The 57,671-nt window shown below is 41.6% G+C and carries 52 protein-coding genes; 19 read left to right on the forward strand and 33 right to left on the reverse strand.

Annotation, left to right across the window (positions count from 1 at the left end; translation table 11 throughout):
- From V7K50_RS30105 to scyA, 11 genes are all read right to left on the reverse strand, one after another.
- Positions 1–300, reverse strand: a 300-nt coding sequence (locus V7K50_RS30105) for a hypothetical protein (protein WP_442944684.1), incomplete at its 3' end; no start/stop codon positions are given.
- A gap of 166 nt (positions 301–466) precedes the next feature.
- Positions 467–1,315 (reverse strand): indole-3-glycerol phosphate synthase TrpC, encoded by an 849-nt coding sequence (gene trpC, locus V7K50_RS30110; protein ID WP_334966619.1) that lies wholly within the window; start codon positions 1,313–1,315, stop codon positions 467–469.
- Between the two features lie 132 nt (positions 1,316–1,447).
- Positions 1,448–3,658 carry an anthranilate synthase gene (locus V7K50_RS30115; RefSeq protein ID WP_334966621.1) on the reverse strand — a complete coding sequence of 737 codons (2,211 nt, stop codon included), beginning with the start codon at positions 3,656–3,658 and terminating at the stop codon, positions 1,448–1,450.
- Positions 3,659–3,984: 326 nt separating this feature from the next.
- The gene (locus V7K50_RS30120; RefSeq protein ID WP_334966623.1) at positions 3,985–5,181 is read right to left on the reverse strand and encodes a 3-dehydroquinate synthase; all 1,197 of its coding nucleotides are present in this window, start codon (positions 5,179–5,181) and stop codon (positions 3,985–3,987) included.
- Positions 5,182–5,247: 66 nt separating this feature from the next.
- Positions 5,248–6,537, reverse strand: coding sequence for a glycosyltransferase family 4 protein (locus tag V7K50_RS30125; protein WP_334966625.1), 1,290 nt, complete (start codon positions 6,535–6,537; stop codon positions 5,248–5,250).
- A gap of 275 nt (positions 6,538–6,812) precedes the next feature.
- A complete protein-coding gene (gene scyF / locus V7K50_RS30130) occupies positions 6,813–7,982 on the reverse strand; it encodes a scytonemin biosynthesis PEP-CTERM protein ScyF (RefSeq protein WP_334966627.1) in 1,170 nt (389 codons plus the stop codon).
- Positions 7,983–8,263: 281 nt separating this feature from the next.
- Positions 8,264–9,613 (reverse strand): ScyD/ScyE family protein, encoded by a 1,350-nt coding sequence (locus tag V7K50_RS30135; protein WP_334966629.1) that lies wholly within the window; start codon positions 9,611–9,613, stop codon positions 8,264–8,266.
- Positions 9,610–10,920: a ScyD/ScyE family protein gene (locus V7K50_RS30140; RefSeq protein ID WP_334966631.1), complete on the reverse strand. Its 1,311-nt coding sequence runs from the start codon at positions 10,918–10,920 to the stop codon at positions 9,610–9,612. The genes V7K50_RS30135 and V7K50_RS30140 overlap by 4 nt, the downstream gene beginning before the upstream one ends.
- A 202-nt stretch (positions 10,921–11,122) precedes the next feature.
- The gene (gene scyC, locus V7K50_RS30145; protein WP_334966633.1) at positions 11,123–12,091 is read right to left on the reverse strand and encodes a scytonemin biosynthesis cyclase/decarboxylase ScyC; all 969 of its coding nucleotides are present in this window, start codon (positions 12,089–12,091) and stop codon (positions 11,123–11,125) included.
- 25 nt (positions 12,092–12,116) lie between these two features.
- On the reverse strand, positions 12,117–13,178 hold the full coding sequence (scyB, locus tag V7K50_RS30150; RefSeq protein ID WP_334966635.1) for a tryptophan dehydrogenase ScyB: 1,062 nt from the start codon (positions 13,176–13,178) through the stop codon (positions 12,117–12,119).
- Positions 13,179–13,484: 306 nt separating this feature from the next.
- Positions 13,485–15,368 carry a scytonemin biosynthesis protein ScyA gene (gene scyA, locus V7K50_RS30155; protein WP_334966637.1) on the reverse strand — a complete coding sequence of 628 codons (1,884 nt, stop codon included), beginning with the start codon at positions 15,366–15,368 and terminating at the stop codon, positions 13,485–13,487.
- A 1,784-nt stretch (positions 15,369–17,152) separates the two neighbouring features.
- Here scyA and V7K50_RS30160 point away from each other — a divergent pair.
- Together V7K50_RS30160 and V7K50_RS30165 are read left to right on the forward strand one after the other, a co-directional pair.
- Entirely contained in the window at positions 17,153–19,132 is a 1,980-nt protein-coding gene (locus V7K50_RS30160) for a scytonemin biosynthesis sensor histidine kinase (RefSeq protein WP_334966639.1), read from the forward strand.
- A 154-nt stretch (positions 19,133–19,286) separates the two neighbouring features.
- Positions 19,287–20,129, forward strand: a complete 843-nt coding sequence (locus V7K50_RS30165) for a response regulator transcription factor (RefSeq protein ID WP_334966641.1) — start codon at positions 19,287–19,289, stop codon at positions 20,127–20,129.
- 78 nt (positions 20,130–20,207) lie between these two features.
- Here the strand turns inward: V7K50_RS30165 and V7K50_RS30170 are convergent, their stop codons facing one another.
- Positions 20,208–21,410 (reverse strand): AAA family ATPase, encoded by a 1,203-nt coding sequence (locus V7K50_RS30170; protein ID WP_334966643.1) that lies wholly within the window; start codon positions 21,408–21,410, stop codon positions 20,208–20,210.
- A gap of 520 nt (positions 21,411–21,930) precedes the next feature.
- Positions 21,931–23,094, reverse strand: coding sequence for a bifunctional glutamate N-acetyltransferase/amino-acid acetyltransferase ArgJ (argJ, locus tag V7K50_RS30175; protein ID WP_334966645.1), 1,164 nt, complete (start codon positions 23,092–23,094; stop codon positions 21,931–21,933).
- A 560-nt stretch (positions 23,095–23,654) separates the two neighbouring features.
- On the opposite strand from argJ, the gene V7K50_RS30180 reads away from it, so the two are divergent.
- The 4 genes from V7K50_RS30180 to V7K50_RS30195 all read left to right on the forward strand — a co-directional run bounded on the left by V7K50_RS30180 (position 23,655) and on the right by V7K50_RS30195 (position 26,544).
- On the forward strand, positions 23,655–24,548 hold the full coding sequence (locus V7K50_RS30180; protein ID WP_334966647.1) for an alpha/beta fold hydrolase: 894 nt from the start codon (positions 23,655–23,657) through the stop codon (positions 24,546–24,548).
- A gap of 148 nt (positions 24,549–24,696) precedes the next feature.
- Positions 24,697–25,758 carry a serine/threonine protein kinase gene (locus V7K50_RS30185; protein WP_334966735.1) on the forward strand — a complete coding sequence of 354 codons (1,062 nt, stop codon included), beginning with the start codon at positions 24,697–24,699 and terminating at the stop codon, positions 25,756–25,758.
- Positions 25,759–25,806: 48 nt separating this feature from the next.
- Entirely contained in the window at positions 25,807–26,160 is a 354-nt protein-coding gene (locus tag V7K50_RS30190; protein WP_334966649.1) for a papain fold toxin domain-containing protein, read from the forward strand.
- 27 nt (positions 26,161–26,187) lie between these two features.
- Positions 26,188–26,544: a hypothetical protein gene (locus V7K50_RS30195; RefSeq protein ID WP_334966651.1), complete on the forward strand. Its 357-nt coding sequence runs from the start codon at positions 26,188–26,190 to the stop codon at positions 26,542–26,544.
- Between the two features lie 128 nt (positions 26,545–26,672).
- On the opposite strand, the gene V7K50_RS30200 is transcribed toward V7K50_RS30195, so the two are convergent.
- Together V7K50_RS30200 and V7K50_RS30205 are read right to left on the reverse strand one after the other, a co-directional pair.
- Positions 26,673–27,443: a Uma2 family endonuclease gene (locus V7K50_RS30200; protein ID WP_334966653.1), complete on the reverse strand. Its 771-nt coding sequence runs from the start codon at positions 27,441–27,443 to the stop codon at positions 26,673–26,675.
- A 63-nt stretch (positions 27,444–27,506) separates the two neighbouring features.
- A complete protein-coding gene (locus tag V7K50_RS30205) occupies positions 27,507–28,274 on the reverse strand; it encodes a Uma2 family endonuclease (RefSeq protein ID WP_334966655.1) in 768 nt (255 codons plus the stop codon).
- A gap of 182 nt (positions 28,275–28,456) precedes the next feature.
- Between V7K50_RS30205 and uvrA the strand changes: the two genes are divergently transcribed.
- Positions 28,457–31,345, forward strand: coding sequence for an excinuclease ABC subunit UvrA (gene uvrA / locus V7K50_RS30210; RefSeq protein ID WP_334966657.1), 2,889 nt, complete (start codon positions 28,457–28,459; stop codon positions 31,343–31,345).
- A gap of 246 nt (positions 31,346–31,591) precedes the next feature.
- Positions 31,592–31,759 (forward strand): DUF4926 domain-containing protein, encoded by a 168-nt coding sequence (locus tag V7K50_RS30215; protein ID WP_334966659.1) that lies wholly within the window; start codon positions 31,592–31,594, stop codon positions 31,757–31,759.
- 73 nt (positions 31,760–31,832) lie between these two features.
- Here the strand turns inward: V7K50_RS30215 and V7K50_RS30220 are convergent, their stop codons facing one another.
- The 3 genes from V7K50_RS30220 to V7K50_RS30230 form a co-directional block, all read right to left on the reverse strand.
- A complete protein-coding gene (locus V7K50_RS30220) occupies positions 31,833–32,234 on the reverse strand; it encodes a helix-turn-helix domain-containing protein (protein ID WP_334966661.1) in 402 nt (133 codons plus the stop codon).
- Positions 32,218–32,517, reverse strand: coding sequence for a type II toxin-antitoxin system HigB family toxin (locus V7K50_RS30225; RefSeq protein WP_334801881.1), 300 nt, complete (start codon positions 32,515–32,517; stop codon positions 32,218–32,220). Before V7K50_RS30225 ends, V7K50_RS30220 begins: the two co-directional genes overlap by 17 nt.
- Before the next feature lie 61 nt (positions 32,518–32,578).
- On the reverse strand, positions 32,579–33,010 hold the full coding sequence (locus tag V7K50_RS30230) for a DUF2358 domain-containing protein (protein ID WP_334966663.1): 432 nt from the start codon (positions 33,008–33,010) through the stop codon (positions 32,579–32,581).
- 261 nt (positions 33,011–33,271) lie between these two features.
- Between V7K50_RS30230 and V7K50_RS30235 the strand changes: the two genes are divergently transcribed.
- Positions 33,272–34,162 carry an alpha/beta fold hydrolase gene (locus V7K50_RS30235; RefSeq protein WP_334966665.1) on the forward strand — a complete coding sequence of 297 codons (891 nt, stop codon included), beginning with the start codon at positions 33,272–33,274 and terminating at the stop codon, positions 34,160–34,162.
- 258 nt (positions 34,163–34,420) lie between these two features.
- The gene (locus V7K50_RS30240; protein WP_334966667.1) at positions 34,421–34,876 is read left to right on the forward strand and encodes a pentapeptide repeat-containing protein; all 456 of its coding nucleotides are present in this window, start codon (positions 34,421–34,423) and stop codon (positions 34,874–34,876) included.
- A 207-nt stretch (positions 34,877–35,083) separates the two neighbouring features.
- On the opposite strand, the gene mnmA is transcribed toward V7K50_RS30240, so the two are convergent.
- Positions 35,084–36,139, reverse strand: a complete 1,056-nt coding sequence (gene mnmA / locus V7K50_RS30245) for a tRNA 2-thiouridine(34) synthase MnmA (RefSeq protein ID WP_334966736.1) — start codon at positions 36,137–36,139, stop codon at positions 35,084–35,086.
- Between the two features lie 289 nt (positions 36,140–36,428).
- On the opposite strand from mnmA, the gene V7K50_RS30250 reads away from it, so the two are divergent.
- Both V7K50_RS30250 and V7K50_RS30255 read left to right on the forward strand, forming a co-directional pair.
- Positions 36,429–37,379, forward strand: coding sequence for a hypothetical protein (locus tag V7K50_RS30250; RefSeq protein ID WP_334966669.1), 951 nt, complete (start codon positions 36,429–36,431; stop codon positions 37,377–37,379).
- A 112-nt stretch (positions 37,380–37,491) separates the two neighbouring features.
- The gene (locus tag V7K50_RS30255) at positions 37,492–39,078 is read left to right on the forward strand and encodes an NAD(P)H-hydrate dehydratase (protein ID WP_334966671.1); all 1,587 of its coding nucleotides are present in this window, start codon (positions 37,492–37,494) and stop codon (positions 39,076–39,078) included.
- A 224-nt stretch (positions 39,079–39,302) separates the two neighbouring features.
- Here the strand turns inward: V7K50_RS30255 and V7K50_RS30260 are convergent, their stop codons facing one another.
- From V7K50_RS30260 to larC, 3 genes are all read right to left on the reverse strand, one after another.
- On the reverse strand, positions 39,303–39,665 hold the full coding sequence (locus V7K50_RS30260) for a hypothetical protein (RefSeq protein WP_334966673.1): 363 nt from the start codon (positions 39,663–39,665) through the stop codon (positions 39,303–39,305).
- On the reverse strand, positions 39,640–39,990 hold the full coding sequence (locus V7K50_RS30265; RefSeq protein WP_292749852.1) for a DUF5674 family protein: 351 nt from the start codon (positions 39,988–39,990) through the stop codon (positions 39,640–39,642). The genes V7K50_RS30260 and V7K50_RS30265 overlap by 26 nt, the downstream gene beginning before the upstream one ends.
- A gap of 98 nt (positions 39,991–40,088) precedes the next feature.
- Positions 40,089–41,369 (reverse strand): nickel pincer cofactor biosynthesis protein LarC, encoded by a 1,281-nt coding sequence (gene larC, locus V7K50_RS30270; RefSeq protein ID WP_334966676.1) that lies wholly within the window; start codon positions 41,367–41,369, stop codon positions 40,089–40,091.
- A 94-nt stretch (positions 41,370–41,463) separates the two neighbouring features.
- On the opposite strand from larC, the gene V7K50_RS30275 reads away from it, so the two are divergent.
- The 3 genes from V7K50_RS30275 to V7K50_RS30285 all read left to right on the forward strand — a co-directional run bounded on the left by V7K50_RS30275 (position 41,464) and on the right by V7K50_RS30285 (position 44,540).
- Positions 41,464–42,123: an L-threonylcarbamoyladenylate synthase gene (locus V7K50_RS30275; protein WP_334966678.1), complete on the forward strand. Its 660-nt coding sequence runs from the start codon at positions 41,464–41,466 to the stop codon at positions 42,121–42,123.
- Positions 42,124–42,528: 405 nt separating this feature from the next.
- On the forward strand, positions 42,529–43,749 hold the full coding sequence (locus tag V7K50_RS30280) for a HetZ-related protein (protein WP_334966680.1): 1,221 nt from the start codon (positions 42,529–42,531) through the stop codon (positions 43,747–43,749).
- Between the two features lie 314 nt (positions 43,750–44,063).
- On the forward strand, positions 44,064–44,540 hold the full coding sequence (locus tag V7K50_RS30285; protein ID WP_334966682.1) for a PD-(D/E)XK nuclease superfamily protein: 477 nt from the start codon (positions 44,064–44,066) through the stop codon (positions 44,538–44,540).
- On the opposite strand, the gene V7K50_RS30290 is transcribed toward V7K50_RS30285, so the two are convergent.
- Positions 44,512–45,369: a DNA adenine methylase gene (locus tag V7K50_RS30290; protein ID WP_334966684.1), complete on the reverse strand. Its 858-nt coding sequence runs from the start codon at positions 45,367–45,369 to the stop codon at positions 44,512–44,514. The genes V7K50_RS30285 and V7K50_RS30290 overlap by 29 nt on opposite strands.
- Before the next feature lie 165 nt (positions 45,370–45,534).
- On the opposite strand from V7K50_RS30290, the gene V7K50_RS30295 reads away from it, so the two are divergent.
- The 3 genes from V7K50_RS30295 to V7K50_RS30305 all read left to right on the forward strand — a co-directional run bounded on the left by V7K50_RS30295 (position 45,535) and on the right by V7K50_RS30305 (position 47,379).
- On the forward strand, positions 45,535–45,741 hold the full coding sequence (locus tag V7K50_RS30295; RefSeq protein ID WP_229550407.1) for a DUF751 family protein: 207 nt from the start codon (positions 45,535–45,537) through the stop codon (positions 45,739–45,741).
- A gap of 124 nt (positions 45,742–45,865) precedes the next feature.
- Positions 45,866–46,285, forward strand: coding sequence for a 30S ribosome-binding factor RbfA (rbfA, locus tag V7K50_RS30300; protein WP_334966686.1), 420 nt, complete (start codon positions 45,866–45,868; stop codon positions 46,283–46,285).
- Positions 46,286–47,142: 857 nt separating this feature from the next.
- Positions 47,143–47,379: a DUF4327 family protein gene (locus tag V7K50_RS30305; protein WP_094347157.1), complete on the forward strand. Its 237-nt coding sequence runs from the start codon at positions 47,143–47,145 to the stop codon at positions 47,377–47,379.
- A 465-nt stretch (positions 47,380–47,844) separates the two neighbouring features.
- Here the strand turns inward: V7K50_RS30305 and V7K50_RS30310 are convergent, their stop codons facing one another.
- Entirely contained in the window at positions 47,845–48,198 is a 354-nt protein-coding gene (locus tag V7K50_RS30310; RefSeq protein WP_334966687.1) for a hypothetical protein, read from the reverse strand.
- 922 nt (positions 48,199–49,120) lie between these two features.
- Here V7K50_RS30310 and V7K50_RS30315 point away from each other — a divergent pair.
- The gene (locus V7K50_RS30315; protein WP_334966689.1) at positions 49,121–50,026 is read left to right on the forward strand and encodes a cation diffusion facilitator family transporter; all 906 of its coding nucleotides are present in this window, start codon (positions 49,121–49,123) and stop codon (positions 50,024–50,026) included.
- Positions 50,027–50,283: 257 nt separating this feature from the next.
- On the opposite strand, the gene V7K50_RS30320 is transcribed toward V7K50_RS30315, so the two are convergent.
- The 9 genes from V7K50_RS30320 to V7K50_RS30360 form a co-directional block, all read right to left on the reverse strand.
- Positions 50,284–51,114, reverse strand: a complete 831-nt coding sequence (locus tag V7K50_RS30320) for a class I SAM-dependent methyltransferase (protein ID WP_334966691.1) — start codon at positions 51,112–51,114, stop codon at positions 50,284–50,286.
- 330 nt (positions 51,115–51,444) lie between these two features.
- Positions 51,445–51,849 carry a response regulator gene (locus V7K50_RS30325; RefSeq protein WP_334966693.1) on the reverse strand — a complete coding sequence of 135 codons (405 nt, stop codon included), beginning with the start codon at positions 51,847–51,849 and terminating at the stop codon, positions 51,445–51,447.
- Between the two features lie 552 nt (positions 51,850–52,401).
- On the reverse strand, positions 52,402–54,024 hold the full coding sequence (gene guaA / locus V7K50_RS30330; RefSeq protein WP_334966695.1) for a glutamine-hydrolyzing GMP synthase: 1,623 nt from the start codon (positions 54,022–54,024) through the stop codon (positions 52,402–52,404).
- Positions 54,025–54,252: 228 nt separating this feature from the next.
- On the reverse strand, positions 54,253–55,365 hold the full coding sequence (gene cbiD, locus V7K50_RS30335; RefSeq protein ID WP_334966697.1) for a cobalt-precorrin-5B (C(1))-methyltransferase CbiD: 1,113 nt from the start codon (positions 55,363–55,365) through the stop codon (positions 54,253–54,255).
- A gap of 27 nt (positions 55,366–55,392) precedes the next feature.
- Positions 55,393–55,635 carry a hypothetical protein gene (locus V7K50_RS30340; protein WP_334966699.1) on the reverse strand — a complete coding sequence of 81 codons (243 nt, stop codon included), beginning with the start codon at positions 55,633–55,635 and terminating at the stop codon, positions 55,393–55,395.
- A 134-nt stretch (positions 55,636–55,769) separates the two neighbouring features.
- The gene (locus V7K50_RS30345; RefSeq protein ID WP_334966701.1) at positions 55,770–55,994 is read right to left on the reverse strand and encodes a BrnT family toxin; all 225 of its coding nucleotides are present in this window, start codon (positions 55,992–55,994) and stop codon (positions 55,770–55,772) included.
- Positions 55,995–56,187: 193 nt separating this feature from the next.
- Entirely contained in the window at positions 56,188–56,610 is a 423-nt protein-coding gene (locus tag V7K50_RS30350; RefSeq protein WP_334966703.1) for a hypothetical protein, read from the reverse strand.
- Positions 56,611–56,704: 94 nt separating this feature from the next.
- A complete protein-coding gene (locus V7K50_RS30355; RefSeq protein ID WP_334966705.1) occupies positions 56,705–57,001 on the reverse strand; it encodes a DUF7734 family protein in 297 nt (98 codons plus the stop codon).
- Positions 57,002–57,017: 16 nt separating this feature from the next.
- Positions 57,018–57,614 carry a DUF3177 family protein gene (locus V7K50_RS30360; RefSeq protein WP_334966707.1) on the reverse strand — a complete coding sequence of 199 codons (597 nt, stop codon included), beginning with the start codon at positions 57,612–57,614 and terminating at the stop codon, positions 57,018–57,020.
- Between the last annotated feature and the right edge of the window lie 57 nt (positions 57,615–57,671).

The raw sequence follows: 57,671 nt of genomic DNA on the forward strand, positions 1-57,671 counted from the left end.
ATCTCCATTAATGAGGCTTTTATCTCCATTAATGAGGCTTTTATCTCCATTAATGAGGCTTTTATCTCCATTAATGAGGCTTTTATCTCCATTAATGAGGCTTTTATCTCCATTAACGAGTCTTTTATCTCCATTAATGAGTCTTTTATCTCCATTAATGAGGCTTTTATCTCCATTAATGAGGCTTTTATCTCCATTAATGAGGCTTTTATCTCCGTTAATGAGGCTTTTATCTCCGTTAATGAGTCTTTTATCTCCGTTAACGAGTCTTTTAGCTCCGTTAAGGGCTTTCCAACAAATAAATTATCCAATCTTGTGGGGTGGGCATCTTGCCCGCCTTGGACTAAGGGCGCGCGAGACGCCCACCCCACAAGAAATAGTTCAGTATTTTTTTATTTGGAAGTCCCTAACGAGTATCAGAGCTTCATTTTTTGAGATTGCAGATTTTAGTAATTAGGTAATAGGTTTAAGAAAGACTCAAAAGATTACGCACAGCTTGTTCTACATTGCTTTGTTTAACTAAAGACTCTCCAATCAAAACTGCACGGGCACCAGCTTCAGCGACAAGAGATAAATCAGCAGGTGTATAAAGTCCAGACTCGCTGACGACGGTGATATCCAAACTTTGTAATTGTTGTTGCCGCTCTGCTAAAAGTTGCTGGGTTGTTCCTAAATCAAGGGTAAAATCTTCTAAATTGCGATTGTTGATTCCTACTAAACTTAGGTTATCAAGTTTTAAAACTCGATCCAGTTCAGCTAAGGTATGAACTTCCACGAGTGCAGTCATGCCCAAATCGTGAATCACTTGCGAAAAGTCTTGGAGTTCTCGATCTGATAAAATAGCGGCAATTAACAATACAGCATCTGCCCCTGCTGTCCGTGCTAAATAAATTTGATAGGGGTTAATGATGAACTCCTTACATAGTAAGGGTAATGCAACTTGCGATGCCTCCGGCGAGCTTTGCTTACGCACCTTTCGCAAATTATCAAAACCACCCTGAAAGAACTTTTCGTCAGTTAAGACTGATAAACAAGCTGCACCACCTCGTTCATAAGCTTGAGCGATTTCTACTGCGTCAAAATCTGCGCGAATAACTCCACGGCTAGGTGATGCTTTTTTTACCTCTGCAATTAAACTCGGTTGGTTGGGATTTTCTTGTAAAGCAGTCAAGAAATTTCGCACAGTCGGGGCTGTATTTAACTGTTTTCGCAAGGAGGCTAAAGGTAGTTCTTGCTGCATTTGTGCAACTTCTTGCCTTTTATGCAACACAATGTCTTCGAGAATATGGCGGGAAGTGGTAACTTGGTTAGTCATAAACTGCTAGGAGAGTGGGGAGACAAGGAGAATAACTCAAAGCATAATACCCGGACTGGAACCCCACCCCCCCAAAGCTGGGCTTTAACTCCCCTCCCCGCAGGCGGGGAGGGGTTGGGGGTGGGGTTCTTATCATGCCCTATGCCCAATAACCAATGATTCTACAGTTTGCGTATATGCACGCACCACATTTTTAATGATTTCCAGACCGACTTCTCCCGCTAAAGTCATAATTGATTCTGGGTGAAATTGAACTCCGGCGATGGGAAGTGTCTGATGTTCAATGGCCATAATTACGTCGTCATCAGAAATGGCTGTTACTTTCAGTTCTTTTGGCAAACGTTGGGGTAAGGCAAACAATGAGTGATATCTACCCACTGCAAATGATTCGGGTAAGTTTTTGAAGGTGACAGAATTGGAATCGGTGACAAAAACCCGTGAGGATTTACCATGTTGGGGATAGTTGAGAACTCCCAACTCGCCATCAAAAGCTTCAACAATGCCTTGCAGTCCTAGACAAACTCCGAAAATAGGAATTTGGCGATGCAGAAGGGCACCGATAGTCTGTGAAACCCCAAAATCACTTGGTCTACCAGGGCCAGGAGATAATACAACTAAGTCAGGGCGTTCTGTATCGAATAGCGATTCCGAGAAACCATGACGGAGTGTGGTGACGCTTGCACCAGTTTGGCGAATGTAATTGGCTAATGTATGAACGAATGAGTCTTCGTAGTCTATTAGTAAGATGCGTTTGCCAACTTCCGCACTTGGGAGGAGTTTCGTTAATTTTAGAGAACTGGACTCATCAACTTTCTGACTTGTTTGCTTCACACGCCGAATTGTCTCAAATAAAGCGGCTGCTTTGGTAATTGTTTCTTGTTCTTCGGCTTCTGGTATGGAGTCGTAAAGAACAGTAGCACCAACTCGGACTTCGGCGATGCAGTCTTTTAATCGGATTGTCCGCAGAATTAAGCCCGTATTTAAATTACCGTTGAAATTTAAATAGCCGACGGCTCCACCGTACCAACGGCGGGCGCTCTTTTCGTGCTGTTCAAGAAAATCGATTGCTGCTCTTTTGGGTGCGCCGGTGACTGTAACTGCCCATGTATGCGAAAGAAAGGCATCTAAAGCATCAAATTGCGATCGCAGTGTCCCCTCAACATGATCCACAGTGTGTATCAGGTGGCTGTATAATTCAATTTGGCGACGGCCAATCACTTGTACTGAACCAGGTTCACAGATTCGGGATTTGTCATTGCGATCGACATCAGTACACATAGTCAACTCAGCTTCATCTTTGTGAGAGTTGAGTAACTGACGAATTTGCACCGCATCGTCAAGAGCATCTTGTCCTCGGCTAATAGTCCCACTAATTGGACAAGTTTCTACCCGCCTACCTTCAACCCGCACAAACATTTCTGGAGATGCACCAATCAGATATTCTCCACCTAAATTAAAAATAAATCCATAAGGACTAGGATTTATTTCCTTTAAGGTGTTAAATAGTTTGCTGGGTTCGTCTTCATAGCCCTCAAAAAAGTTTTGACTAGGAACAACTTCAAATAAATCGCCTCTGCGGAAATAATCGAGTGCAACCTCAACTTTTTTCGCGTATTCGCCTACTTTATGGTCAGCAGTTTGATTCGGGAGAAGATGTTTGCCACGATAATCTACAGACTCACCTGTTCTCGGCAGATTTTTCGTATTAACGTGGGCTGTTTCAAAATCATATTGTAGACAAAATGCACGTTGTTGATAGTAGTCAACAACAATCAATTCATCTGGCAGATAAAGCACCAAATCACGCTGGTCTGTAGAACGTTCTAAGCGTTGGGTAATTGGTTCAAACTGAAAAACCAAGTCATAACCAAACGCACCATACAAGCCTAAATGCTCATCTTCCTGACTAGAAAAAGTCTGGAGAATTTCGCGGATAACTGTAAATGATGAAGGTTGTTTACTGCGTTCTTCTTCAGTGAATAGTTGTTTTTTAGCTTTAACAAAGCCTATAATACTGTTATTATCTTGGGCGACTTTCTCAAGTTGTCCTGACTGGGATAGGCGCTCTAATAAGAATGGCAAAAGTACTTGACCACGTTCATTCCACGCTATCAAAGTGAAAGCATTTTCCTGGGTAGTCAATTCTAACGGTGGATTGACAAATCCGATCGCCCATCTCTTATATCTGCCTGGATATTCGTAGCTACTCCTTAGCAAACCTCCACGCTGAGAATTTAAATGAAACAGAACATCTTCTAGGGCAGTGTCCATCTTAACTTCGGTGATGGAGCGAGAAACATCTACACCGCCAAGGGTTTTATAGGAACGAGAATCAACAATCATGGGTAATTTCCCGAGAATAATTCTTAGTCAATCATTAGTAGTTATTCTTTGACCAATAACAAACTTAGATAATTTACTGCCAATCTAAGTCAACCGACCTTAACGCGCGTATTATTTTTAAAAGATGTAATTAAAACCTTTTTGTTTCTTACTTAAGAATACTAGATATCAAGCAGATAATATATTGAATAATTTTTCGATCGGGTGTCAATTTATTCGCTTTTTATACTGCTTTTCTAATACATTTCCAATCAACCCTATTTAAAAACCTCCGCCTCCTCCGAAAGTAATAGATAATCTCATCAAACCTCAGCGTTTCTCTGCGTTTAAAATTCCACCCTAAATTCCCGCAAGAAGTCTATTGCTTCCCTATACAAAAACAAATCCACCTCATGAACCTCAATTCTTTTTCCAATCCCTTGTAACAACGTCAAAGTCAACTCTCCCCCCAAGTGTTCGCGGAACTCAGTCAAACCCCGAAACAAACAATCAAAATGCTCCAATTGTGATAAGTTCTGTGCGAGTTCTGGCACATACAAAGTGAAACCCAACGCCGACAAAGTATTTAATATCCGTTGCCACTCGGAAAAATCCAGCAATCCGACTAAATAAGAATAAGTGCTATCCAAAGCAATACCGATGGCAACGGCTTCGCCATGACGTAAGCGATAATTTGTTAAATGCTCCAGTTTATGAGCCGCCCAATGTCCAAAATCTAGGGGACGAGACGAACCCATTTCAAAAGGATCGCCGCCATTGGCAATATGTTCTAAATGCAACTGAGCGCAACGATAGATAACCTGTTGCATAGTATCCATATCTCGCCGCCCCAGGGCTGCGGTGTGAGAGTGGATAAAATCAAAAAAGCTAGCATCCTTAATCAGCGCCACTTTGATTGCTTCTGCGATTCCAGAACGCCAATCGCGATCGTCTAGGGTTGTCAAAAAGGCAGAATCATTTACAACTGCATAAGGTGGCGCAAATGTGCCGAGAAAGTTCTTTTTACCAAAGGCATTGATGCCATTTTTCACTCCAACCCCAGAATCATTTTGTCCTAGCACCGTCGTCGGCACCCGAATTAGGCGAATTCCTCGGTGAGCGGTTGCGGCTGCATATCCTACCAAATCCAACACCGCCCCACCTCCGATCGCTAAGATGTAAGAGTGGCGACATAATCCGGCGGCTTCAATGAATTGGTGGATTTGCTCTAATAAAGTGCGATCGTTTTTGGCGGCTTCTCCTCCCGAAATTATCATGGGTTGAGCTGCGATCGCTAGTACCTCTGCATAAAACTTGGTATACGCGACTAATTGCTTCACCAATTCCGGTTGATGTTTTAATATTCCTGCGTCTACCACTGCAACTATTTTCTTCGGCTTTGCCTCCTCATCCGCAGCAATCACTTGGGCTAAGGTGGGATTTTTCAACTCAAATAAATTTTGGGTGAAGTAAACCTCGTAGTGGAAAGTAACCGAAACACGTTGATGAATTAATCTAGTTTTTTGCTTGATGTCAACTACCATATTTTTGCAGGTATATCTAAAAGTGCAGTTGTATTTAAAGGCTGGAGAAAAGTATTAATTTTCTCTTCAAATATCAATAAATGATTCCTTAGAACTCATTTCTGGCAAGATATCTAAAGTTGTTGATCCTTTAGCAATCACATCACAAAATAACTCTTCATACCGATTTAAAGCTTGCTCAAGTGAATAGTTTTCTACCGCAAAATTTCTGCCTTTACGACCTAATTGTGCTGCTAGTTCCGGCTGATTATATAAATCTAATACCGCAGTAGCTAAAGCATCTGCTGATTCTGGCTCAACGATAATACCGCCACCACTTTCTCGGATAGCTTTGGCAGCAGTACCAGTAGCGGGAACTGAACCGACAATTGGGCGACCACTAGCTAACAATAGTGGTATTTTAGAAGGCATATTGAAAGAAATCACATTGCGCTTTTGCACAATCAACCCAATATCGGCGGCTGCCAACATTTGCGGGAGTTTTTCTCGCGGTTGCAATGGTAAAAGCAAAACATTATCTGCACCACAAGCAAGACAATGTTTTTGCAATCTTTTGAGAGCTTGGGATTCTCCAGCTACGACAAAGATAATTTCTTTTAAATGACACAAACGAGCGGCTGCTTCTATTACTGTCTCCAAACCTTGGGTGAGAGCAATATTACCTGAATAAAGTACTACAAATTTACCATTGAGTTGATGTGTAGCTCTCCAAGAGTTATTCTCTCGTGGTAAAGGGTGGATAAAATTTAGATTTACCCAATTGGGAATACAGGCAATTTTATTAGCGGGTACACCTTTATTGATTAAATTATCTACAAAGCCATCGGCAATGACGCTAATGTTATTTGCAGTTCGGTAGGCGAATTTTTCTAAAGCTTCTAGAGCGAGAATCATTAACTTATTTTTAATTAGCCCAACACGCACAGCAGCTTCCGGGAGGATATCTTGTACATTCAGCACCACTGGACAGTTGTATAGCCAAGCTATTAAGCTTGCAGGTAAGCAAACTAGTAACGGCGGCACTGTTAAGAGAATTAAATCAGGTCGCTTGCCCTTAAGAGCTTGTGGCAAACTTGTAAAGACAAAGCTCAACTCTAGCAGTAACCTGTCTACAAGGTTAGGTTTAGACTTAATCCGCAGGTAACTACGTTGAATGGTGACACCATTTTTCTGTTCAGTAACGTATAACTTACCCCGATAGCGATCGTAAATCTGACGCTGAGGATAGTTAGGCATACCTGTGATTACCCGCACTTGATGCCCTCGCTTCACCAGCCCTTCTGCTAGTTCAGTCATCAAAGGTGCAATACCAATTGGCTCTGGATGATAGTTGTATGAATAAATCAGAATTTGCATGAACTGTTAATATCCTGAATGTTTGTAGTAAGCACTTTAGTGCTTAGAAAATAAGGACTAAAGTCCTTACTACGAACTTGCTTACTGGTTCCCAGCCTCCAGGCTGGGAATCCATTCTGAGAGGCTCCGCCTCCTATTTCTTGACCAGAGGCTACAAGGTTTGTAGTAAAGACTTTAGTGCTTAGAAGATAAGGACTAAAGTCCTTACTACGAACTTGCTTACTTATCAATTTCGACTTGACAGATTACTAGCAATGCTACTCAAACATCAAAACTCAGCACTGTTTTTGCAGTTCCTTTTCTAAACTGAAAACTGGCTTTTGTTGTCTGCGTTTTTGCAATGTGACAGTAACAGCCCCAAGTCCAAGCAATGCGAAACCCAACGCGGGACTAGGTTCTGGCACTTGTTTTCTGCCCTCTACGTTTAACACTTGGACACGACCTTGGAAGAAATCGCCTACATAAAGTTTTCCATTTTTATAGCTTGTGCCACCTGTCCAATTAAATGTGCCTGGTGTGAGATTGAGGGGGTTGCCAAAGGGTGGCTCACCTAGTTGAGGGGCTGTTGCTGCGGCAGCGTTACCATAAGCCGTCAGGAAATTACCATTTTTATCAAATACTTGGATACGGCTGTTGATAGAATCAGCCACATAAATATTGTCAAACTCATCCACTTCTAAGCCGATGGGTTGATTAAACTCCCCATCTCCACTGCCTTGTTTGCCAAATGTGAAAAGGGGATTCCCTTGAGGATCAAGAACCTGAACGCGGTTGTTAAACTGGTCACTAACATAAAAATTGCCACTAACCGGGGAAATTCTTAAACCTGCTGGCCCTTGAAATTGTCCTGGTTTAGTGCCAGATGTGCCAATACTGCCAATTAGTTCGCCGTCCTTAGTGTATTTATTGATTTTGTCGCCGCTAAAATCACCTATATACACATTGCCAGCTTTGTCAAATGTTACGCCAGATGGGCCAAAGAAAGCCCTACCCGGTATGAGACCGCCAAACTGACCAAATGATTTAATGAACTTACCCTGGGGATTGTAGATATTAACGCGGTTGTTAAAAACATCACCTACATACAAATTCCCAGTCTGCGGATCGATTTCTAGAGCTGATGGTTCATCGAATTGTCCGGGGCCTGTACCGCCTTCGCCGATCGCTCCAATATAATTACCTTGAGGATTGAATATTTCAACCTTGTTACCAATGTTTGGGTTAAAAGTGCCGTCTGGGTTCAGACCACGACCGTTACTGACAAGGATGTTCCCGGAGCCATCTACCGTTATCCCTTGGGGAACAAAAAGTTGCCCAAAACCGAAGCCAGGAGTACCAATACTACTGTCGTAGGTTAATGTTACAGCCTGGGCTTGGGCAACTGTTGCCAATACCATGAATCCGGCACCAAGAATGCCTATTGATAAATTTTTGACTAATTCCATAAGTTTTAAGCCCCGGTTGTATGAGTTATACTCGTTCCTAGACTAATTTCGTTCCCGACCTCAGTTTGGGAACTCTAAAATTTCGGCTGCTGCCTTTTGCTTGAAATCCAACTTTCTATGTGAGGCAGCAGCCTATTCTATAAGCATTTAGAACTTACGTATGATCCTCCAACCCACTCAAAAAGTTAGTTCTTTAGATCGCTTTTTTTTAAGCCGATGGAGGTTTCCGGTTTTGAGTGTGTAAGTCCTAGCATTCTCTGACAGAGCTAGATACAGAGGAATTAGATAGTCTCTACCTTTGCTAATTCTTTGGTGCGTTTGCGCTTGTGCATTGAAGTTGCACCTAAGACACTGAGAGCTATCAGACCGATTGCAGAATTAGGTTCGGGAACCACTGTAGTATCTACTCGAACAACCTCCCCTAATCCTGGACCCACACCGCGATTGGTAATATAAATCTTGCCATCAGGACCGATATCAATTCCATCAGCCGAATCTAGCCCTTGTCCTGCGGCTACCAGTGTTGTGCGAGTGCCGTCAGGAGCAACTTCGATCAGAGAACCGGGTAGATTTGTAATGTCACCGCCTAACTGGGAGGTGTCGCTGAATTGTAAAACCAGCAAGTTGCCATTTTTATCAAAGGTGAGGTCTGTGATGTGCGTAAACCCATCCAGAAAAACTTCTGGTTTGAGATCATCGCCAATGCGGAAAATCCGGGATTTACCTGCTGGATAAGGAAAACCCGTATATTCGCCAACGTATAAAGCTCCATCTGGACCAATAGCGCCACCTGTGGGTACTGCTTGAATTGCGATTTTTCCTCCTGGAAGCTGATCTAATAGTCCAGGAGGTAGTTGTAATCCTGGTGGTAAGTCGGAGTCACTAATGATGGTTTTAGGAATTGTAATTACCTGGGACTCACTTCCGTCAAGTTTAATTTTGTAAGCAGTGTTCCCACCGCCGTCAACTACATAAGCACTATCGCCACTAACAGTTAGGTCATAGGGATTGGTAACTACATCCCCATTGTCTGGATTTTTGGTGATTTCATTCTTGGCAAAGTCAAAAATACTGGTGAGAGATCCGGTGTTCAAGTCAACTTTGTACAGTTGTCCTAGTAGCGGTGTATTCAAAACTTTATCGGCTGTTGATGGCGGGAAAGTAGCGAGTTGCTTTTCTGGAAGTGGGTATTGAGAAGCAAGGTCATGTGTTGCTAAATCACGGTTTCCTGGATAACCAGCAAACCCTGTCAGAAGATAAGCATTCCCTTGAGAATCGAATTGGATGTCTTCAATACCAGCGCCTTGGTTGCCAGTAGGTTGTTCTGCTAGAGATTGAAAGTTAGTGAGTAGACGCTGTTGGGTGCCGTCTGGTGAAACTTTCACTAATGAACTAGTATTACCAGCACAAATAGGCTGAAACAGTGTACTCGGAGATGGTTGACAATTTCCGTTGCCGCCGACACCTGGCTCGGCTACGTAGAGACTACCGTCAGGGCCAAAGCTAATACCCCGTGCATTACTGATTCCATCAACAATTTTCGTTAGGGTTACAGCTTGTACAGATGGTGTTCCACAAATAGCAGCAAAACAAAATGTAACAGATGTAAGGGCAAATGATTTGAGTTTCATACCTTTGGAGATTGAGTATTAAATAATTTGTTTGGGGAAATTTTTATCAAGAAGAATTCAGGAGGGCTTTTCTGTTTGTGCAACCAAGTAACGCCCAAGGCACCGATCGCTAGTACGCCTAAAATAGAATCAGGTTCAGGAACAGACTGAATATTTTCAATTCTGAGAACTTGTCCTTCTCCAGGGCGATCGCCTCGGTTGGTGACGTATACTGCACCATCAGCACCAATAGTTAGGGCGCTAGGCGACTCTAAGCCATTGCCACTCAGAAGAGTTGTACGTGTCCCATCGGGAGCTATTTTGATTACAGAACCATCAAGATTACCCTTCCAAGCTGACTGATTGGCGTACTGCAAGGCATACAAATTGCCCGCAGGATCAAATTGCAAGTCTGTGAGTTGGGTAAAACCCTCTGCATAGACTGTTGACTTGCCATCAGCACCGACTCGATAGATTTTTGCCCCACCTTCTGGGAAGGGATAACCAGTAAACTGGCTGACATAATAAGCGCCATCAGCGCCTTTGGCCACATTTGAGGGTACTGGTTGGGTTGCAAACTGCGATCGCACCGTTTCACCTTGAGATGGTACCTGTGCCGGTTCATTGGATGGAGTACCAGAAGGTGGAAAGACGGGATTAGTTAATATATCTTGGGGAAAGGTGGCAATAGCTTGCAAGTTAGTGCCATCAGTATTAACACTGAGTAAGTCGTTTCCACCTGCATCAACGGCAACTAATTTATTGCCATCTATTGCAAAACCCAAGGGATTGCTACCGACATCACCACCATCGGGATTGTTGGCGAGTTCATAGTTAGCTAAATCTGCAATAGTCGTCCAAGAGTTGGTATTGAAATCGGGAGCGATGATTTTACCGAGGTCAGTGTAACCTAAATTGCGATCGCGGAAGGCTGGATTAGCCCCATACCCAATCAGAACATAAGGTTTACCTTTCGCATCAAATTGAATGTCACGAGGTCCTGCTGCTCCGGTCCCATCTGGTAATGCTAAGGAAGGAAGTCCTGTAAGTATCCGCTCGGTTTTACCATTCTCAATTTTGGTAACTGCACCACTTGTGCCATAGCATAATGAATCACCTTGACCACTTGCTGGGGGTACACAAGCTCCGTTTCCCCCGATTCCCGCCTCTGTAACATAGAGATTACCATCAGGGCCAAAGCTCAAACCACCGGCATTATATAGACCATCGGCGATTACTGAAAATGATGCAGCTGAGGCAGCTTTCATTCCCGAAAAAGCGGCAACACAAAAAGTTAGGAAGGTAATAGTTAGTTGTTTCAGTTTCATGTGTTGCAATACGGCTAATGGTGGGGAATTTTAAACGCAGAGGAACGCTAAGGGAAGCACAGAGGAACGCTGAGGTTTTAGGGACTTCCAAGAAATAAATTATCCAAATAAACGAACCACAGAGCCACAGAGAACACAGAGAAAGGAGAAATATAGAGGGTTTTTAGGTAAGTTTTGGGACATTTTTTTATTTGGAAGTCCCTTAGTTAGTTAGTAGTGGTTCTTGGATTTTTGGTAGGTAGCTCATTCCCCGATCAAATGATTTGAGGTTGCCGGCTTTGGCTTCGAGTAAACGTTTGATGTTCATGCTCTCAGCGCCAAAGTCTTCAATTTGAAGTTTGCCGTGGGTGACAGCTCCATCTGTTTTCCAGAATGTGATTCGATGCAGGATGAAACCAGAAGCTTCTGGGTCAGCGAAGGAGTATGCGGTTGGGATGAGTAAGGCTACAGAACGTTGATAATATTTGTAGTCTGGATAAAAATGCTCCTGTTCAAGTAAGTAGTATTTACTCAAACTATGCAGACGCACAGAAACTTTTACTTTTTGGTCATATTCATCTTTGAATTCACCTGATTCTGAAGTAATCTCGCCATTTGGTCGTAGTAAATGCGCCCACTCATCAATGTTTTGTAAGTCTTTTAAGTATTCAATCCCAATTTCAATGGGAGCATCAACATAGATGGTGTCAGTATCGATAAAATACCGACCTTTGGCTGCTGCGGTCAGACCGGCTTTGCGTTCTAAGTTGCCTTTGAGAGAACGACATTCGGAAGTATGTACTGTATGAATTCCCTGCATAATCATCTGAGTCTGCCGTTTGGGATCGACAAAGCTCAACCAGTGAAAGTACACACCTTTTTCATCTGTTCCTGGCTCGATATAGTCTGTAGGAAACAGCAAAACAGGGTAAACCTGAAAATATTTCTGATACTCTAATCCACAGTGCCACTCAATGCCGTAGAAAAGCGGGTTTTCCAGTTTTTTAACGTGATAGTAAAGATTTTTGTGATAACCCGATGCAGTTCCCAGCCAAGTATTTTCGTCAACTTGCTCTTTCATCCGGCTATAAAGTGTCCATTCGTCCAAGTTTTTTAAACTGCAAAGGTATTCAAAGGCGCTCTCTGGTGAAGTAGCAATATAAGCTGATGTTGCAAAGGTATTTTTTTCCATTGTTCACTCCTGAAGATAATAATAATTAAGCGGCGATCGCTTTAGTCTTATTTTGCTTACCGTTCTGAATTCGCTCTTCTGCTAGTCGTCTGGCAGCATCGTTGGTAGTAATTATCTGCTGTTTAGCAATATCAAAAATTGCTAACAGCGTGTCATAGATGTTATGGACTTGCTTGAAAGCTTTTTCTTCGTCATAACCAATCATTTCGTTATAAACATTAATTAGCCCTCCGGCATTAATTACATAATCAGGGCTGTAAAGAATCCCCTTCTGGGCAAGCATTTGACTATGTAGTTGCTCATTTTCCAATTGATTATTAGCAGCACCAGCAATAATAGAAGCTTGAAATAAAGGAATTGTCTGACTATTCAGAATTCCTCCTAAAGCACAAGGAGCAAATATATCTACATCAAGTGAATAAATTTCGCTTGGTTCTACAATAGTTGCACCAAAAAGTCGTTTTACCTCTTCTGCTTTGGCTGGATCTACATCGCTAACAAAAAGCTTGACATCATGATCATGTAAGTGGCGACAAAGATTTTTACCAACATTTCCTAAGCCTTGAACTGCAACTTTCATGCCATCAAGTCTTTTGCTCTGCCAACGAGATTCTACAGCAGCTTTAATTCCGAGAAGAACTCCTAGTGATGTTATGGGAGCAGGGCCTCCGGACTTTTCTGATACTCCAACAACATATTTAGTTTCTTGACTGATTGTTCTTACATCGTCAGGGGTAATATTTACATCTTGTCCGGTAATAAAACGCCCATTCAAGCTATCAACAAAACGTCCGTAAGCTCTTAATAAATCATCTGTTTTATTTTCAGGATTAGCGATAATAACTGCTTTGCCACCACCAGCCGGGATGTTGGCACAGGCAGCTTTATATGTCATTCCACGACTTAGACGAAGTGCGTCTTTTAAAGCAGCTTCTTCGTTGATATAAGGCATGAGTCTTGTTGCTCCCATTGCTGGCCCTAAGCTGGTGTCATGGATGGCAATAATTGCCTTAATATCGGGATTTTTGCCATGACAAAATAGCACTTGTTCGTGACCCATTTCTCTCACAGTTTCAAATAGCAGCATTTTGATCTCAAAGTAATGATCGTTACGAAATGTAAAGATATAGACACAAAACCAGTCTGAAATATTAAGATAGGATGAAGCAAGGATAAAGTAGTGTTCACAAATCAAAAATTTAAAGTTCCAGTTTTCGTGGGTAGTTATTGGCTGGAAAATAATTTTTGTCGCTTCTAGATTCGTACTTTATCCTTATCCTTTGGCGAGTAGAGTAAAAGTGCGGATGTAACAATCAGATATGTGTTACAAAGTCCGGTTGATTGGGGGTTTTAGTGTCTATAACAAGTTGAATGAAATTGCCAAGTTTTAGAATCAAATCATTGGGAATGAAACTTGCTTGGCTAAATTTTTAGCGGCACTTGATTTAACTCCTTGTGCAGCCAAACTTTTGTTACGTCCACCAGAAGGTGCTGGGCGATCAGCATCAATTACTACATCGATGAGAAAGGGAACAGTTGATGCGATCGCTTGTTCTAATGCAGCTTCAATATCCGACTCTCTCACCACTACGATCGCTTCTGCTCCCATCCCACGAGCAATCATGGCAAAGTTTGTCGGTGGAAGTGTTGCATCTGCGCCCTTTAATCCCAAGATTTTCATCCCTTGATGGCACATGTTGTAACGCGCATCGTTGAGTACAATCCAGATCGCGGGAATTTTGTATTTGACAGCTGTGCTGATTTCGTTATTCATCAGCATTGCCCCATCGCCGACAATACCCACAGCCTTACTATTGTTCGCCAGCGCTGCACCCAACACTCCTGTAACTGCGTGACCCATTGCGCCTACTCCGGTGCTGACTCGGTAACGATTGGCTTGGGCAAATTGCAGTAGATGTGTTGACCAAGTAAAGGAGTTACCGCACTCTGCCATGACTACAGCATTACTACCTTCAACAATGATCTTTTGAATTGCTGCCATCAATACTTCTGGCCGCACTGGATAATCTACGTCTGATGCAGGTTCAACCGCTTTATGTTCTGGACGAGGTAGGGACAAAGTTGGGGAATCAGGTGTATCTGGTAATTGCTGCAACAACTCTTTCACAAAAGCTTTGATGTCAGACCGAACCCCGAAAGTTTCAACGTGTGGATAGGCTACACCTGGTACTTCCGGGTCAATATCGACATGAACAAAACCCCCTTGGGGAACTAGCGCCGAACTCCAAAAGGAAGTCGGTTCACCAAGGCGGGTTCCTAATACGAGTGTGCGTAGTGGGGGCTGCTGTTCCATATAAGTTAAGACGGAAGTATGACCGCCTAAACCTGTGACACCCACAAATTGAGGATGATCTTCGGGGAAAATGCCTTTACCACGGGGTGAGCAGATAACGGCGGCTCCAGTTTTTTCAGCAAGTTGGAGGATTTCGGTTGCTGCGTCACGGGCACCGAAACCAACCCAGATAGCGAAGGGGCCAGATGATAATAACTCTACAGATTTTGCGATCGCTTCTTTGGAAGCAGTCATCGGAAAAGGAGAAATATCTAGTTGGGGTAAGGCTATATCCTCAAGTAAACTTGTCTGTACAGCAGTGGGAATACTCAAATGGGCAACAAATCCGCCTGGTTGCGCCAAAGCTAAAGCTAGTTTGCGGAAAATCTGCGGTAATTGAGCCGCAGATTCAATAGTGATTGCATAGTTGAATAGCGCTCCTGGGGTAAAAATTCCCCCACTGGGCAATGTATAAGTGCTGGTTTCTTGAATAGCCCAACGTCCACGCTGCGGCGCTGAGGTGCAAGCAGACAGCAAAATTACCTTTGCACCTTCCCCACGAGCCGCAAATAATCCGGTGAGGGCGTTGGTGATCCCCGGCCCTGCTGTGGTAAAAACTACAGTGGGGCGATTATTGGCAAAGTATGCTTCGGTGGCTGCAAATGCGGCTCCTGCTTCATGGCGGAAGTTCAACACTTGTATACTGCTATTGGATAGCGCCCCCCAAAGGCTGGCCATCGCACCACCGGCGACACCAAAAGCGTAGCTTACTCCTAAATTTACCAACATTTGAGCGATCGCATCGGCAACTGAGAGCGTTGGGGTTGTTTCGTCGTTTATAAAAGGCTGAATTCCACCATTATTCTTTGATTCATCAACCTTACGGGAGTCAGACACAGATTCTACATACCTGTTTGCTGGAAGTTCCTTGTATGGCTCAGTGGTGATGAGAGGAGAGTTTGAACCAGTATAGTTTTGACTCATTGGTTTCACTTAATTACAGAAAGTTATACAAAGGCTTTTTCGTTTACAATCACAGCGTTAGAAATATTTAATACAAACAACTCTGTTGTTTACTACAGCTATGACCTTGCTTGGTCGCTAGTCGAAATGGTTAATCGCTGCTGATTGATGCTTGTGAGCGCAGTACCAAAAAATTTTTACCCAAAGCACACAACAGTTGGGGCTGTGCTTCTTGTCATCAGAATAAAGGAGACGAAGACCCTTGTGCAATCAAAAATCCTTTGATGTGGGTGTCAAATTTTTCGCTTCTCTGGTGATGACTACATTACTTAAGTAGATTGACCGGGAAAAACTAAATCATGTAAAGGTGTATAGACTAGCAACTAACCTCAATTTAAGCGTGTCTCAGAATCTTTACAAAGCTTAATATAACTAGCTTTCATCGAGCTGATGTACTTACTAAACCGCTTGGGGAGGTTCTTAAGCTGTGATGGTGATGATGATAAAAGCCTAATTTGCAATGAAAAATCTTTTGATGTGGGTGTCAATTCTTTCGCTTTTGTGGTGATTGCGAGATTTGCAACTGAGTCATTCTGAAAGACTGATCAGCTGCGTAGGCGTAGCCCAACCTAGGCATCGCAGAAGTTACACATTAGTCAACTTACAATAGAAAATCTTTTAATGCGGTTAGGGACTTCCAAATAAAAAAATATCCAATTAACTCCTGTGGGGCGGGCGAGACGCCCACCCCACAATATTGGATAATTTATTTCTTGGAGTTCCCTTATTAAAGAATGAGCCGATTTAGCGGTCTTTATATTGCCACCAAAAACTCTTTGAGTCAATTATTTGTAACCAGAAAGACATGGTTTCTTAACTTTTTATATTCTCTTTGATAGATGACTAAGCCTTAAGTACGTAATTTCTTTAGAAAATATGTTTTTATAACATTAAGCCTAAGTGAATATATTTAGTGCAAGAATACAATGTTTATTGATAACAAAACAAACACAACCTTATACGTATTTTTTGGAGCGAATGTACTTCTTACGACGGATGACTAAGCATATTTTTCTATAGTTAGATACCTGAGAGAGTAAGTTAAGATAAATTAAGTAAATAAGTTGATCAATGAAATTTGTTCATTTCAGGCAGATCCAGTACTACACATCGCGTTTATGTTGAAAATCAAACGACTCTACACTAGTACAGCACGGCGTAAATCCAACTACCGTCTCAATTAACTAGACAAGTAGGGACAACTCATGAATTTCCCCTTCTCAAGCAACTGGTTAAAGGCAGGCAAACTTCCGCCGTGGTGTACTAGTATTTCCCTAAAGTCCTTGGCGAGGGAAAAGTTAAAGGATAAATATATTTATCCTTTAACTTTTCCCCAGTCGAAACCTAACAATTTCAGATTGGTGAACTATTCGTTAGTTATGGTGCGGGCTAATTTAAATTTAAAAAATCTTTTCTACTGATAAATTAACAGTTTTTAACTTTTATTCAACAAGATTTATTGACTAATCTGTATTTGATTTTTCAAAACTTTTTTCCGTTCTAAAAAACTGTTTAAATCAATAGTAAAATTTTTAAGTATTTAGTTTTTTTCGGAAAATTTTGTTTAGTATTTCACGGTTTCTTTGGTATGATAAGTTTTGTTAACATAATTAGTTAATATTTTTAATTACCTAACTAATTTTAGTTTTTAACACATGAAGAATACATCAAAGATTTTAGTAAATTATGACTATTAACTCATTAATAGCTATGGTGCTGATTGATTATCAGGAGGAAGTAGGAATATGAATTCCGGCGAATATACACTAGCTAAATCGCACAATCAACGGGCACTACAACCAGAAGTAGAGATGAAGTTTGCTCACTTCCTAATAAATCACGCTGTCGATGCTGCTTTCTGTTTAGGGGCAAACGCGCAGTTTCTTTACGTCAACGATGCCACTTGCCTGATGACTGAATATTCCCGCGAGGAATTACTTTCCATGAGGCTGCATGATATAGATGTAGACTTTTCTCTACACAATTGGTCAGAAATTAGCTCACATGGTTCTCTTACCTTTAAATCTCGTTATCGGACAAAAGGGGGTAGGATATTTTTGGTAGAAATATCCATGAACTATGTAAAACAGCAAGATATGGAATTTGGCTGTGCCTTTGCTCGTGAGAAAACTGATGAAATAGTAGAACTGAGCGTGCAAAAGTGGACTGATGAATTAAGGGATGCCAAAGACAATTTACAACAGGAATTTTCTGAACTCAAGTCCAAAGAAATAGAACTAGAATCATCTCTTTCTTTACTTCGTTCTACTCTCGAATCTACTGCCATTGGTATTGTTGCAGTTAACTTTGAGGGAGATATTCTGAGCTTGAATCAGAAATTTGTGGATATGTGGCAGATCCCGGAGTCTCTAATATTATCTAAGAAATGTCCTCGATGCAAAGCCTTTTTTGAGAACCAACTTAAAGATCCCCAAGCCTTTAGTCGGTTGATTTGGGAAGTGTCTAGCCAATCTGATTTTGAGAGCTACGACATCCTAGAATTGAAAGATGGGAGAGTTTTTGCACACTACTCTAAACCTCAGTGGCTTGAGGGCAACATTATTGGTAGAGTGTGGAGTATTTGGGACATTACTGAATCGAAACAGACTGAAGAAGCATTACGGCTGAATGTAACTAGATTTCGGACTTTAGCAGAAACAACAGATGCTAGCACTTTTCTGATTCAGGGTACGCGGCTTTGCTATATAAATCCGGCAGTAGAGCAGCTCACTGGCTACACAAAAGCGGAACTGCTAACAGGTTTTGATCTTCGCCGACTGATTAAGAGCAAAAAACGTAGGCAGGTACGTCAGCAGAGTGAAGCAGGTAACTTTGAATATCAGGAAATGAATATTCTGACAAAAAACGGCACAGAGCGCTGGCTAGCCTGTGCGGTTGCCAACCTTGATGGAGGGCTGGATTTTGGAGGAAAACCAGTAGAAATGATTGCAGCTATCGATATTACCGATTACAAATATGCAGAATTAGGACTTAACCAAGCTTTAGAACAAGCTAAACAACTTAGCGAACTTAGAGCGCGTTTTCTTTCTATGGTTTGCCATCAATTCAGAACTCCGTTGAATATTGTTTCATTTTCTAATAGTTTACTAAAGGAAGAAGTAGACAAACGTACACAGAAGAAAATACAACCCCTACTCGATCATATTCAGAAAGCCACCGAACAACTGAGCCTGATGTTGGATGATATTTTGTTCTTCTCTAAGGCAGAAGCAGCCAAATTAAACTTTGAGCCAAAGCCGCTTGAATTGGTTCAGTTTTGTCAGGATTTAGTTGCACAAATGCAGATGAGTGTTAGCCAAAATCCAATCAATTTTGTAAGTCAAGTTAATTCTCTAACAGCCCATATAGATAAAAAATTGTTAGAGCCGATTTTGAAGAATTTGCTTGATAATGCAATTAAGTATTCTGCCTCGAAGATAGCAATTAATTTAGAGCTATCCTGCCCAAATGAAAAATTAGTTTTCCAAGTCAAAGATAGGGGAATCGGTATTTCAGGAGTAGATCAACAACGAATATTTGAGCCATTCTACCGTGGTACTAATATTGATAACATACCTGGTACTGGACTAGGACTATCGATTCTCAAAACCCTTGTAGATTTACATCACGGTCAAGTTTCTGTAGAAAGTGAAGTTGCTGTGGGCACTACGTTTACCGTGATGTTGCCATTAATCAAATCAGATTTTACCGATTCCAAGTTATGAGTATTGAGTTATGAGTATTGAAATGAAGAAAGTTGTTAATTAAAAGTCAACAATCAGAAATCTCGGAATGAAGTGATTAATTTCATCTCTATTTAGATACTCACCAAAGAGTTTAGTGACTAACTTCTGCAAAAAGTTGTGGTAATAAAAAATTATGTATGAATCATCAAAGAAGATTCTCGTCATTGAAGATGATACCGTTACCCGCAATCTTTATTTAAGGGGTCTTGAGGCTAAAGGTTTTGATATGATAGGTGCTGACAACGGTCGTGTTGGCATCCAACAAGTACAAAAGGATATACCCGACTTAGTGATTTGCGACATCATGATGCCCGATATGGATGGTTATAGCGTTTTAAGTACACTACGCCAAAATCCTCTGACAGCAATTATTCCTTTCATCTTTCTGAGTGGCAGTAGTACCAAAGCAGATGTTCGCAAAGCTATGGAATTGGGAGCAGATGACTATCTTACCAAACCTTCGACACTAGACGAATTGCTCAGAGCGATCGCAACTCGTTTACAAAAGCAAGCTACTCTCCAATACTGGTGTTCTATTCAATCCGAGAAACCTCCAAAATCAGTATTTGTAGATAATACTGGAGATGTTGCCGTAGCCCCTGATAAAGAAGCCAACATTCCTTTTAAGTCAATCTTTCCCTCTATTCCCCAATTAAAAGAAGTTTTCGACTTTATCGAAGCCCATTATCATCAAGGAATTACTTTGTGTGATGTGGCTGTTGCTGTTGGTTACTCACCTGCTTACTTAACTAACCGGGTAGCAAGACAAACAGGAGAGACTGTAAATTGCTGGATTGTCAAACGCCGGATGGCGGGAGCGCGTTTTTTACTCCAAAATAACGATCAGACAGTCGAGAAGATAGCGAAAGCATTGGGCTATCAGGATGTATCTCATTTCTCCCGCCAGTTTCGCCAACATCACGGTTTACCTCCCCAAGCTTGGCGCAAAGAGCATCAGATTGTATCGCAAAAATAGGTGAAACTCTGGTAAATCTACTTTTACCAGAGTTTCAATTAGACTACGATTGAGATGGGGAGTAGGGAGTGGTGTAGTTTAAACAAATAGTTGCGTGAACTCATATATTAAATCCACCCTGCCCTTACGTAACATGGCTGGATCTAATCTTTCAGTAGTATTGCAAGTCATCAAGACAACTAACCTTTGCTGCATCTGAATACCAGAGTCATCAATTACACTCTGATACAAAGTGCCATCCAGCAAACTTAGAATGTGTTCGGTTTTGTTATTGTATTGCGCTACCTCCGAAGCGCGATTTTGCGCTAGATTATCAGCTTCGTTAATAACGATACAAATACGCTCTATGTAAGTTGGGGGGACAAAGTTAGCGATCGCATCATGATCTAAAATAAAAATTACATACCCTAATGGTACAAGAATTTCTTTGGCTACTGCCTGTGTCCACACTGTTTTACCAGTACCCGGTTGCCCGTGTACAACAACCGCTAACTGGTTTTGATTCAAAATCGCTTGCTGTACAGAATCAGTAAAGTTTTGGATATCTGCGGGAAATGTCCGAATGTTAAATTGACTATGAACTTTACCTACACGACTTTGATATCCACTCAGCATCACCGCTAAGTCGTAAGTCGCTTTGTTAATTAATGGCGCGAGATTTTTCGCCATTAAACTATATTGTCGTCGCCCGCGATCGTAGGGATCAATTTGCAACCAAATGTCATGCTTTGCCCAGTAAGCATAAACAGTATTGATAACATCTAAACGTTCCCAACTAATAAATTTATCTATAGGAAAATAAAAATCTCTTTCTGAGTGATACTGGGTAATAATGTCGGGACTACCCAACACACCTAAAACTCGCAGTACGGTAATTTCTTGCAGTCGGTTCAGAACATAATCAATAGGGATGCTACTACGACTGACAAATTGGACGATGGGCGTTTCCGTACTCAAAACATCTTTGTAGCGATGATCTGGTGATTGAGGATCTGGTGTGATGTAATTCCAAAACTTTTCAACTTCGTAGCGGGTATTATCAGATACAACACTTAATAAGTTAGCCCACCAAGCATAATTATTTCGTCCCAAAATATCAGCAACATTACTCGCTAAATTCAAACTTTTTTGAGTTAATTCGCGGGAGTCACTATACAATATTTGCCACAAAAACTCCCAGTCCAATTCTCGGTTAAACGGTCGCCAACCGCAAGCAATCAAGCTTTGCTTGGTATTATTTGTAGGACTGCCTTCATTGCTTCTAAAATAGTCAAAATCCATATTTATTAGTTATGCAACGTTAATCGAGTTATTTTGTGTGAAATAGGAGATTTTAAAAAAGTTTTCTCATAATGTAAGCTAACTGCGTACAAATGGTGATTTTATTTCCACCGTACTGTCCTAGTTAGGAAGTCTTTTTAATTTAACTCATTCCTAGTGTAACATATTATATTACATAATGTCCACAGGTGTCAGCTTTTTTAACGAAGCAATTGGTAAGTTGGAGTTTACCTGCGCTACTTATCCATCTCTACATGAGGACTAATATTATGGGGAGTTTCTCACTTTTATAAAAAGCCCTAGCGAATGGAATGATGCCTCCGGCACGCCTGCCGTAGGATGCCCAAAGGGCTGTAGGGCGAACGCAGCTACACGAGACTTTACCCGCCTACGCAGGTTTCCAATTCCTTGAGTCCGCGCAGGCGGCCTACCCTTCTCTTCGAGAGGCGGCACCAACGGGTTCTCCAAAAGAGTACGTTTGTCTCGCCGCCATTTCTAATCGCCAAGTATATTTACTTAATCAAGTCGAGTATTTGCCATTGATTTCTATGTAACCCTCTGAAAGATCGCAACCCCATACAGTTGCAGATGCTTCACCAATATTGAGACTAACATGAATATCTACTTGATCTTTGGACATAATTTGCCGCAACTGTTCCAGATTTTCATTAGTTAAGGTATTAGGATAAACTTTCACGTTATCAAAACTAATGACAACTCGTTCTGGATTTATCTGCTGTTCATTTTCACATTTGCCTATAGCCATAGCAACTCGTCCCCAATTTGGATCTGCTCCATAGACGGCGGTTTTTACTAATGGTGAATTCACAATTGATTTAGCTACTTTTTTCGCTTGGGCATAGTTAATCGCCGAATCTACAGTTACCTCAATAATCTTGGTAGCACCTTCTGCATCTCTGGCAATTTTCAGCACTAATTCTTGTGCAACTTCTTGCAATGCACTAGCAAAATCTGCTTCGGAAACTTCACCAGCTAAACCATTAGCTAGAATCACGGCGGAGTCGCTAGTAGAAGTGTCAGTGTCTACACTCAGACAGTTAAAGGTTTTATCTATAGTCGAGCGAAAAATAGAATGAAGGCTATTTGCAGAAATTGCCGCATCAGTAAAAAAGAAAGTTAGGAGAGTCGCCATATTAGGCTCAATCATCCCGACACCTTTAGCAATTCCTACTAGCTTGGCATTTCCGATTTGTCGTGTAGCTAGTTTCGCTACTGTATCGGTGGTCATAATACCACGGGCGGCGGCATGAAAATCAGCATCAGTCAATTTTTTGCCTAATCCTAATAAACCTGTTCGGATTTTTTCAATTGGGTAACGTCTACCAATTACACCTGTAGAAGCTATGACAATGTTATGTGCAGCAATTCCAGTTTCAGTTGCAACTAATTGTAGAACTTCTTGGGCATCAGCGATGCCAATAGAGCCATTAGCTACATTGGCATTTTTAGATATAACGACGATTCCTTGTACTTGTGAATCTTTTAAGTTATCACGGCTAATAGTAACACTTGGTCCAGCAAAAAGACTTTGAGTGAAGACTCCATCAGCAACACAAGGAACTGATGATTTAATAAATACAAAATCATCTGTTGTATCTCGGATTCCTAAATTAGTAATAAATGCACTAAAACCTTGAGGTGTGGAAGATATAGGTAATGACATTTTTCTGGATTTAATAATTTGCTTCAATTATCCCATACCAGTTACAAAAATATTTGCGACATCAGAATTGGCTGTGGGGACAGATGTACGCCCAATATGGTTTGGTAATGTTGCAATAGGCTTGGGTTAAGGCTAAAACTTTTGATCAAAGTCGATTTTTTTACGTAGACGCTTCGGCTTCCCGCAGGGTACCACAGAGGCGCAGAGGAAACAGAGAGAAGAAAAAATGCTTAACTGAACTGTATTGGTAAGAGGATGTCTGAAAAGTTTTTTTGTATGCGCCTAACTCTTGGAGATCCCCCTAAATCCCCCGATAAATTGGGCGGCTTTAAGACTCTTATTCCCCCCTTTTTTAAGTGGAGCCAGTCGCTCAGAGGGGTCTCCCCAAGTAGAGCGACTGGCGTGGGTTAGGGGGGATCAACAAATATTTGATACTTTTCAGACATCCTCTAAATGTTGTCCATCGATTGCCACTTTATAGCTGAATGTTTCCTTGCATTTGTTCGAGTAATTTTTGTACTATAAGTAGAGCCAATACTGAACCTTTATTAAGATTAATAATGACTGTAACTACACCGCAGCTTGCAACCCAAGACGCTTTTGAAAAATTATTTTGGAATTGGCAAGGCTACAAAATCCAGTACACTGTTATGGGCACAGGATGCCCTTTGGTATTGGTTCACGGCTTTGGTGCTTCTATTGGCCACTGGCGCAAAAATATCCCAGTTTTAGCTAATGCTGGCTACCAGGTATTTGCTATAGACCTTTTAGGTTTTGGTGGTTCTGATAAAGCGCCCATTGATTACAGTGTCGAAGTTTGGGTGGAATTGCTGAAAGATTTTTGCACGGCACACATAGACGAACCTGCTGTTTTTATTGGCAACTCCATTGGCGCACTTTTAAGCTTGATTGTACTGGTAGAACATCCAGAAATTGCGGCTGGCGGTATTTTAATTAACTCTGCGGGTGGGTTGAGTCATCGTCCCCACGAATTGAACCCGCCGCTACGGATGGTGATGGCAGCTTTTAATCGGTTTGTGCGATCGCCAATTACAGGTAAATTTGTCTATAACCGCATTCGCCAAAAATCCCAGATTCGCCGTACCCTTTATCAAGTTTACCGCGATCGCCAAGCCGTCACCGATGAATTAGTCGATTTACTTTATACTCCCTCTTGTGACCCAGGAGCGCAACAAGTCTTCGCATCCATTCTCACAGCGCCTCCTGGCCCAAGTCCAGAGGAACTTTTGCCCAAAGTCGAACGTCCTTTATTAGTAATTTGGGGTGCTGACGACCCTTGGACACCAATTACCGGGGCAAAGATTTACGAAAAGGCGCGTGAGAATGGCAAAGAAATCAAAATTGTTCCCATTCCCAATGCCGGTCATTGTCCCCACGATGAGGTTCCAGATGTTGTCAATGCCCAGATTGTTGATTGGCTAGGGCAAAGGTGATTATTTCGCGCCGAGAAACGCACGCAAACAAGCTTTCTGCCGATATGCCTTGTCCCAGGTAGGGTAAAAATGGGGCTAACAATCTGGGTGAATGGATCTAAATTTTTTAATCGCACCTTGACATAATGAAACTCGTATGCAGTGTGAAATGGAGCTTGATGTGCATAATGGACATAAAAGGGTAATTCCCTTAAATCACCATCCAGATTTTTCTGAACAAGGCTATCAAGTTATCAGCGAACTAGGACGCAATAGAGAAGGGGGACGGATTACTTATCTAGCTAATGTCCTCAACTCTAATCAACAGGTAGTAATTAAAGAGTTTTGTTTTGCTCGTGCTGGTGCTGATTTATCAGGTGTGAAAGCATATCAGCGCGAAATTGAAGTTTTGCAACAACTGAATCATTCCCGCATCCCTCGCTATATAGATTCCTTTGAGATGCCAGGGGTTTTTTATTTGGTGCAGGAATATAAAAATGCGCCGTCCTTGGGTTTAAAACGCAGCTTTCATCCTGAAGAAATTAAGCAAATTGCTCTGTCAATTTTAGAAATTTTAGTTTATTTACAAAAGCAAGTTTCTTCAATTATTCATCGGGATATTAAGCCAGAGAATATTTTGGTTGATGAACAACTAAATGCTTATCTGGTTGATTTTGGGTTAGCGAGAACACAGGGTGCAAAAATAGCTCTTAGTAGCTTTATAGCTGGAACCCCAGGGTTTATACCGCCAGAGGAACAGTTTGGTCATTCTCTGACTAAGGCATCAGATTTATATAGTTTAGGAGCAACACTAATTTGCTTACTTACTAATACCCCTTCGGTTGAGATTGGGAAATTAATTGATGATAACTATCACTTTAATTTCCAGCAATTAGTTCCTCAAATCAGTCCGCGTTTTGAGTCGTGGTTAATGAAAATGGTGGAACGCAATCGCAAACGTCGCTATGCTAATGCAGCTATTGCGTTGAAAGTACTTAAGTCCATTGAGGTTGTTGGTAATGCCACTAGGATAGAAACTTTAGTTAGTACAATCAAATCTAGAAAACGAGCTACAGTGCTGGGACTAGCCACAGTTGTTACACTGGCTGCGGTTGGGGCAATTTTGATGAGTTGTCAGCCTGGTGATCAGGTTAGGCAATTGCTGAAAGCTAGAGAATGTCAAGGCTTTAATCCTGAGTTTAAATGTAGACTAAAAGGCGACGCCGAATAGCCCGTCGTAGACATCTCTTGGTAAATGACTGAATCACGAGGAGGCTAGGTGAGTCAATTATCACAAGAGGAAGTTTATTATGCAATTAGCACAATAGTAGTAAAATTCCCTCTACTCGAATGTGATAAATGTGCCAAAGCAGTTATGCAATGGTTAGCAAAAAATAGCATTGAGGGTAGGATTATTCAGCTTAAAACTAAAAGACGAAATGAAGTTTTTATAACTAGCAATCGCTGTAATCCCAATGAATCAATTACCGAAAATGGAACTCACTATGGAGTAGAAGTATTAGGACGAGTTTTCGATAATCTATCTACTGAAGGAATGACGAGAGAAGATTGGTTACGTGATTTTCACTGTCCAAGTGAACAATTTGTTTTTGAAGAGTTAGAATTTCTATAAATAATCAGAGTAGATGATGAAATAAATATGAGTGGACTATTAGAAGTGGTAGAAAAAATTAGACTCAGACCTGGAATGTATCTGGGACGACCTTCTGTAAGTGACTTATTTATGTTTTTAGTCGGTTATGAGTTTTCTCGCAGCGAATTAAGAATTGACATGACCGAGGAAGAAGAAAAGTTTTACGATGAATTTCAACCTTGGCTGCAAAAAAAGTTTGGGGTAACAACAGTTACCTCTTGGGCAAAGTTGATTATGCTATCTTGCCATGATGAAAAAGCCGGATTTGAATATTTCTTTAAACTTCTCGACGAATTTTTCCAGAGAAATACAAGTTTAGACATGAATAAAGCTGAAGATATGGCGCAACATGGTTCTAAATAATTGTACTTAAACCACCTCGCTGAGTTTAAATGTAGAGTCAAAGGCGTAGGCGTAGCCCGCACTTCGACAAGCTCAGTAACCATCGTAGACATCGCTTGGTAAAAAAGAAATGCGATCGCACTTCCGATTTAAACTTCCGGTTCTACTCCCAGCGCTTTTAACTGGGCGGCTAATCTCTCTACACGCTGGCGTTCTTGTTCTGCACGCTGACTTTCTTGTTCTGCAAGCTGTTGAGCAGCGTTTTTCTCTTGCCGTTCTTTTGCTGCTAACTCCAAACCCCACAGCAATAGTTCGCCCTTGTCATCCCACCAACGTAACCAATAACCTGCGCGGTTTTCTCGGCTTCCTTGCCATACGCCTAAAAACAAGTTCATTTCGCCTATCCAGTGGCGATTATTTACATCCGGTGTTTGCAGTTCATAATTTCCTAAATCATCTCGCCGATAAACTTCTAAGACTCCTTGCTCTGGTTCAAAAATGGCATAGTTTGGCACTTGTAAAATCTGCTCATAATAGAACCATTTACCAGGGGGATAGGTTGGTTTACTAGAATACTCTCCACCTTCGGTATCTGAGAGAAATTCCATCACAATTACGGGAATATCACCTTGGAGTCGTGGGGTATAACTGCGCTTCACTTCTTCTCGTGAAACTCGAATAGATGATACATATCCCCAATCTGGTGCTTTGACTACAAATCGATTATTCAAAGTGGCGCAGATACCGTAGTTGGTGATGGTTAAAGCATTAGCGGGCAATTTGCCAGCTAGTTCCAAGCTTTCTGTTAAAGCCGCAGCTAATAGTGGCTGATTAATGTTATCCACTGGCTCGTTCTCTAAAACAAAATCATCAGGTAACTTTTCCCAGGTGACATCATGGGTGGTGGCATTGGCTAGCATAATCAGAATATCTCAAGTACAAATTCAATTTCTAATGGCCTGATTAAAAAATTGCATACGGCATTACTCTTGAGCAAGGGTTCGCACTTCTTCCACTGACAATCCTAAAGCTTGGGCAATCTGTTCGATGCTCAAATTCATTTGCAATAATCGGGGTATGGCATCTCTCCTGGCAAGTTCAGCCCGTTCAGCCCGTTGGCGTTCTTGTTCAGCCCGTTGGCGTTCTTGTTCAGCGTTGCGGGAAATTTCTGTATAAGTTAAAAACCGTTCTCCATCAGGGCGATATAGCTGCAAACCCTCTGATGATGGAACAAACCGAATTTTTAACAGAGGACTCACCCAATCTGCCATTTGGGGGATGACATCTAAGCCATCTTCAGAGCGTAACCAACCGTGCAAATTATTTTTCTCAGGATCGTAAATGTAGTATTCTTCCACGCCATAACGGTCATAGAAAAGTAATTTCTTATCCATTTCACTTTGGGTGTTGCTGGGAGAAAGAATTTCAAATACCACTTGCGGTGCAATTCCCTCCTCTTTCCATTGTTGGTAGCATAAACGATGTCTACGACGGGCTACGCCTACGCCTTTCGGTCTACCTAATACCACCATCACATCTGGGGCGTTAACAATTTTGTTGCGTCCCTCTACCGGATACCAAAATAAATCCCCGGCGACAAATACATTTGGATTGTCGGCAAATAGCCACTCTATATTTTGCTTAATTTTTACAATCCACCCAAACTCTATCGTATTATTAGCGATTGGTTGTCCGTCACTATCTGGGTAGATGACCTCTGGCTGGGTCGGCGGTTGGATTTGCGATACCATAGCTTCGCCCTCAGAAGGATATTTAATCGGGATGCTTCCAAATTAGCAGACTATTAAATATGTCTGCGGACTGAATCTGGAATAACAACTAACTAAAAGAGTACTACTGTTCTACTATAAACCGATTAAAGATAGTATTATTAAGGACTGTTTCATCAGAAACTCCCTCTTCGCCGCCCAATATGTCAGACCAACAGCTAGCAGCATCCTTGAATGGCCATCTCCCCTACCCCAGCCACAACAGCCAGAATACCATTCGGATTCGGGGTGCTAGGCAGCATAATCTGAAAAATATTGACTTGGAATTGCCACGCGATCGCCTAATCGTATTTACTGGCGTTTCTGGTTCTGGTAAGTCTTCCCTAGCCTTTGATACGATTTTCGCTGAAGGGCAACGTCGCTATGTGGAATCCCTCAGCGCCTACGCACGGCAATTTCTCGGACAATTGGATAAGCCGGATGTAGAAGCCATTGAAGGTTTAAGTCCAGCAATTTCTATTGACCAAAAATCAACGTCTCATAATCCCCGTTCCACAGTCGGTACGGTGACAGAGATTTACGACTATTTGCGGCTGTTATTTGGTCGGGCTGGTGAACCCCATTGTCCGATATGCGATCGCTGTATTGCACCCCAGACAATTGATGAGATGTGCGATCGCATCATGGAATTACCAGATCGCACCCGCTTCCAAATCCTAGCACCCGTTGTTCGCGGGAAAAAAGGCACACACCGTAAGCTTTTGTCAAGTCTGGCTTCTCAAGGTTTTGTCCGCGTGCGAATTAATGGCGAGGTACGCGAACTGTCAGATTCCATTGAATTGGATAAAAATTTTACCCACGCCATCGAAGTGGTAATTGACCGCTTGGTGAAAAAAGATGATATCCAAGAGCGTTTGGTTGATTCCCTGTCTACGTGTCTCAAGCAATCGGGTGGTATTGCGACCATTCTGGTGAGTCTACTTGGTGACGACGGACAAGAAAAAGAAGAAGAATTAGTATTTTCAGAAAATTTTGCTTGTCCAGAACATGGGGCGGTGATGGAGGAACTATCACCGCGATTGTTCTCCTTTAACTCACCTTATGGTGCTTGTCCGCACTGTCACGGAATTGGGACTTTAAGAAGATTTGCGCCTGATTTGATAGTACCCGACTGGGAAGCGCCAGTTTATGCTGCGATCGCGCCTTGGTCAGAAAAAGATAATTCTTATTATTTGGAATTACTCTATAGTGTGGGGCAGATTTATGGGTTTGAGTTACAGACAAATTGGGGCAAGCTGACAGAAGAACAGCAGCAAATTATTTTGTTTGGGGAGAAAGATGAACGAACCGCAGAGGCACAGAGGAAGCAGAGTTTTAAAGGCGCTATTCCAATTTTGCAACGGCAATATGAGGGTGGTTCGGAATTAGTTAAGCAAAAATTAGAGCAGTATTTAATTGATCAACCGTGTGAGGTTTGTAAAGGAAAACGGTTAAAACCGGAAGCCCTGGCGGTGAAATTGGGACAATATGGAATTTTAGAATTGACTACCGTATCAATTCGGGATTGTCGGGAGAGAATCGATCAATTCAAGTTGAGCGATCGCCAGTTACAAATTGCTGATTTAGTCCTGAGAGAAATCAAAGCTAGATTACAATTTTTGTTAGATGTTGGTTTAGATTACCTCACCCTGGATCGTCCTGCCATGACCCTTTCGGGTGGCGAAGCCCAACGAATTCGTCTAGCAACGCAAATTGGTTCTGGTTTAACAGGAGTTCTCTACGTTTTAGATGAACCGAGTATTGGTTTGCATCAACGAGATAATGGCAGATTACTCAAAACCCTAACTAAATTGCGCGATTTGGGTAATACATTAATTGTTGTTGAACACGATGAAGAAACAATTCGTGCAGCCAACTACATAGTTGATATTGGCCCTGGTGCAGGAATTCACGGCGGAAATATTGTCGCCCAAGGTGATTTTCAGGCGTTATTAGCAGCAGAAGATTCTTTGACGGGTGCGTATTTATCAGGAAGACGAGTAATTACCACACCAGCAGAACGCCGAGAAGGAAATGGGCGCAGTTTGGGAATTAAAAATGCCCATCGCAACAATTTACAAAATATAGATGTAGACATTCCATTAGGTAAACTTGTCTCCATTACTGGTGTGTCTGGTTCTGGCAAATCTACCCTAATTAACGAATTACTGTACCCATCTCTGCAACACCATTTAACGAAGAAAGTTCCCTTACCCAGACATTTGGATAAAATTCAGGGATTAAACGCGGTTGATAAAGCGATCGTCATCGATCAATCCCCAATTGGACGTACACCACGTTCTAATCCTGCAACTTACACAGGAATTTTCGATGCGATTCGAGATGTCTTTTCTCAAACAGTAGAAGCCAAAGCTAGGGGTTACAAACCTGGACAATTTTCCTTCAACGTTAAAGGTGGACGTTGCGAAGCTTGTAGTGGTCAGGGTGTAAATGTTATTGAAATGAACTTTCTCCCCGATGTTTACGTGCAATGCGAAGTTTGTAAAGGTGCAAGATACAACCGCGAAACATTGCAAGTGAAGTACAAAGATAAATCTATTTCTGATGTTTTGAGAATGACAGTTGAGGAAAGTTTAGACTTTTTCCAAAATATTCCCAAAGCGATCGCGCGTTTGCAAACTTTATTTGATGTCGGGTTGGGTTATGTGCAACTAGGACAACCTGCGACTACCTTATCAGGTGGTGAAGCGCAACGGGTAAAATTAGCAACAGAACTATCTCGACGCGCCACAGGTAAGACACTTTATTTAATAGATGAACCGACAACAGGGTTATCTTTTTACGATGTCCATAAATTGTTAGATGTGTTGCAAAGATTGGTAGATAAAGGTAATTCAATATTAGTAATTGAACACAACTTAGATGTAATTCGTTGTTCTGACTGGGTGATAGATTTGGGGCCAGAAGGTGGCGACAAAGGCGGAGAATTGATTGCTGTTGGTACACCGGAGGAAGTTGCAAAAAATCCCAGGTCTTATACTGGACAATATTTAAAGCAGGTGTTGAAACAGTATCCGGCGATGAAATCTTAGTCTTTTCAAAGTAGGGTGGATTATATAAAACTAAACCATCCTATCTCTAAATTTTATCCCTAGTTTGAGACTATTTAATTTTATTTACAGCAGTTTTCATGTATTTAGACCACAATTATAAGACCTAACCCCCAGCCCCTTCCCTTGTAGGGAAGGGGAGAAAATCAAAGCCTCTCTCCTAAGAGGAGAGAGGTTTGGAGAGAGGTCTATTTGTTGTTATATAATCTAAGCAATGAGGTAATACCAATGAAATTATTAGATGTGGTTGCCCTAACCGAAGACTTAGCAGAAGTGGGATTGCATCGCGGTCAAGTAGGAACAATTGTAGAAGAATATGAACCTGGAGTTTTTGAAGTAGAATTCAGCGACTTAACAGGAAAAGCTTATGCCGTAGAAACTTTAAATGCTAGCTAGCTAATGACTTTATATCATCAACCAATTGGTGGTAAAACATTATTGGTTTAACATACTTTTACCATCTAGAAAATCAACAAATAAACAAACTTCCATCAACGTGAAAAAACTTTCCTAAAGCCTCAGCTTGTTCTTTAGTGATTTCTAACTCACCATTAATTACTTTAGCAACAATCTCGCTCGAAGCAAGAATTTCTACCAAATCAGCTTGTTCCAAACCCTTAGCTTCCATCAAATGCTTGAGTCTTGAATGAGGTGTTGAAACATTAAGCTGATAGTGCTTATCTTCAAAATCCTCAATCAGTTTTACCAATAATTCCAACAAAGCATCTTCTTCAGGAGTTAAATCGGAACGAGAAAGCAGTTCTTCAACAGTCTCTAAAAACTTCTCGTTTTCCTCTTCTGTCTTGATAATCCGAGGTTGATGTTGAGACAGCAATTCGCTGTAAATATTTGAGTTAAAAGTAAGGGTCATTTTTCCAGGAATCTTTGTCATATTCGGCATGAGTTAAGACATATTTTATATAGATGACCTGCTTTTCATAGTTAATACTAGCAATTAAGCGGTATTTATTACCTTTGATGTTGAATATTATAAACTTGCTTACTGCTTCGGCTTGAGGATAAATAGTTTGAACTTCTAGTAAATTAGCCCAGTCTGCTTTACTAGCGGTTATGTACCAGTCATCAAGTGCTTCACAGCAATCAGCGTGTTTTTGGCAGAATTGTCGTAGCTTTTTCCGACTGATAACGTGCATTAATTTCTTATTTCGGTGTTTATCACGTTGTTCTGGATAAATTTTTTAACTCACCATGTATCTAATTATTTGTTTCTCCCTTTTGCCAAAATTGCTGTAATATCTCGCCAGGTTTACGATCCCATGTGTCAATATGCTCGTATATTAAATTATCTGGGTTGAGTTTATACGTTGAATAGCCATTAAAAAGCAACCCAGCTTTCCAGGGAACACGTAACACTCCCCGCACTGTCCATTTTGCTAAAACCGTATCTTCGGCTGACTGAGAAACTTCATGCACATCAAAGTAAATTTGGCTAAAAAATAGTCGGGCATGAAATCGCAAAGTCCAAAATATAATGCGATAGTTAAATTTGTATTTGAATGTATTCACTGGGTCTTTAAAATAGATATCTTCTGTATAAATTTGATATGAGATATCTTTCTCAAAAAGTGTTGGTAAATCCTCTTTTAGGGTCTTAATTACCTGTTCCACTGGCAATTTAAATTCCACGCGCCTTTTTCCTTAAAAATATTTTTTAACTACCTTTCCACTCATCTTCAAATAGAAAATGTTCTCTTGTTGCTCACACCACCTGCACTCAAATCTGACTGAGAACCTTTGTAGAGACGTAGCACTGCTACGTCTCTACATTTTTTACCAGATGTCTAATATCTATCCGAAGGATAATTGCAATTTTAAAACTATCTATTAGTATATATTTTTACGAAAAACATTATATATCATAACCATCACCAACAAAAAGCACAACAGATGTCTGTAATAGAAGTGACTTGGAAACACGATTATATAACGACTAATGGGGTGAAACTACACTACGTTACCCAAGGTGAAGGCCCCTTAATGTTGATGTTGCATGGGTTTCCTGAATTTTGGTACTCTTGGCGCCATCAAATACCAGAATTTGCCCAAGATTTTAAAGTAGTTGCTATTGACTTACGTGGCTACAACGACAGTGATAAGCCAAATCAGCAATCAGCTTATGTCATGGATGAATTTCTCAAAGATGTTGAGGGAGTAATTAAAGCTTTAGGATACCAAAAATGTGTTTTAGTTGCACATGATTGGGGTGGTACGATCGCATGGAATTTTGCATACACTCACCCCGATATGGTAGAGCGATTAATTATCCTTAATCTGCCTCATCCTGCCAAATTTGCCGAAGGCTTACGCACCTTCCAACAGTTGCAGCGTAGTTACTATATATTCCTCTTTCAACTGCCTTGGTTCCCGGAAGTATTTTTACAATCTTCAGACTACCAAGCAATTGAAACAATTTTTAAAGGTACAGCAGTTAACAAGAGTGCTTTCACTAAAGCGGATATTGACGCTTATAAAGATGCTGCGGCAAAACGTGGTGCCCTCACCGCAATGTTGAACTACTACCGAAATATTTTTCAACAGAGAATGCTAAATCAAAATTGGGGCGTTCTGGGAGTGCCAACACTGATGATTTGGGGAGAAAATGACACTGCACTCGGTAAGGAACTAACCTATAACACCGCAGCTTATGTCAGGGATTTTCAAATCAAGTATATTCCTAATTGTGGTCATTGGGTGCAACAAGAACAGCCAGAATTGGTTAATTATTATATGCAGAAATTTCTGAAGACTGAAGCTAAAGCATCAATTGATAAAGTATAAATACTTATCAAACCAGTGATTGCGAGTAGCGCCAGGTTTTTAAAAGATTTAATAGTGATTTAACATTGCCAGTTTTGAAGATTTATCCTTTAAAAATCGCCAAAAATCAGAATTAATGGCATTTGTGACATCACTTTTATTCATGTTTCAGATCACAACTAAGTTGTCAAGAGATAGATTGACCTTACGAAGTTTAATGAGATAATAGAGTTGTGAGGGATAGAACGGACGCAACTTGATTATTTAAGGGGGAAAATTATGAAACTCCAGCTATTAGCGGCTATGGCCTTAGCAACTCCCCTACTTTTCATTAGCTCGGTTAGAGCCGAGAATCCGCAGGACTTACAAAAGCTGCTTTCAACTGGGGAATGTACTAAGTGTGATTTATCAGGAGCTAACCTTAGTGGCGCTCATTTAATTGGTGCTGATTTGAGAGGCTCGAAGCTGCAAGGAGCAAACCTTGTAGGAGCTAACCTCGAAGGTGCTGACTTAACTGGTGCAAACTTGGCAGGTGCTAACCTAACATCCGCTTATGTAACCAATGTGAATTTGAAGCAAGTCAATCTCAACGGGGTAAATTTTACTCGCGCGACGATTCACGATTCTAATGTGTATCAAGCATCAATGAATGATCTCAATCTTACTGATGCACAAGTGTTTAACACTGGAATCGGGATTGGTGGAGAAGATGCCGAGATTCCCGATTGGAAATAAGCTCGACTCAGTAGGCAGGTTAAAATAAACACAACATAGATTTTTGCTGGTTTGAAATCAGACGAACTGGTTTTTTGCCAGCATTATCCTTAAAATCTGCCTATAGAAAAATAAAAAATGAAGCCCTTCTGCCTTGTACTGATTTTAAGATCGCAAAGGCAGAGGGGATTTCTTTTTGGGATTGATTGCTTCGCCAAAACTCAAGGTTCAACTAAACTGTTCGATAATTCCGCCACCTAAGACTTTTTCGCCGTCGTACCACACCGCAGCTTGTCCTGGGGTGATGCTGGATTGGGGTTCATCAAACACCAAACGCATACGGGAGTTTTCCAACGGAATTACCGTTACTGGTGTAGCCGTTGAACGATAGCGAATTTGCACTTTGGCATGAATTGGGGTGGATGGTTCGGCAATAGAAACCCAGTTGACTCGATTTACCGTGCATTCTGGCTGAGTTACCTTGGTGCGATCGCCTACTACTACTTTATTATTTTCTGCATCTAATTCAATCACATACAAAGGTTCGGCAGCCGCAATCCCCAAGCCTTTGCGCTGTCCAATGGTGTAGTGATGGACGCCATCATGCTGTCCCAAAACTTTGCCTGTGACATCGACAATATCGCCTATTTTGGGAGCTAAATATTTATCTAAAAATGCCCGCATGGAACCGTTACTTTCCACTAAGCATAAGTCTTGACTTTCTGGTTTGTCAGCAGTTTTCAGCCCGTATTCAGTTGCAATCCGCCTGGTGTCAGTTTTTTCTAGTTCGCCGAGAGGAAATATAGTTGCTGCAAGTAAATCTTGAGACAAATCATAAAGGAAGTATGATTGGTCTTTGTTGCAGTCAACAGCCCTTAATAATTGGTAACGTCCAGTTGTTTCGTCATAGCTAATTCGGGCATAATGACCAGTGGCAATGCGATCGCATCCCAATTCTTCACGAGCATACTGCACCATTGGCCCAAACTTCACCGTTTTATTGCACTGGGAGCAAGGCAAAGGCGTGATCCCAGCACTGTAACCAGTTACTAGATAATCGACAATATGCGTCTGAAAGAGATCCCGAATATCCACAATCTGATGGGGAACGCCCAGTTGTTCACAGAGTTCAGCCGCGTCAATCATACCTTCAGAGCAACATTGACCTTTGCCTTTCATTAGCCAAAGAGTCAAACCAATCACTTCATAGCCCTGATGGTGCAGGATAGCGGCGGCGGTGGAACTGTCAACGCCACCAGAAAGACCAACGACGACTTTTTTCATACAAAGCACGACACGATAGCTGCGTGGTTGTCCCATTGTAGCACATACTCTTCAAAGCCTTGCTACTAAAGCACTTCAGTTTTAATGTCACCAAGTTAGCGACACCGAATAGCCCGCCCTTAGACATCGCTATTCACTCCGTCATCTTTATCTAAAATTAGTTACAGATGTATTTTTTGCCACGTAGATGAGCTAACTTTACGTTAACGCTATATAGTTGCTACAACGGTGAACTAATTAGTTCCTGATGGAAATTGCCTAAAAATACTTTGACTACTTTCTAACTACTATGTCGAGAGGAATACCCAGTCAATTTATCCCATTTCAGATGCTGCGCCAAAGTTCTGAGGGTTGGAAGCCCACTATCAAACTTCTCTCCTTGTTAGTGGGAGGATGGTTAGTGCTGATTACTGAATCTACGCCAGCACAAGCACAAATCCATAACAGCAAGGTGCTACTGGCTCAACAAGCAGGTGAAATTTTACCGCCACCGCCAATAATTCCCTTTGGTCAACAGCCATCACCGCAGTTACAGCCAGTCCAAGCAGTACAGGACAATCAACTAGAGCAGAACTTTCAGCCCCCCCAACCATTACAAAACAATCAACTAGAGCAGAATTTTCAGCCATCCCAACCGTTACAGAACAATCAATTTCAGCCGAACTTTCAGCCCTCTCAACCTCCACAGTTTAGTCAATATAACCAAAACTTTGAGCGCTACTTAGTTTACGTAGATGGTAGTGATTCCCAAACGTTACAACAAATACGTCAGATTGAACCCAGTGCTTACATTCGCCAGTACCAAGGACGGAATGTAATTCAGTCAGGAGTTTTTAACAGAGTATCTAACGCTCAACAACGGGTTAGTGAGCTACAGTCACGAGGTATATATAACGCCCGGATTATCAGCTTCGGTAATGGACAGGAAATAGATACAGGTAATAGTAGAGGCTTGGTAGGCGATCGCAACAATATAATTGCTACTAGGTCAGTCTCTAGATATTATGTCGCCATTCCTACCACTTCCCAACAGTTACCTGCGATCGCAGCCCAAATTAGGCAGAATATAGCCCAATTTAGTCAAGGTTTAGGCCAATCTGGCGGAGTCCTTGAAAGGACGCAACCACGAGGACCACACGTAGCAGTAGGGCCTTTCCCCGATCGATTCCAAGCTGAGGAATGGAATAAGTATCTGCGAAATTTAGGATACCGTAATGCCAGGGTTTACTACGGGAAGTAAGAAAGAGGGGATTAGGGACTTGTACTGAGGGAAGCCGAAGTATTGGGGACTGGGGACTGGGGACTGGGAATTGGGGAGTAAAATTAAACTCATAACTCAGGACTCAGGACTGATGCAAGATAGGCAAGAACAAATTTCGCAAGTGATAGTGACTGCTGGGCAAATGCACGATGTTGAAAAGCGGATCTTCGCAGTGGGAATGCCTGTAGTTGCTTTGATGGAAAAGGTGGCGGGATTAATTGCCCGTCGGATTCTGGAGATCCTCCCAACTCCGCTTAAAAAAGCTGACTCTGTTCCTCCCAATACCCCCTTTTTAAGGGGATCTCGTGTTGGAATTCTGGTCGGCCCCGGTCATAATGGTGGCGATGCTTTAGTAGTAGCCCGTGAATTACACTTTCGCGGGTATGAAGTTTGGATCTATTCTCCTTTCTCTAAGTTCAAAGAATTAACTTCGCAGCACTTGCAATATGCTCAAAGCTTGGGCATTCCAATTTATCAAACAATTGAGCAACTGCCCGATTCTGATTTGTTGATTGATGGGTTGTTTGGGCTGGGTTTAGAAAGAAACCTGATTGATCCCATCGCCTCTGCAATTAATCAGCTAAATGAATTGTCTGTGCCGATTTATAGTATCGATTTACCTTCAGGTTTACACACCGACACTGGCGTTGTATTAGGAACTGCCATTCGCGCCACTCACACTTTTTGTTTAGGTTTATGGAAACTAGCTTTCTTTCAAGATCAGGCGTTGGAATATATTGGTAAAGCTGAGTTAATCGATTTTGATATTCCTTTAGCTGATGTAGAAGCTGTTCTCAAAGATGCACCCAGAATTAAACGGATTACACCAGCAACCGCACTTGCTACTTTACCTCTACCGCGTCCAGCAGTCACTCACAAATATAAGGAAGGACATTTACTGCTGATTTGTGGTTCGCGGCGCTATGCAGGTGGAGCAATTTTAACTGGTTTGGGTGCTAGGGCTAGTGGTGTAGGGATGCTTTCTATTGCCGTACCTGAATCCCTGAAATCTCTTTTGGTGTCACATTTGCCAGAAGCGCTAATTGTCGGTTGTCCAGAGACGGAAACCGGAGCCATCGCCCACCTAAATTTACCAGAAAAAACTGATCTGAGTTCCTTTAATGCGATCGCTTGTGGCCCCGGTTTAACACGAGATGCTACGCCCATTGTGCAAGAAGTAATTAAGAGCGAACGCCCTCTAATTCTCGATGCCGATGGTTTAAATATCTTGGCACAAATGAGAGCAATCCCCACATTAAAAAAACGCCAAGCAGTAACCGTACTCACACCCCACACTGGCGAATTTGAACGATTGTTTCCTGATGTCGCCGATGCCAAACATGACAGAGTGAAAGCAGTACAGCAAGCAGCCGCCCAAAGTGGGGCGATAGTGTTGTTGAAAGGGGCGAGAACTGCGATCGCCAACCCTCAAGGTGACGTTTGGATTGTTCCAGAAAGCACGCCCGCCTTAGCCCGTGGTGGTAGCGGTGACGTGTTAACTGGGCTACTGGGCGGATTGTTGGCGCAAGCAGCAACTAAACAGATTCCCATAGAAGATATTGTGGCAACTGCCGCCTGGTGGCATTCGCAAGCGGGTATTTTAGCATCACAAGAGCGTACCGAATTAGGTGTAGATGCGTTTACATTGACACAATATTTGATAAAAACTCTAATTTAGTGATTTTGTGAATATTTCTTTTTTATTAAATAAAAAATATGGGACAAAAAAACTTGTTTTGTGATGTAGATGATTTCTGTAAATAAGGGTAAAAACGCAGTGATGTTAGCTGACTATCGGCAATTGATGTATGAGGGAAGGCGGAGCCTTTTGGATGGCATTCCCAGTCTCCGACTAGGAACGAGGAGACTCCAGCAAGCTCGACACTTTTTCTAAAATCATTGCTACACTGTGGATTGAGACAGCAAGCCAGACATATCTAATAGTTGTCCAGACCAAACACTAGATTGTTCTGCAACTTCAGTGCGTGTTTTATCATCAGACAAAATATTATCAAAAATTAATCTCCATCGTTCTAGTTGAACTTGAATGTTAACTAGTTCTTCGGCATATTCCGGTTCAATTTCTGCTGCTGTCCATTCAATGAACCACAGTGTTTCATCTGTTACACTCTCAACAGCTGCTCTATAATCAGTGTTACAAAATGTTCTAAGCCTCGCTAAATTGGAAGCTATGTGTCCTAAGCGAGTTGATGTATTGTCACTTTGAAAACGCGCTTTTTTATCTAAATTCTGGTTTATATCCACCAATTAACTCCTGAGTGATTTTTTTAACTTGTTCACGAATTTCTGTTTCTTGAATAATCATCGAACGATTGTTCTGACTGGGACGAATGTTAATAATAGATTCATAAGCTATCGATTGGTCAAAGGGAGTCCAATCAGCACCCCAAATATCTCGCTGTCTACTACCATCTTCGAGCAATACTGCTTCACATTCAGAGTGTCTTTCTCCTCCTCCAGCCAGAATTTGTTTTTCAATGTCTACTGCAACTTTAATGTAAATTTTTAAAGTTTGCAGCATTTGCTCAACTTGTTCCAATGTCGCTCTTGTCTTGATAATCAGTACCAAAATTTCACCCCTACCTATAACAATCTTGGTAAATTTGCTAAATTGGGATGCTCCCTTCCCAGTCTTTGATCGGGAACGAGGAGAATCAGGGAGGAGATTCAGCCATTGACTAAATACCAACGCTGTAGCGCCAATCGTTGAATTTCGAGCCAGGGAATATTATGTTTTCGGGCTAAGTCTGCACAATCTTCATATTCGGGCTGGATATTTGCAATAACTTTTTCTGGCGATTGTCCCTTCCATGCTATTTTCACGCGTACCTTGCCATATTCAATTTCCACTTGTTGAATTTCTCGTTGTAAAACGGCGCGTTGCTGAGTTGTTCTCCGAATGCCCAAAGTTGTAGTTTCGCGGAATATAACCGCTTCACAACTGAGTAAATTTTCTGGATGACAAATCACAGTCAGCAAAATCCCCGGACGGGACTTTTTCATGCCGATCGCTTGGGTAAAAACATCCACCGCACCAGCAGCAAACAACGCCTCAAACACATAGCCGATCGCTTGCGGATTTAAATCATCAATTTGAGTTTCTAGTACTGATATCGTTTCTAAATTTGAGCTAGTATCTTCAGAATCACTGAAATTTGACTGTAAAGTTGCGCTTTCACCCAACCAGAGGCGTAGAATATTTGGAATGGGTAAATTTATGGTTCCTGCTCCCAGTCCTATCTGCTTGATAGCGATCGCAGGTGGTGAACCAAAATCTCTTGCCAAAGTAGTAGCGATCGCGGCTCCTGTTGGTGTCACCAGTTCTCTGTCAATGCCATTGCTATAAACAGGACAACCCCGCATTTCCCACAGCTTTAATACTGCTGGTACTGGTACCGCCATCTGACCATGTGCAGCCCGAACAGTGCCGCCACCAGTGGGGAACGCCGAGCAGTAAAGTAGGGGCAATCCTTCGTTATTGCTCTCAATCCCCAACCAATCCAACCCCAGGCAAGTACCCACAATATCTACGATCGCATCTACAGCACCCACCTCATGAAAATGAACTTTTTCAGGAGAAATACCATGCACTGCCCCTTCTGCCACTGCTAGCTGTCGGAATACCGCCAAACTCCAAGCTTCTGCCTGTGATGGCAACCCCGCTTTGAGGATCATTTGCTCTATTTCTGGCAAGTGGCGTGTGTGATCATGACTGTGGTCGTGATCGTGATGATGATGATGATCGTGTACTAAGTCCACATGGACTTTAGTCGCCTGCTGACCATTACGTTGGACAAATTCAGCCCTTAACTGATATTCCTGTTCAATACCCAACCCATTGAGTTTTTCAATTAAATACTCCACAGGAACACCCAAGCTTACCAAAGCACCCAGGCACATATCACCAGAAATTCCTGTCGGACATTGAAGATAAGCGATTTTATTCATAATAAATTAGTCATTAGTCATTAGTCATTAGTCAAGAATAATTTTTTATTCTCCCCAGTTCCCAGTCCCCAATCCCCAGTCCCCACTCCGTGTTATGGCAAAAATTTTCTCAGTTCATCCGGATAATCCTCAAACTCGCCGAATAGAGGAAATAAAGTCGGCGCTCTTAAGTGGCGCAGTTATGCTTTACCCTACTGATACAGTCTATGCGATCGGTTGTGATTTGAATGCTAAGTCGGCGGTAGAACGAGTGCGGCAAATTAAAAAGCTAGCAAATGATAAACCACTGACATTTTTATGTCCCTCGCTTTCAAATGTGGCAACTTATGCCTTCGTAAGTGACACAGCCTATCGGATTATGAAACGCCTGATTCCTGGTTCATATACCTTTTTGCTCCCAGCTACTAAGTTAGTACCGCGATTGGTGCAAAGCCCCAAGCGGAAAACTACTGGAATTAGAGTACCAAACCATACTGTGTGTTTGGAGTTGCTGGCAGCGTTGGGCAATCCGATTATTTCAACTTCGGCACATCTGCCACCAGATGAAGCAGATAATGACATGATTCGGATAGATCCAGAAATTGTTCAGTCTCGGGTAGAGCTATTTGACCGTTTGGATAAGTTAGTAGACATCATTATTGATGCTGGCGAGGAACCTACATATCAAGTGTCTACTATCTTGGATATGACGGAAGATAAACCAGTAATTATACGGAGGGGTTTAGGTTGGGAAGCAGCAGCAGCATGGGTATAAAAATTCCACTTCACAGGCGCACCTCTCCGTTTCGGAAATTGTGATAAAAACGACTCCAGTTTTAAAATTGTCATATTTAAAGGCGATGTCTACAACAGACGTAGCTGCCACAGTTGATATAACAGGATGGTGGCAACAGTCGGCAGAATAAGGCATTTGACAACTTTGATCAAATGGCGGGTACTCATGTCCCAGGATCAATATGGTGGCTTGTGAAAAAACCGACACATTGCCATAGCTGTAACTCTTTCGTATTTCCTATAGTTTTAGATATGAGCTTTAGATGTGAGCATTATATGCGGCAAGTCTTGATGGATGAATGCCCAAAGATTCACAAGCCAAGGACTGCCTTGATTGCTGTCTCTGCGTTGTAATTACGGTGCAATACTACTACCTGGAAAAGTCATGAAAGCTAACGTCGTCAATCTACCAAACTCTACACCCATTTTTGATAACCACCTTTTGACTGAAGAATTTTCAGATAGCAGCAGTAATACCCTAATTCAATTGCTGTGTGACGAAATGCAAGCGCAAGTAAAAGCAACCCCCAAGTGCGTAGAAGCTTTGGCAAAGCGCATAGCTGTAGAAGTAGAACGCATTTGCGATAAAAGCTCCCGTATCCAAACATCTGGGGAAATCAAGTCCTGGCAGATGACGTTGGGAAGACATCGGATGCAAAAGTGCTTACGTTACTACCAACTAGGTTCAAAACAAGGGCGGGTGGAATTACATAGCAATTTGGGTGCTATGGTTTACCGCCATGTAACTATGGCCGGCTCGGAGTTGGGCTTTGATGCTCGTTACAGCCTGATTGAAGATTTTTTACAAGCATTTTATATCGAAGCGATCAAAGCTTTCCGCAGAGAAAACGAACTACCTAATGATCACACGCCGCGTACTCAGCTGCAATTAGCTGAATATATGGCTTTTACAGAACAGTACGCCAAACGCCGGATCAATTTACCTGGTGGTGCAAATCAGCAATTGATTATCTTGCGGGCCCAAGGTTTTGCTCGTCGTCAGCCCCAAGAAACCACCGTGGATATTGAAATGGCGGTAGAGTCTGCTAAGGGTGAAGAAGCAGAATCTTACCAGCGTAACTCGGCGGTGCAACAGCTGCGATCGCAAATGATCGCCCAAACTAATTTCGATCCATCAGAAGAGTCAGAACGCGATCGCGTCATCACAGAATTGATGAAATACCTAGAGGCTCAAGGTCAATCTGACTGTATGAACTACCTCAGCTTGAAACTTCAAGACCTCTCAGCCCCAGAAATTGACCAAATTCTCGGTTTAACCAGCCGTCAGCGCGATTATCTCCAACAACGCTTTAAATACCATGTAGAAAAGTTTGCCAAACAACACCACTGGCAATTAGTACATCAATGGTTAGGTGCGGGTTTAGAGCAAAAATTGGGTTTATCTTCCCAGCAGTGGGAAATCTTTGTGAATCAACTCACCGAACAGCAACAGGAAATATTACAGTTAAAAACTGAACGGGAAAACGACTTGGCGATCGCTAAAACCATCAAATGCACCCCCAAGCAGCTACAAAAGCGCTGGACTCAACTTTTAGAACTAGCATGGTCTATCCGCAACGGTCATACTGAAGCTCAGACAGGTTGAAGTCCAAGGCGAAATCACTAAAATTTATCCAATCTAAATCCCAATGATTAGAGAGGTTAAGAAAAAGGTAAAGGGCAAAGAGAAAAGGAAAACTTCATTCCTTTCATATTTTCCTCAATTAGTAACTCGTTCCTGATCGAAATTATTAATACATTTGTATTTACTTAGTACGGAAGTACTAAAATATTCGGATTTTTACCTATTAATCCAACCTTTTTTAGTAAAAATCAAAAATTCATATTAAGCAACTGACCCTTTTTTACTACTTCTGTGAAATCCTATAATAAGCAGGACTTTTGGCAGAGGGATTAAAGATGGCTCTGACTCAAGGCGGACGGGCAAATAAGTCTGGGAATATTTTAGAAGGAAATGTAGAAGCAATCTTGAGTGGGCATAATTATTTCCAAGTCGGGAACTATGTCCAAAAAGAATTTATTTTAAATGCTGCTTTATTACCAAAACGCTATGGAAAAGAAGTTTATATTGGAACTGGAATTTATCATACCGATTTGAAGGTTGATTTTTATGTTGTTGGCTCACCGGCAATGCCATCTGGTTTAATTTTCGAGTGCAAATGGCAAGAAAGCCCCGGTTCGGTTGACGAAAAGTTTCCTTACTTGAACATGAACATTCAGCACTATTATCCTGCACCAACTATCGTGATTTTAGGCGGTGAAGGTATGCGAGAAGGCGCAAGCAAATGGCTGAAAGCAAGAGTTAATGATAACCATAATTTATTAGCAGTTTATAGCCTAGACAGATTCATTGCTTGGGCAAACAAAAATCTTTAAAAGAAGTAATTAATAATTCGTCAATCGCGCCTCTATTTTTTATGTTTGAGTTAATTGAACGCGTTGCTTTAATTTTGTAGGTTTCAAAATTGATATCTGTATAAATTTTTCTAATAAACTCGCTATCAGAATTACATACCATAACGTTGACACCACGACTTGCCAACTCTGCACAAGTGTCTCTTAAAAGTTCTTGGTCTTTTTTGCCGAAACAATTTTGACTATAAGCGGTGAAATAACTAGTGTCACTGATAGGATGGTAGGGCGGATCAAAAAATACAAAGTCATCAATACTAGTCGCATGATTTAAGACTTCTGTAAAATTCGCTTGTTTAATTTCTGCATGATTAAGTGCTTCTGAGGCTGCTTTTAGTAAAACCTCAGAACAAATATTAGGATTTTCATATTTGCCTAATGGCACATTGAATTTACCCTGTGAATTAACTCGGTAAAGACCATTAAAACAAGTCTTATTAAGATAAATTATCCGAGCAGCCTTTTCTATATCAGTACCACCAGAGTTGTTTCTGACACTATAATAATAATCTTTACCATGTCGGATTTTATGCTCTTTTAATAGAGAAATTAATTCTTCAACATGATCTCTAACACAACAATAAGTGTTAATTAAATCGGCATTAATATCAGTTAAAATGGCTGCACTTGGTTGGAGATAGAAAAAAACTGCACCACCACCTAAGAATGGTTCATAGTAATTTTTATAACTCTTGGGAAAATAAGGAATATATTGCTGTATCAACCTACTTTTACCCCCTGCCCACTTCAAAAATGGACGCGGGCTAGTTTCCTTGGGGATTTGAATTACCATTTACTTCCGATTTAACTGAAAATAATCACGACTAAATAAAGCCAATATAACCGACGAGCCATATTTTATATTAGCTGGCTAATTTTCCAGCCGCATAGATTACAATTGAGTAGATAAAGCATATCAAAACAAACGTAAGTATATAACAAGGCAGTTTACATTCAAATGTTTGACGGATTTTGGGATAACGTCTTTCGCTACCCCCGGTACTTAATTACGATCGTCTTAGGGCTGTTTCTAAACACCTTTGCGCCATTGGTGCCATTGTTGAAGCGCCCTGTCACTTTGATCGCCATCTTGGGTTTATTTGTGAGCAGCCTAGTCTTCCTGACTTTCACCCTACGGGCAATGCTGGGCTTGAGTCCAATCTAGACTAGCGCTATATCGGGGCTATGCCCCACAGACGGTTGCTTTTGGCGTTGCTCACGCTAAGTACTGTCTATCCAATTTGCATCTATATTTTGTCGTACAACCTCTCTGATGAGGCGAAATTTTTATGGCTACAAATCGTCGGGTTTCCCGCGTTGCTGAATTGATCAAACGGGAAGTTAGCCAAATGCTGCTCAACGGCATTAAGGATGACCGTGTGGGTACTGGAATGGTTAGTGTTACTGATGTTGATGTTTCTGGCGATCTCCAACACGCCAAAATCTACGTCAGCATCTATGGTACAGATGAAGCGAAGGTAGAAACAATGGCAGGCTTAAAGTCGGCCACGGGTTACGTCCGCAGCGAACTTGGGGCGCGGGTACGGCTACGTCGGACACCAGAGGTGATATTTCTCGAAGATCGCTCTATAGAACGCGGTAATAAGGTATTGGCACTGCTAAATCAACTTAACAATGAGCGTCCGCCAGAAAATCTGGTAGCAGTAGAAGACAGCACTGATAAAAATGATCAGGAATTCTCCGAATAAGTAACTAAAACAACAATGTAACTTCAGAACAATTAATCTCAGCAAATCCGCCAAACACTTTACAGACGTGACTAGATTGCGTCTGTTTTAATGTGACCATAACCTACTTCAGCGATCGCTAGTCCTTTTGTGTTTGTCTTCACTCTACTCCAAAAGGTTAGTAGCAGCAGCAACCCGGATTTCTGTGCAGATGCATAAATGCTGCTTGTCTCAAGTATTTTTATGTGTGCCTTAATTACGAATTAGTATTAATCCACCTTTCTACAGATGTGTTTCAAAATAAAACTGTGTTAATTAAGTGCTGAAACTAACCAAGTAATTAGGGTTTTACTTAAAAAATTGTTAACAGATGCCAGGGGAAAAGCTTTCATAGTGTACTTTAGCCGTTATGTTTTGCAACAGTTTATACCCCAGTATCTGACAAATATTTTTGTGTTGTTTACCCTTAGATAAATACCAGGAGTTCTAGATCCAGTTTTAAGGTGATTATTTTGATATTTAAGCGATTCCGACGACGGACTACACCTAGGCGATATCAGCTCTTCCCACCCACCAAATCTTGCCTAAAAACAGTAATGGCAAGACTTTCAGACTTGTGGCATCAAAGTTATACAGCTACCACAGCACGTTAAGTTGACTACTCGGAATTTTTTTTGTAAAGCGAATTTTCGATGAATGTCAGGATTCGTTGACTTTCTTAACATTTCTTGAGATAATTTTAGGAGATGTAGCGTCAAAATAAAAATAGTTCCGTATAGCAAACTACAAAATCTTAGCCACAAGTCTAATTTCTGTAATGTTTGTTCCTAATTATTAACGGGAACACTATCGTAAGTGTTAATTTGTGAGTAAAAAACATGAGTGTGAATACGGTGCCTTCTATCAATTACTACTCTCTAGATGTGATTCAAGACGAAGCACGCCGACTGGTGCAAAAGGGAATGGTTAGCAGACAACAGCCAATATATAGCCTCTGCCAATACATTCCAGCTAGAGAGTGGGTTTGCGTTGAATGTGAATTAGAGAAATGTGACTTTTTGTTGCGTGATCGCATTGGCGACCTAATTGGTCGTGAACAGTGGGATAACGACTAATCATGTTTGATTTCGGACTTGGGATTGGGAGTTTATTTTCGATGTGTGGATGTCACCATTAATGATTCAACACCCAATCAGGGGGATAATCTCTAATTTTGATGAGCATTGCCCCATACAGAATCTTGCGTTTTTCATTAATACAGAATCATTAGAGTCTGAATTTATACAACTTTTCAAGTAAAGAAGGCATCAGAATCATTTGATCTGTATATCTGATGCCAGGGCTTGAGTTTAGTATGTAAGTTCTGTGACGTTCCTACATTTATCCGAATAGATAAGTGTAGGAACTTCACTTTTGACTCGCAATTCTCAAACAAAAAGTCTGTTTGCTGTTCAAATTCAAAATCAGTCTTGAAAAGGTTGCTAAGTCTGGGTACCAAGCGTCGGGAACCTCCGCAAAATCTAAAATTTGTATAGTATTTTTTCTGAAAAAATCTCGAAAACCATCGAAAAATTATATTATTATCCTACTTGCTCTAAATACTGATTAATGTCTTCAATGATGCGAGTAAGTTCAGCTTCTGTAGTCAAGCGGATGTTGAGGTTGCGGACAGTCAGCAAAACTTTGGCGGCGAAGGGCGTTGGCCAGATGTTGGGATTACAGAAAATTTCTAAAAATACTTCACCCGTATAACGATATTCCAGGGGAGGCTGGGGAGTGACTTTACCGCCGCCAGGAGTGGGTTTAGCGGCGACAGCTTTCAGGCGCTCCATTAATTGATCCGTCGCTGTTTTTAATTCTCGTGCTGCTTGGGGTGAAAAACTGAAGGATACAGAACCTTCCAGGAGGTTCAATGTTAGAGCAGTTGAAGACATTAGGTTTTTTATTAAAGCTTCTTGATAAGTACTAATATTACCGGAAGAAGGGGTCTTAATTGCACTCTGATAGTTCCCTGTATCTTCTCTGACTTTTTCACTGCATCTGGAAAATCTCTCTCCTCAAAGGAGAAAGACTTTAAATTTTCCCCATTCCCGCGTCTGGAAGGGGTTCGGTTTTTGGTGGACTTTTCCAGATAACGTGAAAAGTCAGGTAAGCTAATCGGCATTTAAGTTGCATAATCAAGGCGCTCATGTTGCCTACCCCACAAGATGTTGAGAAAATTTTAATCTCCAAATTAGATGTGTTTTAGCTGATCTTCTGAGTATAAATAAAACTCATTAAGCTGCTCATACCAATTTAATGTGAAGTTGCATAGAATTCGATCCCCCCTAGCCCCCCTTAATAAAGGGGGAATCGGAAAAACATCTATCAAAGTCCCCCTTCAAAAGGGGGATTTAGGGGGATCAAGATATGTGCAGCTTCATAAAAAATTGGAGTAAGTACATTAATATCTACGCAAAACTACACGCGGTAGGGGCAATTCATGAATTGTCCCTACCTGAAAATCATTCTTTTTGGCTATTGTTTGCGTAAGTCCTGTACATATCACTGATGGTCGTCATCATATCTTTGAATACAATTCGGTATGACCTAAGTGGATATATAAATAACAAAATTAATTAAAATATTCCTGGAATTAATGCTAAAAATATGCTCTTATCTGTAAAGCTATTATTAATACCTGTCCAGCTTGTAGCTGCTGTTAGTTAAAAAGAATCTCAATAAATCGGTATAAAATCTAGAGACTATAGAGATACTTAATTCTTACTGCGTAAGACTTTGATACACTTTCTTTGTATTTATTTGTGTTTAGAGTTATACATTAGAAGTCATAGAACTTGATGTGATAAATTATCTATGACTTACGATAACCGCGCCGAAGTCCGAAAGGTTTTAATTATTACGCTACTGCTTAATCTGTTTGTACTAGGATTGAAAGCACTTGTAGGTTACTGGACAGGTTCTTTGAGTTTGCTAGCTGATGCCTTGCATAGTGTGACAGATAGCGCCAACAACGTTTTAGGATTAATTGCGAGTAAATTTTCTTCTCCACAACCCGATCGCGAGCATCCTTACGGACACCACAAATTTGAAGCAGTAGGCGCTTTAGGAATTGCCTCATTTTTAGGAATAGCCTGTTTTGAAATTCTGCAAGGAGCAATTGAGCGAATTCTCAAAGGTGGTGGTGAACCTGTGAGAATATCGCCACCTGAGTTGTGGTTATTACTAATTGTGCTGGGCGTGAATATTTTTGTGGCGTTTTACGAACGTGCAGTGGGTAAGCGAGTCGGTAGCTCAATTCTCATAGCTGATGCTACACATACCATGAGCGATATTTGGGTGACAATCTCTGTAATTGCGGGATTGATCGGAGTTTGGCTAGGTTATCAATGGATGGATTTGGTGTTAGCTTTTCCTGTGGCTTTGTTGGTATTTTGGAGTGGCTGGTCAGTTTTAAAAGAGAATTTACCTTGGCTTGTGGATCAAATGGCGATCGCACCAGAAGTAATTCATGCGATCGCTACTTCTGTTCCAGGTGTAATTAACTGTCATGATATTGCTTCTCGCGGTGTTCTTGGTCGTCAAGTGTTCATTGAAATGCATTTAATAGTAGATGCACCAGACGTAGAAACCGCTCACCACATCACCGAAGAAGTAGAAAGCCGATTAGAAGAACGGTTCCGTCCAGTGAGAATTTTAATTCACGTCGAGCCACCAGGATATAAGTCTGAGCAAATTAGCTTTGAAACTGGAGCAAAGTAGTCTGATCAATTCCAAATCACGCCCTGTTCTGATGCTCGAAAACCTTATACCTGTAGCAGATTACGAATTACCAATTTTTTTAACAATCAAGATTGAAGAAGAATTCAGAATCAAGACGCTCTCTACGAGACGCTAAAAGCGTAGCTTGCTTCTCTGAAAGAGTACGCAGACTCGCTTGCCGCCGGCGCTATCAGTGGGGGATTCAGACTCGCCACTTTCGCGCTTGCCTCTCGTATTTAATATCCTTAGACGAGCTACTAGATTTTACGGGCTATAACGTACATATTGACAGTTGTGTAGTCTTCAAGTCCAGGAACTTTATTCAGAAGGCGAAGCAATGGCATCAATTTGGAAGCTCCTTGAAGAGCATTTACAGTCTCGCTAACAATCGCAAATCCGGCTTGCTCAAAGGCTTGCAGGAACTCGCGGCGCTTGAGTTTATTGAGTCCAAGCTCATAGACCGAATAGCACTCGACTCCGGGATGGTGTTTATTGTAAGCTGCGACAACACGCACATCGCCAATAATCAGATGCGCCCACGGTAGCTTGATGGGCTGTCCGATTGCATGAAGTCCATGATCCCCAAAAGGGCTGTAGTAGAGTGGACTAAAACCAGTTATCAGCAAGCCTCCTTCCTTTAGAAGTCTTCTGATTGAGAGAAGAACTCTATCTATACCCATGATGTGTTCAAAAGTGTCTTTGGAAATGATGACATCAACCTTGCCGTCAAGTGTCGTCATGTTGTCAATGTCCAACTGATGAAACTCTATTTTGTTGGCGATATTTGGGAAGCGTTCAGCTACGATCCGCCGGGCAAATGTTATGCGATCGCTAATGAGATCAAGAGCAATCACCTGCTGCGCTCCCGAAATGGCTGCATCAATGGATAAAGCGCCATGTCCACAGCCGATCTCAAGGACGACTTTACCGGAGAAGTCGGGACGGCCACCGAAGCGCCGCCAGTACTTTTGCGAATCGATGATTTGTTGCTCGAAGTATTTAAGGGAGAGGGACTCATCTTCTACAGCAAAATTCTCTTCATCAAATTTGTAGTTTACAGAGGGATGTGCAAAAGTTTCCTTATTCATGTAAATTAAATCCTTAGAAGCGTGATAAGTCAAAGCTGAAATGACGTATTTACGTTTCAAACCTTTGCCAAAAAGAGATTTAGTCTAACTTTTGCGGAAACAGCCCAAGACAAGCAGATGATTATTAGGCAAAATGTCAAAACCAGCGTATAAAGGCAGGACAGTATAAATTCTTTCCACAAAACCAGACAGGATTTCATTGGCTCAGTTTTTTGTGTGGTGGCAAACACAAGCGTGTTTCATCTGGGTTTGCTCTATGCCAATCCTCGTAAATTGGCGAAGGTATTCTAAGTTGATACACTTTATAGAGATGCCTGTTTTATATTGATATTAACTCTTACAAGAAGCAACCAAGTTAGCAACGATCGCAACTAGTTCTCCAGGATCAACTGGTTTAGCGACATGAGTTTGAAAGCCCGCTTCTAGGGCGCGGCTACGATATTCGCTATCGCCATAAGCAGTTAAGGCGATCGCGGGGAGTTTTCCCCAAATATCAGGCTTCAAGGCTCGGATTTTGCGGATGAGGGAGTAGCCATCTTCACCAGGCATAGCAATATCACAAATCAAAATATCTGGTTGCAACTCAGGTAATACTTTCAATGCTACCGCCGCCGATGCAACTGCCATGATGGTGGCTCCATCAGCTTCTAACACAGTCGTAATGTAAAAGCGGCTATCGTCATCATCATCAACTACGAGGATGTTTAAGCCAGCAAGGGGAAGAGCAGGTTCCATAACATCTCCATTAATGTTGATCAAATAAAAGTTATTTCTAACGAGCTGCTTGTTCTTTTCTCAGTAACCATACCATTGGTAATTTTACTGCGATCGCGCCTACTTTCCTAGACAATAACTCAATTTGTGCAGCCATCATCCAATTTGCGGCTAATTGTTCGCTGGCATTTATAATTGACTGGATAAAATTATGTTAGTGTTTAAATTTATTTACGCTTAAAAAATTAACTTTAACGAATAGTTGGAATTACCGAATAATCTTGCTAATTACTGACTGCTTTATTACTAAAAGGTTTGGATTTTGGTGAAGGCTTTAAAAATTAAATGTAGTAATAAGCTATTCCACCTTGAACTTGCATAATTATGGCGGGCAAGACTTCGGCGTAAGCGCTCAGTCGAATCCTGCCTGCGCCACAAGACTTTGATTAAATTTAGATATCCACGAAAGTCAAAAAAAATAGACAATACCGAGGCTTAAAACAAATTAGGTCGGCATTGCCATTTTTAAATACACTAGCAATCAGGAATCAAGAGTAAATACTCAAAACTTGATTATTCCCACTCAATGGTTCCAGGCGGCTTAGAGGTGATGTCATAAACCACCCGATTCACCCCTTTCACCTCATTCACAATCCGAGTGGAAATCACTTCCAAGACATCGTAAGGCACTCTTGCCCAATCAGCAGTCATACCATCTTCACTGGTAACAATCCGCAAAACAATGGGGTAAGCGTAAGTACGTTGATCCCCCATAACGCCAACACTACGAATTGGCAGCAATACAGCAAACGCTTGCCAGAAATCATGATACATACCGCGTTGATTAATTTCTTGCCGCACAATCAAATCGGCATCGCGCAAAATGTTTAACCGCTCAGATGTGACTTCCCCCAGAATGCGAATTGCCAAACCAGGCCCAGGAAAAGGTTGCCGTTGGACAATTTCTTCTGGTAAACCAATGGAACGCCCAACTTTGCGGACTTCATCTTTAAATAGTTTCCGCAGTGGTTCCACCAATTTAAATCTGAGGTCTTTGGGCAAACCGCCAACATTGTGATGACTCTTAATTTTCACCGCTACCCGCTCACCACTTTGGGGATCAACGTTGGTGTCAGCAGATTCGATCACATCTGGATAAAGAGTCCCTTGAGCTAAGTAATCAAAGTGACCGAGGCGCTTAGATGTTTCCTCAAATACAGCAATAAATTCGTGCCCGATGCGGCGGCGTTTTTCTTCAGGATCTGTGATGTCAACAACTCTAGCTAAAAAACGATCGCGAGCATTCACATACTCTACAGGAATGTGAAACTGCTCTTGGAACAGCTTTACCAATCGCTCTGGCTCATACTTTCGCATAAAACCTTGATCGATAAATACACAAGTCAGTTGATCGCCAATGGCTTTATACAGCAAGAAGGCCAGGGTAGAAGAATCCACTCCCCCAGACAGCGCCAATAGCACCCGCTTTTCACCAACTCTGGCGCGAATTTCCCGAATTGCATCTTCGACAAAAGCGGCTGTTGTCCAAGTGGGTTCGCAATCGCAGATGTGATAGACAAAATTACGAATTAGTGCTATACCGCCAACAGAATGCACCACCTCTGGATGGAATTGAACGCCGTAAAGTTTCCTTTCGTGGTCGGCGATCGCAGCACAGGGGGTATTTTGTGTATGTGCCAGCAATTCAAACCCTGATGGCATTTGGGTAACTGAGTCTCCATGACTCATCCACATGGTGGTGCCATCTTCGACATTAGTGAGCAAATCTGTGGGATCATCAATATATAATGAGGCTTTGCCATACTCAGCTCGATCGGCCTTTGCCACTTCCCCACCGAGTTGGTTCACCATCAGCTGCATCCCATAACAAACACCCAAGATGGGTATTCCCAAATTCCAGATTTCTGGGTCACAATGGGGAGCGTTATCACCATAAACCGAACTCGGACCACCAGAGAGGATGATTCCCTTAGGATTGAGTTGGCGTAAATGTGCAGAAGTAGTGCGATAGGATAAAACTTCCGAGTATACTTGAGTCTCGCGGATGCGACGGGCAATCAGCTCGGAATATTGAGAGCCAAAATCGAGAATTACAATCAATTGGCGATCAAGTCTCCCAAAATTTTCCAATGTTTGGGGCGCTTGTTCTGTTGGTAGAGTCACCGCTGTGTTCATGACGGGAGAGTTATCTCTGTTAAGGATAAATAGATGCTTTGTGGTCTATGGTGATGTTATTATTCAGCCTGGATAGGCTGATAATGGTCTAGAAAGCGTTGACAAACGCGAGTTTATGTGCGTTTGTCAAGTATCGGAGTGGGAGATGGTATTAAAAGGATAAATCTACCCTAGAGTGGTTACTGAAGGGATTATTTATTTGGATTGTTTACGATTATTCATAATAAATTAACATAATTTTTCGATCAACAGAGCAGCAGTTTTACTCTTCACGATAATTTTGCGATCGCGATCAAAAAGAATCGAGCCACAGACTGTAACTCTTGTGCCACTTTCGCTATGACTTTGAATGTATTCTTGGGAACGAACATCGATAGTTTCTGCGATCGCACTGTAAACTTGATTTACCCAATCACTACCAGTTTCAGCATCGATGGATTTTAGGTGTGTTAGTGCTGCTTCCGCAGTCGCACTATTAAATACAGCTTGGATATCTGGTAATTTTAAACCTGCGATCGCACAGTGCGCTGCCAAAATTTCTCTACGTCCATCAGCCAAGTAGTGATGGGTGTGAAAAATCCCTCCAGCCAGTTTCATCAGCTTCCCGTGATAGCCAAATAATAAGATTTCTTTCACACCTAGCACATCAGCTTCTACCAACATTGGGCCAAGCCAGTTAGCAGTTTTGACCAATTGTTCAGGATTAATCCCTAGTTTACGCGCCAAATCTAGGCCATTTTCCCCGATACAGAATACTAAACTTTCAAAACGACTGGCTTTATCTTGTAATTGGTCCCGAAAAACTGCAAGCTGATCTGGTGTACTTAAGGGTTGCGAAATGCCGGTTGTGCCTAAAAGCGAAAGTCCTTCAACCACACCAAAGGCAGAGTTTGAAGTGCGAATAGCTAGCGATCGCCCTTGAGGTAAAATAATCGTCACCGTGATTTTTTCGCCCGGTGCTAGTATCCGTTGCAAATTCTCTTGCAACAGCCTTTGAGCGTAAGCATAAATAGCCGGCTTGTCATCAGCATTTAATTGCCTACCAATTCCTTCCCCACCTTTAATAATTATTGCTTCTCCTGCTTCCCGCCACTCCACCAATGCCCAAATCGGTGTATTTTTGGTCAAATCGAGATTATCACCAGGATCGCTGCGGGTAATTGCTAAAGCTGTATTCTCAGATAATCCTGCTACCTGTTCAATGGGGATTTCTACGATTTGAGCGGGTTCAATCAAATCTATAGATGCTATGGTTAATGGTTGGCGATCGCGTAACCAATGTAAAGCTGCAACAGCAGCAGCACAGGCAAAAACCGGGAGTGTGTATCCAGAACGGGACATTTTTTAAATTTAAAAGTCAAAATAATTTTAGGCTGTGTCGCCGTCTGTGACTTGTGGCATTGACTCAATTAGTGCCCTCAGCACCTTATTGACCGATTCTGGTGTTGTAAAAACTTGAGCTACATCTTCATCTAAAACCACAACTTTTAGCAGTTGCTTTCTACTTTTGGCAGCGAAATGGTTGGACTTCGCCTTTTTATAATCAAAGTGGTACTCAGCTAGAAGCTCGTCATCTGAATTGTATGACTCCTCAAAAGGCGTTTTGTTCATAATCTTCACGCTCCCTTCGAGTGGCTAAACGGGCACTGATAATGCGAATGGTAAGCTGTTATGTATACATCTTGCACAATCAGGGCGGGCAAGATGCCCACCCCACAACCATTTTGAAAAAATATTAATGCAAATTAAAGGCGCAACAGCTTATTAGAACGTTCGGTGAAAGAAATTAATAGCAAACGATTGTTTTGGGAGTGCCCAATAATAATCTCTCGCTTCTCACCCACTGAGTGAGCTTCATCATCAAAAATAACTGCTAGTACATTATCAAAGACGGTCTTAGCTTCTTCAAAGCTAACATCATGCTTTGTTAGATTAGCTGTTGCTTTTGACTTATCCCACTCAAACTCCATGTCTAAATCATAACTGAGGTTCCAAATGCGCGTTGACTATTCCGGGGATCATACGGCTCTTTTCGTGCGTCCGCCGAATCGACGAACATAGCGAGAACCAATTGCAGCGCAGTTGTTCGGCTGCATTCAAGCTCCAACTATGCCAACCATCTTATCAAACTAGGCGATCGCTCTATCACAGTCGTCCCGAGTCCTACTCACTGAGCAAACTGCTAGCTTGCAATGGATACACATGGCGTAAGCTTCGCCAAGCCTGAAATGGTTGATCGTCAATCATTGCTTCTGGCTTTGAGAGATAACCGACGAAGCAATCCTCTAGTCCAAACTCTTTTGCTGAAGCACGAGCGTAATTACTGCCTCCACTGCTCCAGCAGTTAGGTTCACGTAGAAATAACTCTAAATCAACTAACCAGTCTATTGCTGCTTCAATTCCATCAATGTAAGTGTGAAAAACAGCAGTTTTCAGCATCTCCTCTGGTGCATTGGGATAAGCTTGGCAGAATGCCTGTTTTGCCTCGCTGCCCAGGTTGCTACGTTGTAGCAAGGTTCGTACAATTTCCCAACGTTGTTCTCGACTGAATTGTTTTGGCGTGTTCGCATCCTGTGACTGTTGCATCTAAGCCCATCCGATAAACCTAACAATGTAACCAGTTTGTCTTAACTGCGATCGCCATACTGCTCTATGCTAGGAATTACGAATTACGAATTACTTAGATTCCTACTTCTGATAATAGAGTTTCCATAGCTGACCAAGAAATTCCTTGTTGAATATAACGCGGTGCTTCAGGATTGTAAGGACTGGCTACTCTGTCAATATTGAGAATGTTTGCCCCATCTGGCATAACTGGTACATCTGCATCAAATGCCGTAGGACGCATCAAAGAACTGGAAAAGCCTTTGAAAATAGCAATTGTATCTTGCTCATCAGCAATTTCCACCGTTACAAGTAAGACTTCTTTGGTGCGTTTAGCAGTGTATTGTTCCAGTCGTTTGCCAATGGAATCCATTTTTTTAAGAATAGGGTTACTGTGGTGTGGCCGAGCGCCCCTGCTTGCCCAGCTTAATCAGAATAAAGTAGCTTAAGTAAAGCACATAAATTACTAAAGCAGTTATGCCAAGAAAACCTAAGAACTCAGCCTTACTATTAGCATGGAAATATTCTTTGAATAGCAACGGAGCCTCGAACCAGACCTGACAGTAGGAAGTTTTCAGCACATTGCCAGAAAAAGCACAACCCAAAAAAGGGATAAAGGCGAGTGTGCCCAAAAAACAATAAACAGTTGTTGCCCAGCGCCAAGAGGCAAAAATAAATTTCAAAGAGCCACTCGTTTGATACTCAATTTCATCGTTGAGATCCACCCAGAACCACAGCGAAATCGGGATCAAAATTCGAGCCATCAACCCAGAGATAAAGCTAACTGGATACTGAGCAATCATTAAGTAAATCGTGATTGCCACCAGAATTGATATTCGCCAGTATATAGTTAATAACCGTTGTATGGCTTCCGCTTTTTGCACAAATGCCCAAATTAAAAGAATTAGCGGAATAATTACCAAGAATAATACTGTCAGTCGGTAATCAATCCAGACGAAAGGGCGAAACCAAATATTATAGTCCATAGTTTTTCTCAAACAATAGATCAAAAAGAAGTCAGAAGTCAGAATTAATCAAGTGGC

The sequence above is a fragment of the Nostoc sp. genome (genome assembly GCF_036917135.1).
GTDB lineage: Bacteria > Cyanobacteriota > Cyanobacteriia > Cyanobacteriales > Nostocaceae > Nostoc.

Bases quoted from the DNA above. Each gene is read 5' to 3' on its own strand.
- trpC (WP_334966619.1), bottom strand. From the start codon at position 1,315: ATGACTAACCAAGTTACCACTTCCCGCCATATTCTCGAAGACATTGTG.
- V7K50_RS30115 (WP_334966621.1), bottom strand. From the start codon at position 3,658: ATGATTGTTGATTCTCGTTCCTATAAAACCCTTGGCGGTGTAGATGTT.
- V7K50_RS30120 (WP_334966623.1), bottom strand. From the start codon at position 5,181: ATGGTAGTTGACATCAAGCAAAAAACTAGATTAATTCATCAACGTGTT.
- V7K50_RS30125 (WP_334966625.1), bottom strand. From the start codon at position 6,537: ATGCAAATTCTGATTTATTCATACAACTATCATCCAGAGCCAATTGGT.
- scyF (WP_334966627.1), bottom strand. From the start codon at position 7,982: ATGGAATTAGTCAAAAATTTATCAATAGGCATTCTTGGTGCCGGATTC.
- V7K50_RS30135 (WP_334966629.1), bottom strand. From the start codon at position 9,613: ATGAAACTCAAATCATTTGCCCTTACATCTGTTACATTTTGTTTTGCT.
- V7K50_RS30140 (WP_334966631.1), bottom strand. From the start codon at position 10,920: ATGAAACTGAAACAACTAACTATTACCTTCCTAACTTTTTGTGTTGCC.
- scyC (WP_334966633.1), bottom strand. From the start codon at position 12,091: ATGGAAAAAAATACCTTTGCAACATCAGCTTATATTGCTACTTCACCA.
- scyB (WP_334966635.1), bottom strand. From the start codon at position 13,178: ATGCTGCTATTTGAAACTGTGAGAGAAATGGGTCACGAACAAGTGCTA.
- scyA (WP_334966637.1), bottom strand. From the start codon at position 15,368: ATGAGTCAAAACTATACTGGTTCAAACTCTCCTCTCATCACCACTGAG.
- V7K50_RS30160 (WP_334966639.1), top strand. From the start codon at position 17,153: ATGAATTCCGGCGAATATACACTAGCTAAATCGCACAATCAACGGGCA.
- V7K50_RS30165 (WP_334966641.1), top strand. From the start codon at position 19,287: ATGTATGAATCATCAAAGAAGATTCTCGTCATTGAAGATGATACCGTT.
- V7K50_RS30170 (WP_334966643.1), bottom strand. From the start codon at position 21,410: ATGGATTTTGACTATTTTAGAAGCAATGAAGGCAGTCCTACAAATAAT.
- argJ (WP_334966645.1), bottom strand. From the start codon at position 23,094: ATGTCATTACCTATATCTTCCACACCTCAAGGTTTTAGTGCATTTATT.
- V7K50_RS30180 (WP_334966647.1), top strand. From the start codon at position 23,655: ATGACTGTAACTACACCGCAGCTTGCAACCCAAGACGCTTTTGAAAAA.
- V7K50_RS30185 (WP_334966735.1), top strand. From the start codon at position 24,697: ATGGAGCTTGATGTGCATAATGGACATAAAAGGGTAATTCCCTTAAAT.
- V7K50_RS30195 (WP_334966651.1), top strand. From the start codon at position 26,188: ATGAGTGGACTATTAGAAGTGGTAGAAAAAATTAGACTCAGACCTGGA.
- V7K50_RS30200 (WP_334966653.1), bottom strand. From the start codon at position 27,443: ATGCTAGCCAATGCCACCACCCATGATGTCACCTGGGAAAAGTTACCT.
- V7K50_RS30205 (WP_334966655.1), bottom strand. From the start codon at position 28,274: ATGGTATCGCAAATCCAACCGCCGACCCAGCCAGAGGTCATCTACCCA.
- uvrA (WP_334966657.1), top strand. From the start codon at position 28,457: ATGTCAGACCAACAGCTAGCAGCATCCTTGAATGGCCATCTCCCCTAC.
- V7K50_RS30215 (WP_334966659.1), top strand. From the start codon at position 31,592: ATGAAATTATTAGATGTGGTTGCCCTAACCGAAGACTTAGCAGAAGTG.
- V7K50_RS30220 (WP_334966661.1), bottom strand. From the start codon at position 32,234: ATGACCCTTACTTTTAACTCAAATATTTACAGCGAATTGCTGTCTCAA.
- V7K50_RS30225 (WP_334801881.1), bottom strand. From the start codon at position 32,517: ATGCACGTTATCAGTCGGAAAAAGCTACGACAATTCTGCCAAAAACAC.
- V7K50_RS30235 (WP_334966665.1), top strand. From the start codon at position 33,272: ATGTCTGTAATAGAAGTGACTTGGAAACACGATTATATAACGACTAAT.
- V7K50_RS30240 (WP_334966667.1), top strand. From the start codon at position 34,421: ATGAAACTCCAGCTATTAGCGGCTATGGCCTTAGCAACTCCCCTACTT.
- mnmA (WP_334966736.1), bottom strand. From the start codon at position 36,139: ATGAAAAAAGTCGTCGTTGGTCTTTCTGGTGGCGTTGACAGTTCCACC.
- V7K50_RS30250 (WP_334966669.1), top strand. From the start codon at position 36,429: ATGTCGAGAGGAATACCCAGTCAATTTATCCCATTTCAGATGCTGCGC.
- V7K50_RS30255 (WP_334966671.1), top strand. From the start codon at position 37,492: ATGCAAGATAGGCAAGAACAAATTTCGCAAGTGATAGTGACTGCTGGG.
- larC (WP_334966676.1), bottom strand. From the start codon at position 41,369: ATGAATAAAATCGCTTATCTTCAATGTCCGACAGGAATTTCTGGTGAT.
- V7K50_RS30275 (WP_334966678.1), top strand. From the start codon at position 41,464: ATGGCAAAAATTTTCTCAGTTCATCCGGATAATCCTCAAACTCGCCGA.
- V7K50_RS30280 (WP_334966680.1), top strand. From the start codon at position 42,529: ATGAAAGCTAACGTCGTCAATCTACCAAACTCTACACCCATTTTTGAT.
- V7K50_RS30285 (WP_334966682.1), top strand. From the start codon at position 44,064: ATGGCTCTGACTCAAGGCGGACGGGCAAATAAGTCTGGGAATATTTTA.
- V7K50_RS30290 (WP_334966684.1), bottom strand. From the start codon at position 45,369: ATGGTAATTCAAATCCCCAAGGAAACTAGCCCGCGTCCATTTTTGAAG.
- V7K50_RS30295 (WP_229550407.1), top strand. From the start codon at position 45,535: ATGTTTGACGGATTTTGGGATAACGTCTTTCGCTACCCCCGGTACTTA.
- rbfA (WP_334966686.1), top strand. From the start codon at position 45,866: ATGGCTACAAATCGTCGGGTTTCCCGCGTTGCTGAATTGATCAAACGG.
- V7K50_RS30305 (WP_094347157.1), top strand. From the start codon at position 47,143: ATGAGTGTGAATACGGTGCCTTCTATCAATTACTACTCTCTAGATGTG.
- V7K50_RS30310 (WP_334966687.1), bottom strand. From the start codon at position 48,198: ATGTCTTCAACTGCTCTAACATTGAACCTCCTGGAAGGTTCTGTATCC.
- V7K50_RS30315 (WP_334966689.1), top strand. From the start codon at position 49,121: ATGACTTACGATAACCGCGCCGAAGTCCGAAAGGTTTTAATTATTACG.
- V7K50_RS30320 (WP_334966691.1), bottom strand. From the start codon at position 51,114: ATGAATAAGGAAACTTTTGCACATCCCTCTGTAAACTACAAATTTGAT.
- V7K50_RS30325 (WP_334966693.1), bottom strand. From the start codon at position 51,849: ATGGAACCTGCTCTTCCCCTTGCTGGCTTAAACATCCTCGTAGTTGAT.
- guaA (WP_334966695.1), bottom strand. From the start codon at position 54,024: ATGAACACAGCGGTGACTCTACCAACAGAACAAGCGCCCCAAACATTG.
- cbiD (WP_334966697.1), bottom strand. From the start codon at position 55,365: ATGTCCCGTTCTGGATACACACTCCCGGTTTTTGCCTGTGCTGCTGCT.
- V7K50_RS30340 (WP_334966699.1), bottom strand. From the start codon at position 55,635: ATGAACAAAACGCCTTTTGAGGAGTCATACAATTCAGATGACGAGCTT.
- V7K50_RS30345 (WP_334966701.1), bottom strand. From the start codon at position 55,994: ATGGAGTTTGAGTGGGATAAGTCAAAAGCAACAGCTAATCTAACAAAG.
- V7K50_RS30350 (WP_334966703.1), bottom strand. From the start codon at position 56,610: ATGCAACAGTCACAGGATGCGAACACGCCAAAACAATTCAGTCGAGAA.
- V7K50_RS30355 (WP_334966705.1), bottom strand. From the start codon at position 57,001: ATGGATTCCATTGGCAAACGACTGGAACAATACACTGCTAAACGCACC.
- V7K50_RS30360 (WP_334966707.1), bottom strand. From the start codon at position 57,614: ATGGACTATAATATTTGGTTTCGCCCTTTCGTCTGGATTGATTACCGA.